This window comes from Oceanicaulis sp. UBA2681, assembly GCF_002354675.1.
In the GTDB taxonomy this organism is placed as follows: Bacteria; Pseudomonadota; Alphaproteobacteria; order Caulobacterales; family Maricaulaceae; genus Oceanicaulis; species Oceanicaulis alexandrii.
In genome coordinates this window covers 243,449-301,119 of the sequence record NZ_DEMB01000010.1, presented here as the reverse complement: position 1 = coordinate 301,119, position 57,671 = coordinate 243,449, and the positions used below count along the sequence as shown (strand labels likewise).

Here is a 57,671-nt window from a genome sequence, read left to right as displayed (position 1 = left end):
TCACGCGCGCTCTACTGGCAGGGCCGCGCCGCCGAGGCGTCCGGCGAACTGGAACTCGCCTCAGACCGCTTCACCGCGGCGGCCGGATACCCCACCGCCTATTATGGACAACTGGCGCTGCTGGCTTTGGGGCCGGACGCAGCCGAGCTTGATCTGCCGCCTGACCCCGATCCCAGCGAAGAGGCGCGCGCCGCCTTCAACGCTCGGCCTGAAATTCAGGCCCTGCGTTTGCTCGCGGAAGTGAATGCGGACTATCTGTTCCGGGTCTTCATGTATCATTTTGACGATGAGATGCAGACGCCTGAAGAACAGGCCATGATCACCGACATTGCCCTGGAATACTTCCAGATCCGTCAGGCGGTCCGCGCTGCAAAAGCCGGGCGCCTGCAGGGCATGATCCTGGCGGAACGCGCCTACCCGCTGATCGACCTGCCGGACGCTGCGCCCATGGCGCCTGAAGCGGCCCTGACCTATTCCGTCATTCGTCAGGAGACCGAGTTTGATCCCCAGGCCGTGTCCGGCGCCGGCGCGCGCGGTCTCATGCAGATGATGCCCGCCACCGCGCGCCAGACCGCGCGACAGCTGGATATGCCCTATAACTTCCAATGGCTGACTGATGACCCGGGGTACAACCTGACCCTGGGCATGGCCCACCTTCAGGAGGTGGTGACGGATTACGAAGGCTCTCTGGTGATGGCGCTCGCCGCCTATAACGCCGGCGGGCATCGGGTGCGGCGCTGGGTGAACAACTATGGCGATCCGCGCACCGATGACATCGACCCGATTGACTGGGTGGAATCCATCCCGTTCTCGGAAACGCGCAATTATGTGCAACGCATCATCGAGAACCTGCAGGTCTATCGCGCGCGTCTGAACAATGGCGAAGCGACGCCGCTCAACATCACCCAGGATCTGTCGGGGCAGTTCTCTCGCGACCTTCCAGCCCTGCCCGATGATTTCGTCGCCGCCCTGCGGGAAGCTCAGGCTCTTGAGAGAGCGCTAGAAGAGGAGGCGGTCGCCGCCCCGGACGCGCCGGTCCTGACTGATCCGGATGAGGACGCAGAAGGCGGCGCCGAAGGCCGTTAGAGCGCGCTGGACAGCGCTTGTTGCAAGACGGCGCTGTCCACATTCCCGCCCGTCAGCACGACGACTGTGGTTTTGCCCTTCGCGTCGATCTTGCCCGACAGAAGCGCCGCCAAAGCCGCCGCTCCTCCCGGCTCAAGCACGAGCTTGAGCGTTTCGAACCCAAAGCGAACCGCCTGCATCGCTTCCAGATCGCTCACGACCCCGACGCCTTTGAGGCGCGGCTGATTGATGGCGAATGTCAGATCCCCAGGCGTTTCCGTCAGTAACGCATCACAGAGCGACCCCGCCTTGCGGACATTGCCAACCTTGTGACCGCTCGCAAGCGACCGCGCGTGATCATCGAACTCTTCCGGCTCCGCGCCATAAACCGCGGTTTCAGGCGACAGCGCCTGCGCCGCCAGATTGATGCCGGCGATCAGGCCGCCGCCGCCCACGCAGCAGATCAGCTGATCCGCGTGAACGCCGTCAGTCTTGAGCGTTTCAAAGATTTCCAGTCCGCACGTGCCCTGCCCGGCGATGACGTCGGGATGGTCGTAAGATGGAATCAGGGCCGCGCCGCTGGCGTCACACAGCGCTTGTGCGATCTCTTCGCGGCTTTCAGTCGCCCGGTCATAGGCGCGGATCTCGGCGCCGCGCGCCAAAACCCCCGCCTTTTTCACGTCTGGCGCATCTTCAGGCATCACGATGATCGCCTTGATCCCCAGGATGCGCGCGGCTTCTGCGACGCCCTGGGCGTGATTGCCGGACGAAAACGCCACCACGCCCTTGCGCGCTTGCGATTCGCTCAGCTTGGACAATGCGTTATAGGCGCCGCGAAACTTGAAGGTGCCGGTCCGCTGCAAGCATTCCGCTTTTAAAAGAATTCTCCCGCCCACCCTGTCATCCAGCGCCGCATTGGTCAGCAAGGGCGTGCGGACCGCCTGATCTTTCAAGCGTGCGGCGGCTGCACGGACATCATCGAAGTCAGGAAGCGGAGACGTCATGGTTGCAAAGCCTTTCGAACTTTTGTGCGGCTGCAAGAAACTGGTGCGAAAGGGATTGCGTACTGCGCTTCCGGGCCTTTTGATAGGCGTAACAACAAAACGAACCAGCGCTCGGCTCTGCTGAGCGTCAGGTTACAGGGGAGGACTGAGCCTTGCTACGCGGTCAGATGATGAACCGTCCGCTCATGATTGCGGACATTTTACACCATGCAGCTCTCAATCATGGCCAGCGCGAAATCGTGTCGCGCCTGCCCGATACGGGCGAAATTCACCGCTATGGCTATGCCGATTGCTATAAGCGGACCCAACAGCTCGCCAATGTCCTGACAGGACCGCTGAAGGTAAAACCGGGCGACCGGATCACCACCATCGCCTGGAACACCCACCGGCATATGGAGCTCTATTACGCCGTGTCCGGCATTGGCGCAGTCGTACACACCGCCAATCCGCGTCTCAGCCCCGAACAGCTCGCCTGGATCATTGATCACGCCAAGGCCAAGCACGTCTTCTTTGACGTGACCTTCGCGCCGCTGGTCGATGCAGTGGCCAAGCATTGCAAGACGGTCAAGCGCTGGATCGCCATGACGAGCGAAGCGACCAAGCCGCAGACCAAGACCAAGGTCGAGATTTACGAGACCCTGCTTGCGAACGCGCATGATGAGTTTGATTTCCCCGAGTTCGATGAGAACGCCGCCGCAGGGCTGTGCTACACCTCCGGCACCACGGGCGATCCCAAGGGCGCGCTCTATTCGCACCGCTCAACGGTGCTTCACGCCATGGCCTGCTGCAGCGTGGACGCGATCGGGGTCGGCGCTGACGGCGTGGTGATGCCGGTGGTGCCCATGTTCCACGTCAACGCCTGGGGCGTGCCCTACGCCGCCGCCATGGCGGGCGCGAAACTGGTCATGCCCGGCGCGCAGCTTGACGGTGAGAGCCTGCAGGGCCTGATCGAGGGCGAAGAGGTCAACCAGGTTCTGGGCGTGCCCACGGTCTGGCTGGGCCTGCTTCAGTATCTGCGCGATAGCGGCAAGCGGATTGATTGCGTCCAGAAAGTGCTGATGGGCGGCTCGGCCATGCCCGAAGCGCTGATGCGCGCCTATCAGGACGAGTATGGCGTCGAGATGCAGCAAGGCTGGGGCATGACCGAGATGAGCCCGCTGGGCACGGTCGGCAAGCTTCTGCCCAAGCATGAATCTCTAACTGAGGACGAGAAGGTCGGCATCAAGCTCAAGCAGGGCCGTCTTCTGTTCGGCGTGGAAATGCGCACCGTGGATGATGACGGCAATATCCTGCCGCGAGACGGCCAGTCCGCAGGCCATATCCATGTGCGCGGCCCCTGGATCATCGACAGCTATTATCGCGGCGCAGGCCCGGACAGCTTCACCGATGACGGCTGGTTCAAGACCGGTGATGTGGGCCATATCGATCAGGATGGGTATATGACCATCACCGACCGCTCCAAGGACGTGATCAAGTCCGGCGGCGAATGGGTCAGCTCCATCGATCTGGAAAACGCCGCCATGGGCCATCCCGATGTGGCGATGGCCGCAGCCGTCGGCATGCCCCACCCCAAATGGCAGGAGCGCCCGCTGCTGATCGTACAGCCCAAACCCAACACCACGCCGACGCCGGATTCCATCCGTGAGTATCTGTCGACGCGGGTTCCGAAATGGTGGCTGCCGGATGGCATCGAGTTCATCGACGAAATGCCCCTTGGCGCCACGGGCAAGATCCTCAAGACCAAGCTGCGCGAGATGTTCAAGGACTACACCTTCCCTGAATAAGTCGCGTGCTGACACAGCTTGCTTCTCAAAACCCCGGCGCAGCGCGCCGGGGTTTTTTGTCGCCACCTTACGAGATCGTCACTTGCGGATTGTCGCCACCCTCCCCACATTTATCGACAAACAATAAGGAGGTTGGTCATGGACATTATGATTCTGCTGGCGGTGCTGCATTTCCTGCCCACGCTGATCGCGCTGGTGCGCGGTCACCACAATGGATTTGCGATATTCCTGACCAATCTGCTGTTGGGCTGGACCGTCATCGGCTGGCTGATCGCCCTGATCTGGTCGTGCACAGCGGTTGAGCGACGTATTCGAGCTTAGCCAAGGCTTTGTGAACCCTGCGTTTACCAATCACTGGCTACCCGTAGACCCCTATTCGTATGGGGAAACTTTATGCTCAGTTTTGGACGCAAGGCCGTGTCGAACGTCGCGGATCATCAAGTCATGGCATCACAAGACTACGCAGAAACGCAGTCTGTGTCCGCGAAGCTCGCTGAGGCTATCACCGCCATCAAGGTGGGGCGCGCTCCCGATCTGAGCGCCTTGCCTCACGAGGCGGCGGAGGCGCTGAACGACCTGCATCAGGAACTGAAACGCCGTAACGCCGCCGAGCTGGAGCGAACGGTGAACGCGTCCATGCAGGATTCCAACGCCATGGCGGCAGTCTCGCGCGCCACTGGCGAAGTCCGGAAAATGGATAAGCACGCCAGCGGCATGTCCAGTGCGGTGGAAGAACTGGACTTCTCCATTCATGAGATCAACAAGCTCGCCAGCCGCGGCGCAGACTCCCTGGGCGCGTGCGTTGAGCAGTCTCAATCCGGTCTTGAAGCGGTTCGGCTGACCCGCTCGGAAAGCGAACAGCTGGGCGGCGCGTTTGAAACGATTACCGGCCGGGTCACCGATCTGGAACAGGCGTCCCGCCAGATCGCCGAGATCGTGGACACGATCGCCGCCATCGCAGATCAGACCAACCTTTTGGCGCTGAACGCCACCATCGAAGCCGCTCGCGCCGGCGAAGCCGGCAAGGGCTTCGCCGTGGTGGCCGGCGAGGTCAAGGCGCTGTCGGGTCAGACCGCCAAGGCGACAGAAGACATTCGCCTGCGCATGGAGCATTTGCAGCGCCAAGTCACCGCCATCACCGAGGCCGTGTCACACTCTTCCAACTCCATTCACGCCGGTATTGACGCCGCCAACTCGTCCGAGCAAGCCGTCAACACGGTCACCGACAAGGTGCGTGAAAGCGCGCAGATCGTGTCCGACATCGCCCGCCTGATCGCAGAACAGTCCAAGGCGACCACCGATCTGTCGCAATCGGTCACCCAGATCGCAGACGGCGCAACAAAGGCGCGCGAGCGGGTCGAAAATGTGGTTGAGGCGAGCGCTGGCACCGAATCCACGATCGGCCAGACCCTCAGCGCGCTCAGCGACCGTCATATCGACAATTTCGTGCTGCATTGCGCCAAGTCAGACCATTTGCTGTGGAAGAAACGCCTCAACAGCATGCTGGTAGGCGCGACCAAGCTGTCTGAAAGCGAGCTGTCCGACCACCGGTCCTGCCGTCTGGGCAAATGGTATGAAAAGGCGCGCAGCCAGTATGGCTCCATCCCGGCCTTTATCGCGATTGAGCCCCCGCACGCGCGCGCCCACGAATGCGGCAAACGCGCGGCGCGTTTGTGCGCGCAAGGCGATTATGAGGGCGCTGAGCTGGCGGTCGAAGAGATGGACGCTGCATCAGATAATGTGCTGACTGCGATTGATCGCTTGATGGCGGATCTCAGCAAAGCCTAAGCGAGACAGCGCCAGCGATGCTGTTGCACCGCTGGCGCGTCTTTCAGGCCTTACCGAAAATCACTGATCTCAGAGAGCGCTTTCTTCTCGAGCGCGTGCAGCGGCACCTGGGCGCCCTCGGACGGATAGCCGCAGACGATCAGCATCATCGGTTTTTCCGTCGCCGGGCGGTCGCAGATCTCGGTCAGGAACCCCATGGGATTGGGCGTATGGGTCAGGGTGGCGAGGCCCGCCTGATGCAGGCTTGCGATCAGCAGCCCGCAGGCGATGCCGACGCTTTCAGAGACATAATAGTTCTTCCGGTCATCCCCCGGCTTCGGTCCGCCGCGACGCTGGGCGAAGACGGCGATGATCCACGGCGCGGTTTCCAGAAACGGCTTGCTGGCGTCAGTGCCGAGCGGCTCCAGAGCCTCAAGCCATTCCGCGCTGGCCTTGCCTTCATAAAAGGCGCGCTCTTCGGCTTCTGCGGCCTCTCTCAGCTGCGTCCGCAACTCCCCCTGCCCCAGAACCGTGAAATGCCAGGGCTGGTGATTGGCGCCATTGGGCGCAGTGCCGGCGGTCAGGATCGCCGTCTCGATGATCTCACGCGGAACGGCCCGGTCTGAGAAATCACGCACCGTGCGTCGCTGGCGCATGGTCTCGTAAAACGCCTCCGCCCGCGCGCGCATCTCGGTTTCGGGCAGTTCGGAAAATTCAAGAGGGGTCACAGGATGAGTGGTCATGGGCGCATTCTGTGACAGAACGCGCCCTGAGGCCATTCACGAAGTGACTACACCTGCGTCCAATCCAGGATCACCTTGCCCGCCTTGCCAGAGCGCATGGCGTCAAAGCCGGTCTGGAAGTCAGTCGCCGGCAGTCGGTGGGTGATGAGCTGGCTGACATCGAGGCCCGATTGCAGCATGGCCAGCATCTTGTGCCAGGTCTCAAACATTTCCCGGCCATAAATCCCCTTGAAGGTGATCGCCCGCATGATCAGGCTGCCCATGTCGAGATTGAACGGCTTGCCGGGCAGGCCCAGCATGGCGATCTTGCCGCCCATCACCATGTTCTCGACCATCTGGTTGAAGGCCGGCTCCGCGCCTGACATCTCAAGGCCCACATCAAAGCCTTCCGTCATCTTCAGACGCGCGCGCACATCGCGCAGATCGTCCTTGGTGGTGTTCACCGGCACGGCGGTCGGGCAGACTTTTTCGAGCAGCGCCAGGCGATCGGGATTGATGTCGGTCACCGCGATATGGCGCGCGCCGCAATGGCGCGCGACCGCAGCGGCCATGATGCCGATGGGTCCCGCGCCGGTGATCAGCACGTCTTCCCCCACCAGATCAAAGGCGGTGGCGGTGTGAACGGCGTTGCCCAGCGGATCGAGGAAGGCCGCCTGCTCCATGGAGACTTCATCGGGCAGCGGCACGGCGTTGAACGCGGGGATCACCAGATATTCGGCGAACGCGCCCGGCATGTTCACGCCCACGCCCTTGGTGTCGGGGTCCAGATGGAAGCGCCCGGCGCGCACGGCGCGGGATTTCTCGCCCACCACATGGCCTTCGCCGGACACCCGCATGCCCACTGACACCCGGTGCACGTCAGATCCGACCGCCTCGATCACGCCGCCGAATTCATGGCCGACCACCATGGGCACGGGCACGTTTTTTTGCGCCCAAGCGTCCCAGTTATAGATATGCACGTCAGTGCCGCAGATGGCGGTGTTATGCACGCGGATCAGGACGTCGTCCGGCCCGATCTCGGGCTTGTCGACATCTTGCAACCACAGGCCTTCTTCGGCTTTGGCTTTGACCAGGGCTTTCATACGGGGGCTCCCAATTGAGAGGTGGACGTCTCACCTCGCTTTGATCACGCCGCGCGATGAAAGAAAAGAGCGCCCCTCATAGCATACGCGACAGGTTCAACCTTCGTGACCATGGGAGACGGGCGGAATGATGCGCGCCAGCAAGCCGGATTTCGGGAAGGGCGCGGTGAGAACGCCGCGCACGGGCGTCCAGGCGACACCCAGAAGCACCACGATCCCGCCCAGCACCAGCAGGGTCGTCGCCACCACGCCCGCGCCGTCCAGGCCCAGCTGGTTCACGAGCACGCCAAGCGCGACGCCCGTCGTCAGCAGGCCTGATACGATCAAGGCGCGTCGGTTGATCAGAAGAGAGACCAGGGCGAACACCGCAATGACCAGCAAGGTGACGACAGCGGCGCGCATGGCGGCGGCGTCTTCTCCCCCTTCGGGAAAATAGATCATGCCGACAAAGCTATCCTGCGGGTCAATTCGCACGCCATTGATCGCCATCGTCAGGGCGGCGGAGAGGAGAACCGGCGCAGCGAAAAAGTGGAGCCAGAACCCTGTGCCCGACAGGCGTGTGGTTCGGGCGGGATCGCGCGCATCAAAGACGATTCCGGCCAGAAACAGCCCAAGCCCCATCAACAGGCTGGCGAGCGGGTTGAAGACCATGAAGCTGTAAGGGTCGATCACCAGCCAGATGCTCGCGGCCAGCGCCGCGATCGCCACGCCCAGAAGCCCGCCTGAGAACGGCAAGCGGAAGCTGGCGTAATACAGACCGACCGCCACCACGAAGAACGCCCCGATCATCACCGGCCAGCTGCGCAACGCCCAGCCGAGCTCGTTCAGCATCGCGCTGACAGTCTCTTCTTGAAAAACGCTCAGATGGTCAAAGGCGACCGCAGGATCAACCTCTGTCAGAAGCGGCAGAATGAAGGAGGTATAGAGCCAGACCAACAGACCCCCGAAGCAGAACACGAACACCGCGCATAACACGATCCCCGGCAGGATGCGGCGCTGCCGCCCCACCAGTAATGCCGACAATCCCCAGGCGATGAGAGCGATCAGCCCGAGAAGCCCAAGCGAGACGAGTTCGGACGCCATCCCGTCCCGATCCAGATCCAGGGAGTCGTGAAACTGGACCGCCCCCAGGATGAGACCGGTAAACAGGATCAACACGCCTATGGTGGTGAAGATGTCGTGGAAGTTGTTGAGGAAGGGCAGCATTTCATCGCCCGGGCGGGCGCTGCTGGCGGCGCTCTCATCAGCTCCGTTCGCTGCAGTGTGCGTTTCGGTCATGGCGTCCCCCTTGCCAGGATCATGGTATCAAGACAGACACTGGCACGGGTTCGCCTCAAAAGCATGTGAAACCCGGTTCACCCCGCAAAGCGTCCAGCGCACGAGTTTACTGGCGCGCTGCGCTCACTCCGATACCAGCCAAGCGGGATGCGGGCGCGGCACGAGCGGCGCCTAAGACGCTTTGGCGCCGCCTCGCCCCTCCCCGTTTAGCGCGCCTGCAAGCTGTCGCGTGAGATCACCTCGCCGCGCAGGACCACCGTCTCTATGTCTCGCCAGGCGGCGACGCTGTCAAAGGGGTCTGAGCCCAGCAGGACCAGATTGGCGACATAGCCCGGCGTGATCCGGCCATACTCCGCCTCGAGACCGAACTGAGCCGCGATCGTGAGCGTGCCTGAACGGAATATCTCCACCGCGCTCATCCCCGCTTCCGCCATCGCCTCCATCTCAAGCAGCGTGCACAGACCGGGCTGATTGATGGCGGTCGGACTGCCAGGACAGTCGCTCGCCAGCATCACGGGATGGCCCTCACCGTGCAGATAGGCGAGCGCGCGTTGGCCGCGCTGCACGCCGAAGCCGAAGATGTCGGCGATCTCGTCTCTGGGCATATCAGCGGGAAAATCAGACGCCAGCTCATCAGCGAACCAGTCCGCCCCACCCTCACGATAGAACGTCATCAGGGAGGCAGGCGTGACCGGCGCGAGATCGGGATTATCGAGCGTTCCGGGGCGCACATGATCCGCCAGCCCCGCCATCACGCGCAAGGTGGGCATATATCCGGTCTCACTCTCGATCACCCGATCCAGCGTCTCCACTACGGGCGGTTCGCCCTCGGGCCATTGCCAGTTCCAGAGACCGTGCGCCATGACGCCCACGCCGTGATCGAGCGCGATCTGATACATGTCGATGGCGTTGGCGTGGACCAGAACCGGGATGTTGCGCGCTTGGGCTTCGGCCTTGATCGCGTCCAGGGTTTCATCGCTCATCAGCGGCCAGTCACTGGCCGCGCCGAATCCGTCTTCCAGATAGATTTTCACACAGACCGCGCCGTCCGCCTGCATGCGCGCGATTACGGGCGCCGCCTCGTCCGGCGCAGTGATGTCATAGGGATAGGCGCTTTCAGGATGATCGCCGGAGCGCTGATTGACCGGATAGCCGTCATGCGGTCCGGGAACTTCGCCACAGCGCAGCAGATCAGGATGTTGGGGCTGATCGGTGAAACCCTCCCAGCCTGTCAGCGGGGCCGGATCGAGCACTTGCGTCACGCCGTGATAGAGCAGGCTGCGCGGCTGCTGCGTCATATAGGCCGCGACCAGATCAGGATGATCGGTTGCAGGGGGCATGCCTGCAGCGCCCATGCCCGGCACGAAGGAGACATGGTGATGGCTGTCGGTCAGACCGGGGGCGAGGAACCGGCCCTCCCCGTCCAGCACGGTGTCGCCTTCATGAACCTCTATGGGATTGGCGCTGACCTCGACGATCCGGCCGTCTGTGATGCGCACCCATCGCCCTTCAAGCGCTGCGTCCTGTTCCGGACTGGCGAGGGTGACGTTGCGTATGACGAGATCGTCCGTCGAGGCCGCCGCCAGAGCAGCCATTACGGTGAACGCGAGTGAGGTAAAAGACATGATGCAAACTCCCAGACTGTCGGGTCTTTACATCATGTCAAATCAACCTTGAACCCTGATCCATGTCAGGACTGGCTTAAATTTCGGTCAGACAACACCCAGCTCCTTGCCGACCTTGGTAAAGGCGGCGACGGCGCGATCGATCATCTCGGGCGTATGCGCAGCGCTCATCTGGGTGCGGATGCGGGCCTTGCCCTTGGGCACCACCGGATAGAAGAAGCCGATCACGTAAACGCCCTCCTCCATCAGCTTGTCAGCCATTTTCTGGCTCAGGGCGGCGTCGCCCAGCATCACCGGAATGATCGGGTGTTCACCCGGCAGCAGATCAAAGCCGGCGTCGGTCATGCCGGCGCGGAAGCGCTTGGCGTTGTCAAACAGCCGGGCGCGCAGATCATCGCCCTCGCGCACCATCTCCAGCGCTTTCAGGCTGGCGCCCGCGATGGCCGGGGCCAGCGAGTTGGAGAACAGATAGGGGCGCGAGCGCTGGCGCAGAATGTCGATCACGGGCTTTTTCGCCGCCGTGAAGCCGCCCATGGCGCCGCCGAGCGCCTTACCCAGCGTGCCGGTGATGATGTCGATCCGCCCCATGACGCCGCAATGCTCGTGGGTGCCGCGGCCCTTCGCGCCCATGAAGCCATGGGCGTGGCAATCATCGACCATGGTCAGGGCGTCATACTTGTCCGCCAGATCGCAAATGGACTTCAGATCCGCGATATAGCCGTCCATGGAGAACACGCCGTCCGTCACGATCAGAATCGTGCGCGCGCCATCCTTGCGGGCCTGTTTGAGCTGGGCTTCCAGGTCATTCATGTCCGAATTGGCGTAGCGATAGCGCTTGGCTTTGCACAGACGCACGCCGTCAATGATCGAGGCGTGGTTCAGCGCGTCGGAGATGATCGCGTCTTCCGGGCCCAGAAGCGGTTCGAACAGGCCGCCATTGGCGTCAAACGCCGCCGCGTAGAGAATGGCGTCTTCCTGACCGGTGAAGTCAGCGATGGCCGCTTCAAGCTCTTTGTGGACCTCCTGCGCGCCGCAGATGAAGCGCACCGACGCCACGCCATAGCCATAGCGATCCAGCGCAGTCTTGGCGGCGTCAATCAGCTCGGGCCGGTTGGCGAGGCCGAGATAGTTGTTGGCGCAGAAATTCAGCACATGGCGCTCGGTCCCATCAGTCCCGCGCACGTCGATCTCGGAATATTGCTGCGAGGTGATGGTGCGCTCGCGCTTGTACAGCCCGTCCGCATCGATCTCGGCGAGGGTTTCGGTCAGGCGGTCATAAAAGCTCTGGGACATGAGGGTGGACTCCCTGAAGGTCGGAAACGGATAGGTCTGACTTAGCTCAGTGTGAGCGTCTTGCCCGGCGCAATGTCAGCCAGGCTCTGTTTGACATGGATCAGGGCGGGCTTGCCCGCGTTCAAAGCCTGTTCCAGAGTGCCAGAGAAGTCTTCGGTCTTGTCGACGAAATAGCCCGCGCAGCCGCATGCTTTCGCCATCAGTTTGAAATCAGGATTAGAGAGATCGGTGCCGCTGACCCGGCCCGGATAGGCGCGCTCCTGGTGCATGCGAATTGTGCCATAAGCGCCATTGTCAAAGACACACACCACGATGTTCGCGCCATGCTGGACGGCCGTCGCCAGCTCGGGCGCCGCCATCATGAAATCACCATCCCCGCACACCGCGATCACCGGACGATCCGGGCAATGCAGCTTCGCGGCGATCGCAGCCGGCAGGCCATAGCCCATGGCGCCCGAAGTCGGCGCGAGCTGGCTGGGGCAGCACCGGTGCACCCAGTAGCGATGCAGCCAGGCCGCAAAATTGCCCGCGCCATTGGTCATGATCGCCTGACCGCCGAACCTCTCTGACGTTTCGCGCCAGATGATCGACGGGTTCACATCACCCGTCACCTCAACCGGTTCGATCCAGGCATCATAGGCGGCGCGGCATTGCTTGACCCAGTCCGCGCGAGAGGCCGCATTGTCTGACTTGGCCGCGGCGTTGATCGCACTCAGCGCAGGACCGGCCTGGGCGGTCACGGCCAGTTTCGGGCGATACACACGGCCCAGCTCTTCCCCGCCCGGATGAATGTGAACCAGACGATCCGCCACGCCTTCGGGAACGTCGAACAGATCATAGCTCTGCGTGGTCATCTCCCCCAGGCGCGGGCCGACTGCAACGATCAGGTCCGCCTCGCGCAAAGCCGTCACGACGGCCGGGCAAGCGCCAATGCCAGCCTCACCGCCATAATGGGAATGAGCATTGTCAAACAGGTGCTTGACACGGAAACTTGTCAGGATGGGGCAATTGGTGCGAACCGCGAAATCATGCAGCGCCTCACGGTCTTCATCGCGCCAGCCCGGCCCGCCCACCATCATCACTGGGCGCTCGGCCGCGTCGATCATCGCGGCGATTTCATGCGCTGTCTCGGCGGAGACTTCGCTGCGCGCCGGAACCAAAGCCGCAGCCTCGGGCGCGTCAGCGATCTCGGTCAGCATATCTTCAGGCAGACCGACAACCACGGGCCCCGGACGCCCGTTCATGGCGAGCGCAAAGGCGCGCATCATCATTTCAGGCACGCGCGCGGGATCACGGATCTCGAACGCCGCCTTGGCGAGCCCTGCAAAGGCCTGGGCATAATCGAGCTCCTGAAACGCCTCACGCCCTTCATCCTCGCGGCGGACCTGTCCGACCAGCAAGATCATCGGCGTTGAGTCCTGAAGCGCCGTGTGAACCCCGACAGCGGCCTGGGTGGCGCCGGGCCCCCGCGTCACGAAACAAATGCCCGGACGCCCGGTCAGCTTGCCATGGGCTTCAGCCATATTGGCGGCCCCGGCTTCGTGACGGCACTGGATAAAGGGAATATCCACTTCAACCAATGCATCAAGGGCCGCCAGATAACTCTCTCCAGGAACACCATAAATTCGCTCAACGCCATTGGCGGACAAAGCGGCGATAAGGTGCTGGGCGCCAGTGCGTGAAGGCATGATCGGGTTCTCCGCAAGAGTGGACCCGATCTGCTAACGCGCACCGGCGGCGCCTGGCAAGCGTCAGGCGGCGCGAACGCCAGAGAGAAAGCGCTCGATGGTCGCCTTCAAACCTTGCGACTCACTAGCGACAGCCACGCTCGCCTGATCAAGATCGCTGGCGCCCTTGTTCGCCTGATCCGCACGCTGCTGGGCCTGGCTCACTTCAGTGCGCACTTCGCCGGTGGCGGCGGCGGCGTTTTGCGCTGAACTTGAGATTTCAGCGGCAGCGGCCCGCTGCTCTTCCATGGCGGCGGAGATCGCGGTGGCGATTTCATAGGTCTCGCCAATGACGGTCGCAATCTTCTCAATGGCGCTCACTGACGCATCCGTCGCGGTCTGAATGCCTTTGATCTCCGAAGCGATGCTCTCGGTCGCATGGGCGGTCTGCTCGGCCAGCGCTTTCACTTCGCTGGCCACAACCGCAAACCCCTTGCCCGCCTCACCGGCGCGTGCGGCCTCGATGGTGGCGTTCAGCGCCAGAAGATTGGTCTGCTCGGTCACGCCGGCGATCAGCTGGACAATGCCGTCGATCTTCTGGGCGGCGTCCGCCAGTTTCTGTACGTCCTGACGTGTCGATTCCGCCTGCTCGACCGCGGATTTGGACACTTCAGACGAGCGCAAGGATTGCTGATTGATCTCGCTGATCGCGGCGGTCAGCTCTTCTGCGGCGGCGGCGACCACCTCGACGCTCTCCGCCGAAGTCTGGGCGGCCCCGTCCAGAGTGCGAGCGCCATCCGCGGTGGCGCCAGCGTTGGCCTTCATTCCCTGGGACGACGCACGGAGCTGCTCACCCGCGGCTTCAAACGCGGAGATGGCCTGTGACGCGCTTTGGTCAAACTCCGACACCAGCGCTTCGATCTGCTCGGCGCGCTTGAGTTGCGCCTCCTGAGCGGCATGCGCTTCCGCCTCCAGGCGTTCGCGCTCACGCGCGGAAACCTGAAGAACTTTCACAGACGCGGTCAATGTGGAGACTTCCCGGCCGTAGGGCTCAGGCAATTCCGCCGCCGTATCACCTTTGGCCAGACGCTCCACTGCTCCACTCAGGCGCGCGACAGGCCCCTGGATGGATCGGTTGAGCACGAATGCTCCTGCAAACAGGATGGCGATCACAACACCATTGCCAAGCGCCATCACTCTGATGATCGACCAGATGCTGGCCTGAACATCGTCATAATAAACGCCGGCGCCAGTGATCAGCCCCCAAGGCTCAAACAACATCACATAACTGCGTTTGGGCTCAGGAATGTCAGAGCCGGCGCGAGGCCAGCCGTAATCCACAAAACCCTGTCCTTCGGCGCGCGCCACCTGGGTCATCTCACGAAACAGGAACAGCCCGTTGGGGTCCTGCGTATTGTATACGGACTGCCCATTCAGCTGGGGGCGCACTGCGTGCATGATCATCTGGTGATCAAAATCAATGACGAAGAAATAATTGTCGCCTTCAAAGCGCATGTCGCTGAGCGCCCGCATCGCAGCAGCCTGAGCCGCTTCCTGCGTCATCTCGCCCGCTTCTACTCTGGCGTGATAAGAACTGATCGTGCTTGTGGCGATCTCGACGATCTCAGAGAGCCCCTGATCGACCTCCTGAAGCATAGCGCGCCGCACTTGAAATGCACTGACGACCGTCAGCAACACCAGCATTACGGCCAGCGCGCCACCTGCCAAATACAGTTTTTGACCTATTGATGCATTCTTGAACATGGAGGCCACCCTGAATTGGAGAACTCTCCATAGGTGCCCGTGAGTCTCTTAATGCATGGTTATGCGAAAATTCTTGTTGAAAACTGCTTAGAAAGACCACCCAGCACTGACGCTGATGGTCCGTCCCTCCCCGGGGAAATAGCGATAGCGCCCAAATGCAAAGTCAGCCCGTTCCGCGTAGCGTTCATCGAGAAGGTTCCGCACCGAAAGGCTGATCCGGATCTGGTCCTGAATGTCTTTGGAAAGACGCATGTGAAACAGATCATGGCCGTCATAAATGGCGGTGTTTCCTGCATCGGCGAAGTATTCGCCCACATGCGCCCATTCGGTTTCCACTTGAACCGTTTCCGCCGGACGCCAGAGCAGGCGAAGACTGGACAGCCATTCTGGCGCCGTGTCGATGCGCGCGCCCTTCTGGATGCGTTCAGAGCCCGCTCCGGCCCCGCCATTGAAATCATATTCATGAACGGCCCAGCTAACCGCGCCTGAGAGCATCAGCGTGTCAGTGATCGACCAGCCGCCTTCAAGCTCCACACCTTGATGGCGCGTCTTCGCGCCAGTGACCGTCAAGCCGTCGGCGTCGCGCAAGATCACATTGTCCTTGCGCATGACATAGCCGGTCAGCTCCAGCTGCGCCGCGCCCCCAAGATCAAGGCGCAGACCCGTTTCCGCGCTATCCAGCGTTTCAGGCTCGATCCCTTCAACGCTTTGCCCCGGTTGCAACCGATAAAGCTCGGCGGTCTGGGGGGCGCGCACCCCGCGTGCGACTCGACCGAACAGCGACAGGGAGTCCGTCACGTCCAAGACCCAACCTGCATGCGGCGCCAGCGTGTCAAAGCTGTCATCGCGATCGGGCAGCCGCAAATAGCGCCCGACCTGACCCTCAGGCGCCAGGTTTGAATACGTGTACCGGGTGTTCTCCCACCGCAATCCGGCGTCGAGCCTCAATCTGGACGTCAGCTGATGTTCGCCCATGGCGAAGCCGGCGACGGTACGCGATTGCACCGTGTAGTCATAATGAAGCCCCTGAACGAACGGCCCCACCGTCGGGCGGGTCTGGAACTCTCTGAGCGCGCCCTCGGTGAAGTCCGTATCCAGCCCCACCCGGATGACGCTGTCTTCCAGCGTCCAGACCAGTGCGGACTGAAAGCCCAGCGAGTCATGGCCGCTGGTCTCCAGCGCTTCCGAAGGCAGGAAATGCATGCGGAACTGCATGTCATTGCTGCGCGCGAACAGGGCCGCCTGGGCGCTGAGCGTCCCGGTGATCGGATGGTTCAGATGCAGCGCGGCGCGCAGGGCGTAGGCGTTGCGGAACGCTTCCGGGTCAGCGTTGCGACGAGACGCAGCTTCATCCTTGTAAGCCTCGAATCCGCCCACATAGGTCGCGGTTTCCTGCTCCAGATCGACGCCGGAGAGGCGCAAGGACCAATCAGTCTGCCCCATCTGCCCGTCCAGTCGGGCCTGAAGCACGCGCCGATCCAGCGACGCATCCTCGCGCCAGCCGTCTTCATGACGCAGGTTCACCCCCAGCCACCCTGTGCCAAACCTGGTCTCGCCCGCCAGATTCAACCGTGCCGCCGCCCGGCCATATGAGCCGGCTTCCAGCTGGACCGAGCGCTCCGCGTCCAGCGGATCAGGCGTGATGATGTTCACGAGGCCATGCAGGGCGTTCGAGCCATAAGCCGCAGAACCCGGCCCCCGCACCACCTCGATCCGGTCCGCAAGCCCGTCAGCGCCTTCAAACAGGCCGTTGATATTGGCGAAACCGGCGGCGCGCAGCGGCACGCCGTCTTCAAGGTACAGAAAGCTGCCTGCGCCCTGCCCGCCTGTGAACACCGGAGACCGGATCGCCGTCAGGTGCTCCGCGCCATTGCCGCGATTGATATTGACGCCGGGCAAACGATTGAGCGCCTCGCTGACATGATGCGCGCCCACCCGATCAAGAGCCTCAGCCTCCAGAATTGCGGTGGCCAGCGTGCTCTGACGGCGCAGGGTTTCCGCACGCGCCCCCGTCACCACAACAACGTCTCGCACAGCGGGCGCATCCTGTGCGGATGCAGCATGACCGCCGCCGCACAGGCTCAGAAACCCGGTGGCGGAGCTGAGCAAAACATGGCGGAACAAGCGAGACATCAGAGCATTTCCTCAGGCGTTATTTCGCGTTCAAGACGCATATCTATCGGGCGGGATTACAAACATAGAGCGGCGATGTCATCCAGACATGCTTGACCGGAGCGTCGGCCTGCTTACCGTTACAAATTAACAACAATTTGGGGAGCTGTTTTAATGCTGCGCGCGCTTGCACTGTCTCTGGCCCTGGCTTTGCCCACGGCGGGAGCCGCTTCGGCCTATGATCCGAAACCGATCGCTGATCTGCTGGACTTCGACGTTCGATACGACGCCGCCATTCCAACACCTGAGAGTGTGCTGGGCTATCAGTCCGGCGAGATCATTTTCACCCCGGAGATGCACGCCGCCTATATCCGCGCGATCGCCGACGCCTCTGACCGGGTCAGCGTCGAGACCATCGGGCACAGCCATTTCGGCCGTCCCATCCTGCGCGTGACCACCACATCTCCCGCCAACCAGGCCCGGCTTGAAGACATCCGCGCGACCCAGCTGCGTCTCGGCGACGAGGGCGTCGCCGCCCCGGCGGAACACCCGGTGATCGTGCAGCTCACTCATGGCGTTCATGGCTCTGAGTCCTCAGGCTACGATTCTGCGCCTTTGATCCTCTATCATCTGGCCGCCGCGCAAGGCGCCGAGATCGAGGCCCTGCTGAACGAAACCGTCGTCCAGCAAATCGTCATGATCAATCCAGACGGCGCGAACCGTTTCGCCCAGTGGACCAACATGCACCACGCCAATGCGGCTGTGGCCGATCCGCAAAGCCGGGAACATTTCTATGAATGGCCCTGGGGGCGCACCAACCATTACTGGTTCGACCTCAACCGCCAATGGCTGCCTGTCACCCAGCCTGAATCGCGCGCGCTGGTGAGCACCACCCAGGACTGGCGCCCCAATGTGGCGGCCGACCTGCACGAGATGGGGTCAAACTCCACCTTCTTCATTTCGCCAGGCCCCCGTGAGGGCTTTCACCCGCTGCTGAGCCCGGCAGGCTTTGATCTCAATCTGACGATGAACCAGTCGATCAACGCGCACTTTGACGAGGCCGGCGAGGTCTATGTCAGCGAAGAGGTCTTTGACGACTTCTATCTGGGATATGGTTCGAGCTATCCGGGCCTGATCGGCTCCATCCCCTATCTGTTTGAACAGAGCTCGGTGCGCGGCCTTATTCAGGAAACCGAATACGGCATCCAGCGCTATGACGACAAAATCGCCCAGCAAGCGCGCACGGCCGTCGCCCTGATCCAGTCCGCCTACGCCAACCGCGACGCCCTGCACGCGCACATGCGTGACTTCTTCAATGAAAGCCGCCAGATGGCGAATTCAGACCCGGTGCGCGGCTATGTGTTCGGCTCGGCTGATCGTGGACGTCTGGCCGATTTCCTGCAGATGCTGGAAACCCACCGTCTGGAGGTCTACGAGCTGGCGCAGCCCTTCACCCATCAGGGCCAGGATTTCGAGCCGGGCGAAGCCTTCCTCATTCCCCTGCGCCAACAGCAATACCGACTGGTGCGCGGCCTGTTTGAAACCCGCGTGATCGAGGACAAGGTCGAGTTCTATGACGTGTCGGGCTGGACCCAGCCGCTCGCCTATGACCTCGATTACGCCGAATTGCGCGGTGGCCAGTACCGCAGCCAGATCGTCGGCGAGCGCGTCACAGGCTTTGACATGGCCGAAGCCGCGCCGGACGTCAGCGCCATCGGCTATGTGATGGAGTGGGACAGCTATTACGCTCCCCGCGCGCTCTATCGTTTGTTGGACGCCGGCGTGCGAGCCCGCGTCATTCCCGATGAGATCAGCGTTCAGACGACCGCCGGTGAAACCGAACTGGACCGTGGCTCGCTTATGATCGAGCTGAGCCGTCAACCGGTCAGCGCCGAGGAGATCCACGCCCTGCTTGTGCGGGCTGCTGAAGAAGACGGCGTGAAGGTCCACGCCGTCACATCCAGCAGCACGTCGCGCGGGTCGGACCTGGGCGGTTTTCAACTGAGCAATGTGGAGCAGCCTGAAGTGCTCCTGGTCACGGGTCGCGGAATCAGCATGGGCGATGCGGGCGAGCTGTGGCATCTGCTCGATCATGACATGCACATGCCTGTCAGCATGATCGACCAGTCCGAACTCGGCGGCGCCGATCTCAGCCGCTACACCCATATCATCCTGCCCCATGGTCGTCTGAACCGGATGGGCGATGACATGCCGGAAACCCTGGGCGCCTGGGTCCGCGACGGCGGCACGCTGATCGCAACACGCGGCGCGGCCCGCTGGGTCATCGAGCAGGAGCTGACAAGCGCTGCGATCGCCGAGCTGGAAACGCCTGAAGCGGACGCCGCTCGGCCTGACAATTATGACGCCCTCGCAGTCTGGGATGCAGAGATCGAGATTTCGGGCGCGATTTTCCAAACCCGGATCGACACCACTCACCCGCTCGCCTTTGGGTATCGCGACGCCCAGCTGCCCAGCCATCGGATTGGCAGCATGGCGTTTGCGGGCGGCGACAACCCTCTCGCCCTGCCCGTGCGCTACGGCGCTGACGATCCGCTGCTGAGCGGCTACGCCTCAGAGGAAGTCCGCCGCGCCCTGTCGGGAACCGGCGCCGTCTTCGCCGAACGCCGCGGCTCGGGCTCGGTCATCCTCTTTGCGGATGATCCGTATTACCGCGCCTATTTCCGCGGACCGGCCAAGCTGATGATGAACGCGATCTTCTTCGGAAACGATTTCCGAAACCCCTCGCGCCGCACCAGCGACTAAGACATGAAAAGGCCCGGTCGAAAGACCGGGCCTTTTTTCACTCTACTGCTCACGACTACCCCTTTGCCGCGTGCCTTTGCGCCAGCAGCGCCGTGACATCCGCCAGCGACAGGCCGCGCGCTTTCAGCGTCACCATCAGGTGGAAGATCAAGTCGGCGGCTTCGCCCAGAAGCGCGTCGTCATCCTCGGCGGCGGCGGCGAGCGCAGTCTCAACCCCCTCCTCGCCCACTTTCTGCGCGCATTTCAAAACGCCCTTGGACAGGAGTTTGGCGGTATAGCTGTCTTCGGGGTCGTCCTCGGCGCGCGTGTCGATCACGTGCTGGAGCTGCCCCAGAAAGCCGATCTCCGGGCCCGGCGTCTCGCCAAAACAGCTATGGCTGCCGGTGTGACAGGTCGGACCGGCCGGGCGCGCGCGCACCAGAATGGCGTCTGAATCGCAATCGGTCGCCACCGAGACCAGTGACAAGGTGTTGCCCGAGCTTTCACCCTTGGTCCAGAGCCGCTCCTTGGAGCGCGACCAGAAAGTGACGAGGCCCCGGGTCTGGGTCTCGTCGAGCGCCTTGGCGTTCATATAGCCCAGCATCAGCACTTCGCCGGTGTCGGCGTGCTGCACGATGGCGGGAGCGAGCCCTCCGCCCTTTTTCCAGTCGATCTGAAACAGGCTCATACGCGCATCTCCACACCTTCGCTCGACAGCCAGGACTTGAGTTCCGGAATGGCGATGACGGCTTTATGAAAGACGCTCGCCGCCAGGGCGCCGTCAACATTCGCCTGCTGGAAGACGTCACGGAAATGCTCGCGTGCGCCCGCACCACCTGACGCGATCAGAGGGACCGGGCACACCTCACGCGCAGCGGCGAGCTGATCGATGTCATAGCCTTCGCGCACGCCGTCCTGATCCATGCAATTGAGCACGATCTCGCCTGCGCCGCGGTCTACGACTTCGCGGATCCAGTCCAGCGTCTTGCGGTGCTCGGTGGAGGTCTTGGACGGATCGCCAGTATTCTTGTGGCAGCGCCACTCGCCGTCGATCACCCTGCTGTCGATGCCGACCACCACGCATTGCGAACCGAACTCCGTCGCCAGCGCGTCAATCAGATCGGGGTTTTCCAGCGCCGGGGTGTTGATGGAGATCTTGTCCGCGCCGCCAAACAGACGCGCCCGCGCATGTTCAAGCGAGCGGATGCCGCCTGCGACACAGAACGGAATGTCGATCTGACGCGCCACGCGGCCCACCCATTCCGGCTCCACCGTGCGGCCCGACGGACTGGCGCTGATATCGTAGAAGACCAGCTCGTCAGCGCCTTCCTGGGCATAGCGACGCGCCAGCTCCTCGATCCCGCCCACATCTTCATGGTTCTGGAATTTCACGCCCTTCACCACGCGGCCATCGCGCACATCCAGGCAGGGAATAATACGTCGCGCTAGCATGCCAGCGCCTCCTCCAGCGTGAAGCGGCCCTCAAACAGGGCCCGCCCGATGATCACGCCAGACAGCTTGTTCGCCTTGAGCGCGCGGAGATCATCCAGCGACGAAACCCCGCCCGACGCCTGCCAGTTCATGTCAGGCCGGATCTGCGCCAGGTCTTCATAAAGCTCGAGATTGGGGCCTTCGAGCATGCCGTCGCGCGACACATCGGTCGCCAGAGCGTGGCTCAGCCCCGCCAGCCGGTATTCAGACAGAAGATCGGCAAGCGGCGTGACTGACTGCTCGGTCCAGCCCTTGAGGGTGGGATAGGCGACGCCGTTCTCTGCGATCTTCACGTCAAACGCCGCGGCGATCTGTTCGGCGCCGTATTCCGCAATCCAGCCGATCACGGTCTGCGGATCGCTGACGGCGAGACTGCCTATCACCGCGCGGCTGGCCCCGGCGTTGAGGATCGCGTCCACGTCTTCACGCGACCGCACGCCGCCGCCGGTCTGAACCTTTAGGCCCACATCCGCGATGGCGCGCACCAGATCCTGCTGACGCCGCGCGCCGTCACGCGCGCCGGACAGGTCCACCAGATGCAACCAGTCCGCGCCGGCGGATTTGAACTGCTCGGCGACGGCCACGGGGTTGTCGCCATACTCGGTCACAGCGTCGAAATCGCCCTTGGCCAGCCGCACCACGCGGCCGTCCAGAACATCGATGGCGGGATAAACGATCATGCCGCGCCCTTTATGAAATTGGTCAGGATTTGCGCGCCGGTTTTGGCCGAACGCTCGGGGTGGAACTGACAACCGGCCACATGGCCCTTGCGGGCGATGGCGGTGATCTCAGGCCCGTATTGGGTGGACGCGACCGTGTGCGCGCCGACAGGCGCGTAAAAGCCATGGACGAAATAGACGTGCGCGCCCTCATCGACGCCTGCGAGCAAAGGCTCGTCGGCGCTGTTTTGGCTCAAGGTGTTCCAGCCCATATGCGGCCACGGGCCCTCAGCGCCCGGATCCAGGCGCTCGATGCGCCCCGGGATCAGCCCCAACAGCTCGCACTCGCTTTCGACCGAATACTCAAACAAGAGCTGCATGCCCAAACACACCCCCAGCAGAGGCCTTTGATCGGTCTGCAGCGCTTTCGCCCAGCCGGTTTCGCGCAAGCGCTTCATGGCCGGTCCCGCCGCGCCCACGCCCGGCAGGATGATACGATCGCAATCCTGCGCTTCGTCCGGCGTTTCCGTCAGGCGATAGCGCGCATCCAGACGCTCCAGCGCATATCGAACCGAGGCGATATTGGCGGTCGAGGTGTCGATAATCGCCGTGGTCATCACAGAACACCCTTGGTGGATGGCAAAGCGTCGCCCTCAATCCGGGACGCCATACGCAAGGCGCGGCCAAAGGCCTTGAAACAGCTTTCAATCATGTGGTGGGCGTTTTCACCCTCCACTTTCACATGCAGCGCCGCTTTCAGGCTTTCCGCGATGGAGCGAAAGGCGTGCGAACACATTTCAACCGGGAAGTCGCCAACCCGTTCGCCGGGAATCTCGCCCTCAAACACCGCATAAGGCCGCCCGGAGAGGTCGATCCAGACGCCCGCGCGGGTTTCGTCCATCGGCACTTCAAACCCGAAGCGTCCGATCCCACGCTTGTCGCCGAGCGCCTCTCTCAGGCCCTCGCCGAGCGCCAGGCACACATCCTCGATGGTGTGGTGGGAATCCACATCCAGATCGCCTTCACACGACACGTCCAGCGCCAGGCCGCCATGGCGGGCCACTTGCTCAAGCATGTGATCGAAAAAGGCGAGACCGGTGTCGATGCGGGCGCCCTCCTGATCCAGATTCACGCTCAGCGTGATCGAGGTTTCCTTGGTGACGCGTCGAACCGTGGCTGTGCGACGCTGACTGCGCAGACCCAGAAAATCGCGCAATTCGCGCGCCGTCTGCGCGTCACGCACATGGCCCACCAGGCCTTCGCCATCTTCCGCCAGAACCAGACCCAGTCGGCTCAGGGTCTTGAGATTGGTGTGCTCATACACCAGCCCCCGCGCCGTGACCTGAGCCACTTCGCCCAGTTCTTCAGCCAAAGCCTGGCCGATATCGGTCAGAATGACGTCTCGTTCCTCGCGATCCTTGCGGGCGGCGAGACGGGCGCCAGGGCTAAGCTGGCGCATACCCTCTTCGAGCAGACAACACGGCACCGCATTGAGCTTGGTGCGCAACAGCGCCGCCTGCTCTTCATCCATGGCCGACAAGACCGTGACAGGCGTCTGCAGGCCGCCGATCCGGTACAAGGTCAGACCGGGCTGCGCCGGCTCATCCAGAGCGATCACCCCGTCCGCGCCAAAATCGTTGACGAGCGTCAGATCACTGCTCCAGACCGCCTGGCGCGCTTCATCCGTGCTGGAGGCCAGAGACAGGTTCGCGGCCGGGATTTCCAGAAGGCTCGCCAAGCGTTCAAGCAATTGAGCTTCACCCATGGCGCGCATGTCTTCAGGACGTTTGGAGAGATCAAATACGCCGCTCATGGCTTCGTCTTTCTATTTCGACGCAACGCCATGGCGAGGCGGTGCGCGTCCAGCCCTTCAAGCGCCGCCAGCCGTTCGACCACGGGCGCGATGGACTCAAGGCTCTCTTCACTCAGCTCCAGAAGCGTCGTCGTCTTCTGAAACATCTCAACCGTCACGCCGCCATAGGCGCGCGCTGCGCCGGCGGTCGGCAAGGCGTGGTTTGGCCCTGCGGCGTAATCACCCGCCGCCTCGGGCGTCCACGGCCCCAGAAAAATCGATCCGGCGTGACGTATACGATCCGAGAAGGCGCGTGGATCTCGGGTCTGAACGATCAGGTGTTCACTGGCGTAGGCGTTTGCCGCCTCAACCGCTTCGTCTTCTGACGCGACGATAACCGCGCGAGAATTGGCCAGCGCCGCCCGCGCCGTGTCCGCTCGCGGCAGCTGTTTGAGCAAGGCATCGATTTGCCCTTCCACCTGAACGGCGAACTCTTCAGAAAACGCGACCAGAACCACTTGCGCCATGCGGTCGTGCTCGGCCTGGCTGAGCAGGTCGATGGCCACAAGCTCGGGGTCGGCGGCGTCATCGGCCACCACCATGACTTCGCTCGGCCCCGCCGGCAAATCCGCCGCGGCCCCGTTCGGGCTTTGCGACAACAGCGCCTTTGCGGCGGCCACATAGGCATTGCCCGGACCGAAAATCTTGTCCGCTTTCGGCAGTCCGGCCACCCCGAGCCCAAGCGCCGCCACGCCGTGCGCGCCGCCAATGGCGTAGACTTCATCAACCCCAAGCAGCTTGGCCGCGGCCAGCACTGTCGGCTCGACGCCCTGCCCCTTGCGCGGCGGCGCGATGACCGCGATGCGCGGCACGCCTGCGAGTTGCGCAGGCACCGCCAGCATGATCAAGGTGGAGACCAAAGGCGCCGTGCCCGCCGGCACATATAGCCCCGCCACATCGATCGGCGTCGCCCGACGGCTGGCGAGCGCCCCGGGCCAGGTTTCAATCTGGTAGTCGCGATAGCCCTGCTCGGCGTGAAACGCGCGCACAGCCTCAGCCGCCGCCAGAATGGCGTCACGGTCTTCTGCCGCCAGCGCTTGCTCCGCCTCGGCCAGCTCGCTGTCAGGAACTCGGAACCCCGCTTCAGGCGCCCAATCGTCCAGCGAGAGGGCGTAGTCCCGCACTGCGGCTTCACCGCGTGCGCGCACAGCGTCCAGAATGTCCTGGGCCACAGCGACCGCGTCAGAGCCGAGCGAGGGCCGCTCGAACAGCCGCTGACGCGTCTGCGCGTCAGACGTTTTCCAATCGATCCGGGTCAGCATGTCAGGCCATCATCTTTTCAATCGGCATAACCAGGATGGAGCGAGCGCCCGCAGCCTTGAGCTGCTCGAGCGTGGACCAGAACACGGCCTCTGTGCAGACGGCATGAACCGCGACCACATCATCGCGTCCGACCACAGGCGCCACGGTTGGCGCATCGGTGCCCGGCAGGATGGCTCGAACCTCCTCCAGCCTGTCCTTGGGCGCATTCAGAAGGATGTACTTGGTCTGGCGAGACGCGATAACGCCCTTGAAACGTTCAATCAGGCGCTCGGCGGTCTCGGTGACGCCGTCCTTCTGCGCGCCCTTGCGGCGCACCAGAACCGCTTCGCTTTCCAGAACCGTCTCAAACGCGGCCAGGCCGTTGGCTTCAAGGGTGGCCCCCGTGGAGACCAGATCGCAGATCGCATCTGCGACGCCCATGCGCGGCGCGACTTCCACGCTGCCGCCCATTTCGACGATCTCCGCGTTGACGCCGCGTTCCCGAAGATAGGCCGCCGTCAAGGCCGGGTAACTGGTGGCGACCGTCTTGCCCTCAAGGTCGGCCGCCTTGGTGATCGCACCATCTTTGGGAGCCGCCAGCTTCAGCGTGCACCGGGCGAAACCCAGCTTCAGCGCGATCTCGAGATCCGCCATGCGGGCCGTCTTGTTCTGCGCTTCATACAGAACATTCTCGCCCACAATGCCGTAATCGCACGCGCCGGACGCGACAAAGCTGGGGATGTCGTCATCGCGGATGAGCATCAGGTCGATGGGCTGGTTTTCAGAGCGGCGCAGCAAATCGTCCCGGCCATAGGCCAGCTTCACGCCGGCGCGCTTGAGCAGGTCCAGCCCGCCCTCGGCCAAACGTCCCTTTTTCTGAACAGCCAGGGTCAAACGGTTCTCATTCATTGGCCTTGTTCCTTCAAACGGTCCAGCACGAGCCGGTATCCCTGATGATCTTCCTGACTGAGAAAGCGCGCCACGCGCGTGACCGTGGTGGTGCTGACGCCGGTATCCGCGCTGATTTCGCGGTAGGATTTCTTCCCCTCCGACAACAGACGCGCCACACGCCAGCGTTCCGCCAACGCCTGCATCTCGCCTGGCGTCGTCAGGTCGCGCAGAAACCGGCGCATTTCCTCGCCATCTCGCAAGGTCAAAAGCGCCTCGCATAAGGCGCTGACGTCCTCGGGGCCGCCAACGCGGGTTTCAGGCATGGGATCAGCCATCGCTCGCCTCCAACTCAGAAGGACGTTATAGCGTGTTAGCGTGATAAAACAATGGTGCGGATGCAGTGTCCGCTATTTGAAGAGAATACTCTGAAAATTCAAGCCTATGCGCTCCGCGCGCTGATAGAAAAATGCCGCCGCTTCCGGGCTTGGCGCCCGCTCTTCCAGGGTTTGACGGAACAAAGACAGCCAGATCGAGAAGTGGTCAGGTCGGATCTTGTCCAGATGCTTGTGGTGGGCCGGGATCGGCCGCCCGCCATATGTGCCCGCATTGAGCGCGATGGACGCCCAGAACTGCTTCATCGTCTTCAGGTGCCCTGTCCAGTCATCACCTATGGCGGCTTCAAACACTGGACCAAGATCCTCATCCGCCTGAACCCGCGCATAAAATGCGTCAACCAGGTCGGAAATGAACGCCTCGTCCACGCCCATGCTTTCGGCCTGGCGAGCAATGTCGGCCTGACGGGCGGAGGCGGTGCGAATGATGGGTTCGGTCATGGCGATCCTTCCGGAGCCTTTGTCCTGCATGCCTCCGCACGCTTAAACAAGCGCGCAAAGCGCGTCCAATCGTCCTGATGGCGCGGGAGCACACGTTTAATTCTTGAAATAAATAAGGATTGAAAAATCGCCCGTAAAAGTAGCGCCAAGTCCAATGGACGATCATCTGTAAATTCAAAATCTGTATTTAGGCCCGCACTTCAGGATTATTGATTTTTTAATTTCACAGCCTTTTCTGCGTATAAGCTTGACCAGCACGCACACATTCCTATGTATTATTAGCAATCCCTATTTCGATCATTTAGAGCCGCTGGCAGCGGCAGGAGGACATGTGGCTTTTTCCAAACCGAATGCACGTCAAAATCGAATCGATCTTACGCACCTGGGCGCGTCCGGTGACATCGCGGTCCTCGCGGTTGACGGATTTGACGCCGGTGATCTGACCGATATCGCCGGTTCGGCCGAGCGCGCTGGATACCGGACCGTTATGATCAGCCCCAAGAAAGGCTTGATCACAGGTCGCCCTGAAGGTGGCGACGAAATGAATTTCGTGGTCGACGCCCAGCCGGGTGAAAAGACCGCCAGCGCGTTCACTGGCCTTGTCATTCCGGCAGGCGCCGCCAGCGTTGAACGGCTGCGCAATGACCAGGATGCGCGCCTTCTGATCGCAGACTTCCTGCGCGCCGGCGCCCCGGTTTGCGCTCTTGGCGAAGCCGTGGCTTTGGTCGCGGACATCGCGGAGACCACCACTCCGGACTCGGACGCCGTTCTGGCGCTGAAAGGCGACCTGTTCGCTGCTGACGGTGAAGATGCACGATCGGACGCCCGCAGCCTGTTCATCAAGGCGATGTCGATGACAGCCGCCGCCGCCTGATCGTTCAGGCGCTACCCTGGATACGCAAACGCCCCGGCCGTCGGCCGGGGCGTTTTTCGTTTTAGGGCGTCCGGTGAAGCCTAAGCCTCTTCCCAATCCCGGACGATGGTGCGAGCCGCGATGAGGAACAGCCCGCCAGCCACGAGATACAGCGTCGCGCCGATCATGATCGAATAGCGCAAGGCTTCCTCGCCGAAGCTCGGGGTCAGCAGCGTGGACAACTCACCAAGCGCATACACGCCTACGCCAATTCCGAGCAGATTGTTGATGAGCAGGAAGATCGCTGAAGCCATCGACCGCATGTTGGGCGGGACCAGATGCTGGAAGGCCGAGAGCGTCGGGCCAAGCCAGGCCAGGCCCAGACCGGTCGGGATCATGAACAGCAACACAGCCAACAGCGCTGACGGGGCCAGCACTCCGGCGACATAGAAGGGATAGGTGACGAAGAACGCCACCGCCGGCACGATCGCGTACATGCGCTTGGAGCCCTTGCCCATCAGATCGCCCAGAACGCCGCCCAGGATGATCCCCAGACTGCCGCCGACGAACAGGATCGCGCCGAACAGCCAGCCTGTGGTGATGATGTCGAGCTGAAAACTGCGCGCGAAAAAGCTCGGGACCCAGAAGAAGACGCCATAGCCCATCATCGAGCTGCACGACGCGCCGAGGGTGAGGAACCAGAAACTGGGCTTTTTCGACAGAATGGCCAACACCTTGAAGATGCCGGGCTTCTCAGGCGCTTTGACAGGCTCGCCAGCAGCGGCGACGTTTTCAGCCAGCTCGGCCTCAACCGCTGGCCGTTGCGGCGCGTCCAGGCCGCCCCGCTTGGGCTCGCGCACGGTAAGTTTGAACAAAGGGGCGATCAGCAGACCCAGAATGCCCACGATAATGAAGGCCGCCCGCCAATCGAGATTATCGCCCATGGCGCCGCCGGCGATCTGCGCGCCCGCGATCACGCCGAAGGCGGAGCCGATGGGGATGCCCAGCGAATAGATGGCGAGCGCCCTAGCCCGGCTTTGCGGCGGGAAATAATCGGCGATCAGCGAATAGGACGGCGCCACGCCGCCCGCTTCGCCCACGCCAACCCCGACACGGGCCAGGAACAGCTGGGTAAAGTTTGTAGCGAGGCCGCACAACGCCGTGAATCCGGACCAGACGGACAGAGAAATCGTGATGATCCAGGTGCGCTTGGTGCGGTCAGCCAGCCAGGCGATCGGCACCCCTAGCGTGGAGTACAAGAGCGCAAAAGCTATGCCGCCCAGAAGACCGAGCTGGCGGTCCGACAAACCCAGCTCCTCCTGGATCGGAATGGCCAGAATGGAAATGATCTGACGGTCCAAGAAATTGAACGCGTAAACGATAAAGAGCATGGCCAGGACCCAGGCGCTATATTTCGCGCTGGGCGGGGTCTCTGGCAGGCCCGTCTCCGTCTCGGTCTGAGTGGTCATATCTCTCCCCTGGTCTTTTCTCAGTGTCTGCACGCCGGGTCGCACCCTTGCATACTGAAGGCGTAAACCATCACTTTGCAAAGAAAAAACGCCGCCAACCCGGAGAGGTTGACGGCGCTTTCTGATCAGACGCGATTAGTAGCGGTAGGTGACCGAGGCGGTCACTGTGCGCGGATCGCCGTAGAAGGCGGTCAGCGTGCCTTCTAGGCCCAGGGTCGGAACAAACGGGCCGCTATTGCTGGAATAGTCAACGAAGTCGTATCCGGCGACCTTGTAACGCTCGTCCGTCAGGTTGCGGCCGTACAGGCCCGCAGACCATGTGCCCTCATCTGACGTCCAGACGGCGCTGGCGTTCCACAATGTGTAGGCGTCCTGATCAATCAGCGGGCTCGCCAGCTCGAACTGCTGGGAGTCGCTGCGATAGGAGACCGTGCTCAGAAGGTTCAGCTCACCAGAGTAAACCGGCATGCTGTAGCCCAGCGACAGAGACGCGGTCGTGTCCGGCGTGTTCTGAATTGACGCCTGGTCAGAGATGTCCTGACCAAAGGCGTTGATGAACTGATCATACTCGCCGTCCAGCAGACCCACGGTCGCGTTCACGCTCATATAATCGCCGTCCACAAAGGCGTTGGTTTCCCAGCCGCCTGAGAGTTCGAACTCCACGCCGCGCAGGGTCGCTTCGCCGGCATTGGTGGTGACGCCGGTGAAGGTGTCGGCCACGCCGTCGCCATCGGTGTCCACACCGACCGAACCGGGGACTTGCACATCGGTGTAATCCATCTGGAACACGGCCAGGGAGTGACGCCAGCCATTGCCCCAATCCGCTTTCCAGCCCAGCTCGTAGCTATCCACTTCTTCAGGGTCGAACTGCATGAACTGGAAGACTTCGCCGCTGGAGACGGAACCGTCGCCGTCAAGATCCGGCGCAGCGCTGGTCTGACCGCGCGGGTCGAAGCCGCCGCCCTTGAAGCCCTGGGAATAGGTCGCATAGACGTTCTGGCCGTCTGCGAAGGACCAGGCCAGAGAGGCGCGCGGGGAGAAGTCGTCAAAATCCGCCGTGCCGTTGAAGTCAGACGTCACCGCAATCGGAATCGCGCTGCCGCCGAACAGGTCGGACGCGCCGCCTATGAAAGTGGTGCGGCGCACCACGGAAGAGCGCTGGTCTTCGGTGTAGCGGGCGCCCAGGGACAGCTCGAGCGTGTCAGTCAGGTCATAGGTGAAGTCTGCAAAGAACGACCAGGTTTCCGTCGACACATCACCAAACGTCTGAGCGTTCAGGCCCGGCAGGCCAATGATGGCGCCCGTGGTGGCCAGGATCACGTCAAAGCCCGTCGAAGCGTTCGCATCCAGATAATATGCGCCGATCACGCCGTTCACGCGCTCGCCGGAGAACAACATCTGCAATTCCTGGGAAAACTGGTCGTTCGCATAGATCGCCGGCACGTCCAGGTCTGCTTCAGGCAGCGAATCAAAATCGATCGGCGAGGTGCTTTCATCTTCCCGATACGCGGTGATCGATTTGAGCGTGATGGAGTCGTTGACCATCCATTCCGCCGTTACCGAGCCGCCATAGGCTTCAACAGACTGCTCGGGGAAGTCGAGACCGGCGCGCGTATCAAACTCGTCGTCCAGCACCGGATAGGTGAAGGCCGGGAATTGATCAGGGATCAGGCGGTGACCCTGACGCGCATTGGACGCGTCATCGGTGTAATCGGCCGCGACGCGGACCTGGAAGTTTTCGGTGAGATCAAACTCGGCCGACACACGGCCAGCCCAGACCGATTTATTGTAGTTATCGATGCCGTTGTAGAGATTGTCGCCATACCCTTCGCGCGACAGGCGCGCCACGGCGCCGCCGACGCGCACCGTGTCGGTGAGCGGGGTGGAGGCGGAAGCGATGACGTCGAGCTGGTTATAGCTGCCCACATTGACGCGCACGCTGGCGGTCGGTTCGTCGGACAGGCCGCGCGTGACGTATTTGACGGCGCCGCCAATGGTATTGCGGCCGTAAAGCGTGCCTTGCGGGCCACGCAGAACCTCGATGCGTTCCACGTCGTAGATGTCCAGAACCGACGCCTGAGGGCGGTTCAGATAGACGTCATCAAGATAGAGGCCGACGCCGGACTCAAACCCTGCCACAGGGTCTTGCTGACCCACGCCGCGGATGAAGGCGCTGAGGGTGGTGTTCGTGCCGCGCGACACTTCCAGGGTCACGTTGGGGGTGACTTGACCCACAGCGGTGATGTCCTGAGCGCCAAGCGCGTCCAGCTGTTCACCCGAGAAGGCGGTGACGGAGACCGGCACATCGGTCAGGGTTTCCTCGCGGCGCCGCGCCGTGACCGTAACCACGTCGCGGATCGGATTGTCAGAAGCGCCGGCTTCCTGGGCGATGGCCGTGGCGGCGAAAGGCAGGGCGGACGCAGAAGCGAGCAATGCGGCCGCACTCAATACGGTGCGTGTCATAGTCATGGGGTTATCCCTCCCTGTGAACAGAAGCCTCTATGAGCTTTTGCATGAGGTAAATTCAACGTTGAATGAAAAGTCAAGAAGGATTAGGACTTCGGTCATAACAAACAGGACGGCTGAGGCTTCCCAGACACAGGCCCGGAGACAGGCAAAGTCTGGTCAATCCTAGGCTCCGGGCTCTAAAAGAGCGCATGGGAGGATCATCATCATGACTGACGCCGGAGGAACGCGCCGGGGCGAGCGCACCCGCACCCGCCTGCTCGACGCTGCAGAAAGCCTGTTCGCTGAAAAGGGCTTTCATGGCGTCACAGTGCGCGCCATCGCTCGCCAGGCGGATAGCGACCCGGCGCTTGTGGCCTATTATTTCGGCGGCAAGCGTGAACTGTTTGACGCCGTCTTGCTGCGTCGCGCGGAAGAGCTCAATACGATTCGCCTGGCGGAGCTGGAAGCGTGCGAGGCCAATGCCGGGCCTGAAGGTCCGACTCTTGAAGCTATCATTCACGCCTTCACCCACCCGCTTCTGGATCGCAGCGCCAATGGGGGCCCAGGCTGGAAAAGTTATTTCGCGCTGGTGGGCCAGGTCACCAACTCGCCTGAATGGGGCGTGGCGATCATGTCCAAATACTTTGACCCGATCGTGCGCCATTTTCTGGACGCGGTCAGACGCGCCCTCCCCGATGCGCCGGAAGAAGAGCTGTTCTGGAGCTATCACTTTCTGTCAGGCGCGCTGGTTCTGACCTTCGCAGACACCGGACGCGTGGACGCCTTGTCCGGCGGCTTGTGCAAATCCAGTGATCTGGAAGCGGTGACCGAGCGCATGCCTGAATTTCTGGCGGCCGGCTTCCAGCGTCTGGCGCAGCGTCAATCGAATAAGAAGCAGGAGGCCGAGACGGTTTCATGACCCCGTTTTCAGAGCATTTTTTCACCGCTCCCGATGGCGTTCGCACCTATTACCGCCGCTATCCGGCGCAAGGCGAGAGCGGCAAGACCCCGGTCATTTGCCTGCATGGCCTGACGCGCAACAGCCGTGATTTCGAGGATTTGGCGCCGATCATCGCCGATATGGGCCGCACGGTCGTGGCGGTGGATGTGCGCGGCCGGGGCCGGTCTGACTATGACGCCCAGATCGAAAACTATAATCCGGCCAAATATGTCGAGGATGTTCAGGGCATTCTGGATGAGCTGGGCTGGGACAAGGTGGTCTCCGTCGGAACCTCCATGGGCGGTTTGATGACGATGATCCTGTCCACCGTTCGCCCCGGCCTTTTGACCGGCGCGGTGATCAACGATATCGGCCCGGAGCTGGACCCGGTCGGCCTGACCCGCATCCAGGGCTATGTGGGCGGGGCCGGACGCTTCGCCAATTGGGAGGAAGCCGGCGAGGCCTTGCGCGCCATCAACGGCGTCGCCTTCCCGAACGAGACAGGCGCGGACTTCTGGATCGCCTTCGCCAAACGCACCTGCCGGTCCATCGATACGGGCGAGATCGTGCTCGATTACGACGCCAACATCTCAAAACCAGTGAAGGATGGCGATGTGGCGCCGCCAGACCTTTGGCCGTTCTTTGAGGGTTTGAAGGGCACGCCGCTCTTGCTGGTGCGCGGCGCCATTTCCGACCTTCTGGCCATGGAGTGTGTCAATGAAATGTCACATCGCCATGGCGACATGGAGCTGGCTCAGGTCCCCGATGTCGGCCATGCTCCCCTCTTGACCGAACCGGCCGCGCTGGAGCCGATCAAGGCCTTCCTGAGCCGTCTGGACTGAGGCATCTGAGAGATGACTGACATGCTGCTGCGTATTCTGGGCGGGCTGATCCTGCTGGCTGTTCTGGTGATCGCCTTTTTCGCCTGGACCTTCCGTCCGCTGGATCTGGACGCCGTCAGCCAGCAATGGATGACGGAGCAGGACCGCTTCGTCACAGTGGATGGCGAAGACTGGCGCGTGCGCGAAAGCGGCCCTGAAGACGCGCCGACCCTGGTCCTGATCCACGGCTTCAGTCATTCCCTTGAAGCCTGGGACGCACTGGCGGCCGAGCTGGATACGACCTATCGCATCATCCGGTTCGACCTGCCCGGTCACGGATTAACCGGTCCACGCGCCGATAAGGCCTATTCGGTGACCGACACGGTCGCTCAGGTCAGCGCACTGCTTGACGAGATCGCCCCGGATCGGTTCGCCATTGGCGGCAACTCGCTGGGGGGATTGGTCGCCTGGCGCTATGCGGCGGAGCATGCAGATCGTGTGGATCATCTGGTTCTGATCGATCCGGGCGGCTATCCCAATCTCGGCGTGGCGGACGACCCCGCCCCGGTCCCCGATGCGGTGCGCGCGTATCTCTCTCTGGCGCCGGAAGCGGGCGTCGCCTACGCGACGTCTACCCTGTACGCCGATCCTTCACGCGTCTCGCCCGAACAGCTTGAACGCATCCGCGCCATGATGCGGGTCGAGGGCAATGGTCAGGCGCTGATCGAGCGGATCGAACAGTTCACCCTGCCTGATCCGAACCCCGACCTCGCCCGCATTGCTGCGCCGACCCTGATCGTATGGGGGAGCAATGATGCGATGATCCCGGCCACCCATGGTCCGCGCTTTGACGCCGCCATCCCCAATTCGCGGCTGGTGCTGATGCAGAACACCGGCCATGTGCCCATGGAGGAATGGCCCGTCGAGACCGCAGCGCTGGTGCGCGATTTCCTCAACGACTGATCTGGCGCTTCCTCCAAAAGAAAGGGCGCGCAATCTCTTGCGCGCCCTTTTTGTCTGGAGACTGAGTCCGTCAGCCTTTCAGAACCATCTGTCCGGTGGACGGCTCGATCTGGTAGTAGGCGAGCCCTGACGCTTTCCACGCGCCCATGCCGCCCGCCATGTGCGCCACGACATCAGATCCCGCCGCTGCACAGGCCTGAATCGCCTTGCCCGATCGACCGCCCGCCGCGCAATGGAGCACCACCTTGCGCCCCTGCCCGGTCGGCAGCGCCGCCGGATCAAACGTCGACAGCGGCAAGAGCAGAGCGCCCGGAATTCGCTCGTTTTCGTATTCACCGGGTTCGCGCACATCCACGAGGATGATTTCACCTGCTTTCAGGGCCTTATCGACCTGCTCCGGGGACCAGTTTTCCATTCTCAGCACTCCATAAAGCTCATGCGCGCTTTGCGCTCTGTCATTTATCAAGTTTGACAAGTTTGGAGACGCGGCTCAAGCGCGGCCCGCTGTCACATCTGGGTGAGACTAGTCTTCAAAGACGATTTCGGGCGCGGGCCGGTGCGCGCCTTCAAGCGCATGCAGCATGCCCGATGCAGCCCGGTGAAACGCCTTGGCCACCGGGCCGTCGCCAGACGCGACCAGCCGGCCTTCATCGCTGGCTTCACGCAATTCGGGGTGCAGCGGGATTTCGCCCAGGAACGGCACGCCCAGAAGTTCCGCTTCCGCTCGCGCGCCGCCACGGCCGAAAATCTCGGTTCCCTCGCCGCAGGACGGACACAGGAAAAAGCTCATATTCTCGACAATGCCGAGGATCGGGATCGCCGTGCGATCAAACAGCGCCACAGCCTTGCGCGCATCATCCAGCGCCAGGGTCTGCGGGGTGGAGACGATCACGACGCCTGAAATCGGCGCGCTCTGCGCGATGGCGAGCTGCGCATCGCCCGTGCCGGGCGGCATGTCGATGATCAGCACGTCCAGATCACCCCAGTTCACCTCGGTCAGGAACTGCCGGATCGCTCCGGTCACCATGGGGCCGCGCCAGACCACCGGATCGCGTTCGCCCACTAGGAACCCCATGGACACCAGCTTCACGCCATGCGCTTCCAGCGGCTCGATGCCGCCATCCGTCTTTTGCAGACCAGGCGCGCCGTTCAGGCCAAAAATGCGGGGGGCGCTCGGGCCATAGACGTCGGCGTCCATCAAGCCTACCGACAAGCCCATCTTCACGCAGGCCGCGGCCAGGTTGGCGGCCGTGGTGGATTTACCCACCCCGCCCTTGCCCGACGCCACAGCGATGACCGCCTTGGCCGGCGCTTTGGGAGGCGCCGCTTCAGCTTTCGCAGGTTTCGGCGCTTTGGCGCTCAACGACGCCTCTATGATGACCCGCGCCCGCTCGATCTCGGGATGGGCGGTCAGCGCGTCCTGGATGGCCTGCCGCAACGCGCCCGCATCCTCATCGGCCCCTCCGGGTTTGAGCACCAGCGTCGCCACGCCGTCGCGCAGATCTGCGCCGTCAATGCGGTCTGACCGGTTCAGAGGCGCCCCGGTGGCCGGATCGGCGACGGAGGCGAGAGCGTTGAGCACGATTTCGTTCATGCAGCTGAGATAGGCGAGCCGACGCCCGAACGCAAAGCCAAGCGCTCTTATAGACAGCCCATTGCAGCATAAACTGCAGCTGAGAGGCGCGAGCGACTTGATCGCGTGGTGCAAGCCCGGCTACACCGGTTAGTGGAGACGTGGCCGAGTGGTCGAAGGCGCTCCCCTGCTAAGGGAGTATACCTCAAAAGGGTATCGAGGGTTCGAATCCCTTCGTCTCCGCCAGACCTTCTGGCCTTCATTTCATGACATTGAAGGATCAGACGCCACCTTGATGGCGGGAGCTTTTGCGCGGTCACAGGGCTGAACCGCCACGGAGTTCGCCCCCTTTTCTGCTTTCCTTATCAATAATTCAGCGATAGCCATTAATCGGCGTCGGTGCAGCCCATATTCTGCTCCCAGGCCAGCCAGGCCTGATCGCCGTAGTTGGAATAGGCGGTCAAGCCACGCTCAGACAGACGATCATAAAGATCATCCTGGAACTCATCCCGCTTGTGGCAATGCAGGACATTCCCGCCGGCCGTGCTGTATTTGAGCCAGTGCGCGATCTGGCAGCCAGACTGGAACGCATTCTCGGCCGCTGCGAACTCATGGTTCGGGCTCTGCAAGCGAAGATTCTCCCCGGTCCGTTCACACGCCATCAAGGCGTTCTGCTGCCAGTCGAGCGCACTCACAGTGCTGTTTGGCGCATCATTGCTGGCCCATTGCTGGCGCACCAGTTCATCGTTTTGAGCCGCCAGCCGGGCGCGCTCGGACTCCACGCGTTGGCCGGCACGATAACTGCTTTCGAGGCGTTCCTCTCTTTCCCGCCGGATCGCCGCATTGCGTTCCTGCTGGAGCCGCTCGCGTTCGGCCAGGGCCTCATCATTGCGCCGGCGTTCTTCGGCCGCGTTGGCGATCCTTTGCCGTTCACGAGTCAGCTCGGCGATGCGGGCTTGTGAGGCCGCGTCCGTTCCAGAGGATGCCGAGGCTTCCCGGCTTTCGCGGGCCGCCTCGGTCCGTCGCTGGTGATACGCGGCGGTATTTTGCGCGCGATTGTTGATCTCACGCATTTCGCGACGGTTCGCCTCGTCACGCGCCCGGTTCTCGGCGGCAAGGCGCTCATTGGCGTCAGACAGCGCCTGGTTCATCCCCGTCAGGATCGCCTCTCGCATCTCCTGACGCTCGCGAGCCTCGGCCTGGCGCCGTCGGCGATCACGTTCCGCATCCTCGGCAGCACGCCGGCGGACATAGCCCGCGTCCTGCTCTGCGCTGGCATAGCCACGCGCAATGGAGTCAAACAGGCCATAAATCGACATGCCGGCAGCGGTGTCATAGATCGGGCTGAGCCCCATGTCCAAAAGGCGCTCGCGCATCTCTTCGGCGGCTTCCCACGTCATGAGATAGGTCGACCGCCTGCCGTCATAACCGAAACGACGCACATCCTGGATGGCCCCGTTACGATAGACTCTTTCTGACGGCAGGCTCGCCAGGATGAGCGGCCGATCACCGATCATCTCATAGGTGGTCAGATCGACGTACTCATTGATCAGCCGCAGGACGTCCATCTGCTCATCAATCACGGCTTGCGCAGCCAGATCATACCGGCCGACATCGGCATTATACCGAGCTGTTGGCTGTTCTCCTTGGATGGCGCCGCCGACCTCCAGCACCATGCGGATATGATCCAGGTCATTCCGGCGATAGGCGTCCATCAGCGAGACCCCGGACAGGGGATTCTCATCAGCGGTGGCACAGAAGGACGTCGGACCGCTCGCGTCACAACCCTGCTGGTGCAAGGGCAGGGCCTGCGCGAAATAGAACGGATCGTTCTGCGCTAAGCGAAGGGCGGCATCCCCGGCATATCGACAGGCTTGCACATGCGGGTCCTCTTCCCGCAGGCAATACGGTGAGAGCAAGACCACCAGTTCTTCCTCAGAGGCGTCGACCAGAAAGGCCCAGTCTTCTGACAACTCAACCAACCGACATGCGATCAGCACATCTTGTGCGCAATAGGCATCCATGAGGGCCCAGTCCGGCTCCGCGCTGCGAGCCTCTTCCGAGCCGGCCAGCAATGTCATCACCTCACCGAAACAGGCGGCGATATCCAAGCCGGCGCAATGAACGTCCGCCGCCCGTTCACGCTGGGTCGGCCAACTAGCGTACTCAGCGACTCGTGTATTCCCGGTGGTAAAGAGCAATGCCCGCCAAGGCCCCTGCCCAGTCCCTTGCGGCGACCAGAGCTGATTTTGTCCGTAGAGTTTCACCGTGGCCGTGAGAACGGGCGTCAGCCCGGTCTCTGAAACATCAGCCCCTGGCCAGTACGCCCATGGCGCCATCAGATTCTCTACAAAACGCGGGGCGTAATTGCGACGCGCCACGCGGCGCTGGAACTCGTCTTGGGTACCCATAAAGCCGTAAGACTCATTTCCTTCGCTATACTCGTCGACAGCCGCGATCGTCGCATCCAGACAGGCGCGATCATCACCCAGCTCGCAGCCCATGGCGAAATACCGGATCGCGCGATGCAGATCCTGCGAGCCGGTCTCTCCGCTATAGTAATAACTCCCTGCCCAGGTACAGCTTCTCGTGACGCCATTCTCGCAGGCGTCTCGGAACAGTCGCAGTGCGCGACGCTTGTCGACCTCGAGATATCGGCCCGAATTCAGCAGACGAGCCCGCAGAAAACACGCCGTATGGGCGTCATCGTCACAATAGTCCTCAAGGCGCTCGGCTGCGTCGGCAGCCGTGCCTGCGGGAAACATGTCAGGCTGAGTGATATGCAAGTGCGCGAGGCTTACACAGGCCGTCATCTGGCCAGCATTGCACGCCTGTGAAGCCCAGTACGCGCCCGTCTCCGCGTCGGCGTCCATACCGCCCAAGTCGTATGTATGCGCCGCGGCCAAGGCTAGCTGAGCCTCAACATCGCCGCTCTCGGCGGCTTGGACCAAGGCGTCCTGATCCATGCGCTCAAGATGGCCCTCAAGCAGACGGCGCAGCTCCGTGACATGTGTTTCGGGATCGGTGAGAGACACATAAGTCGGCCTCAGTTCAGACAGGAGCGGCGTCGCCTGCCTCACAGCGGAATCCTGTGCGTCAGCAACAGGCGCGCCGGACGCAAAAAGGCTCAGCGCGAACGCCGTACATGATGATCTGAATGCGCGCATATCGCCCCCCAAGGCGCCAGCCGATCCATAAAGGTTAATGCATTATATTCAAATTACAACGATCGGGAAATTAGGCTATCTCTCTGAGTTTTATCACCCTGAGAGCACTCCAAAGCATCATATAGGCTCGTCGCCTGCTCTGACGGCAGCGCGTCATCGCGCATCAGCTGATCGAGTTTGGCGGGGGCAATCATCAGGTACGTTAGGCGCCGCATCGAGGTTGAGTTTCACGTCTCTTTTGGAAAAGCCACGGATTGTGCGGTCGGCGCGGCTGTGGTTTTGCTCAGGTTCCAGCCACCCATCACGATCAGCCAAATGTTCACGCCCCACCAACTTGGGTCGAACTCCGCCGTGAGCAGCCAATATGAAATCGCCATAACCCCTGCACACATCATGAGGACCGCTGAAACGATCTCAAACTTCAGCGCAGTCAGTGCAGAGAGACTACCGAACACCGCGATCAGACCGAGAATGGCAAACGCCATGTCGATCGGGAAGAACGACCAGTTCCAGGCGACAACCCGCGGATTCTCGAAATCAGAATACATCAGGGCAGGATCGATTGCGACGAGATCGAGCGCCAACGCGCCTGCCAGGCACCAATAGAGGATCATCATCAGATTGGTGGCTGTGGTGAGAGCCCTTCGGAGGGTATCTACCTTGTGCATTTTCATCCTGCATGTTGGGGTTTGTGCGGTGAGGTCGGTCCGCATGAGCGGCAAATTGCGCCCCGGCACATACCCCAATATAACAGTCGTCACGACCGAAAGCCCGAGCGAACGATTGAAGCCTTCGGCCTGACGCGATCGCCGCGGCGGTTGTCAGCGAGGCGGGGGCCGACTGGGCAAACCGATATGGTGCGGACTTATCCTGCGGATGCTATCCATTCAGACCGAACATCGACACCCAATTGTCGACGGTCATTCCCTGTCGATAGTCCCGCTGCATCTGCGCATCCAAAAGCTCGGCCAAAAGCCGGTTCTCCAGCCAGACCTCGATACATTCGTACGGCCCTCGGTCGCAAATACGCGCTGTCCAGCCCTTGGCCGACGCGAGAGCGAGGACTTCGGCCCGCTCCAGTGTCGTGCCTAGCGCAGCGTGGACAAAGGTCGGTCCCCCCTGCCTGGTTTTAACTTCACACGATATCTGCGCGGCGCCGGCCTCAAGCACATGGGTTGTGGGATAGACTTCCACTGAGGTGCCGTCGTCTTCCGCGGCGAAGGCAATCCAGCAATCAGGAAAAGGCGGAAATGGCACGGCAGCGCCACCCATGACCTGCGCGAGAAACCCCGCCACGCCTTCTGGATCATCGGCGTTTATGGAGAGATGGAGAAGGCCCATAGCCAAAAGTTAACACAAAACTAGAAAGGCTAGAAGCGTTCGCGATGTGTGAATTTGACGAAGCTCGGAGTTCGCGCTTGCAGGCAATGTCGGCGCCGCGGGATGCGACGCCAGCCTGGGACCCCAGCCATCGGCGGGTGACAAGCCGGTTCGGCTGGCGCGCCTGATGCTGGCGGCCGCGGTATCCGACCCCGCCGTCACCTTACACAAAAAGAGCCGCGTCATCTCTGACGCAGCTCTTTCTTTTAAAGGCTCAAGATCAAGCCGGATGGACTTAGCGCAGGCTGCGCGCCACCCCGTCGATCACCTCGGCCAACGCCGTGATCCGGTGGGCGGCGACGCCGTCTTCAGATGCATCGGGCAAATCCCGGCCCAGATCGCGCAGCTCTCGCGCCAGTTGACGATCCCGTGCGTCCGCTTCGACAACCTGCGCCGCACGTCCCAGAGCATCATACAGGCTCGTCGCCTGCTCTGACGGCAGCGCGTCATCGCGCATCAGCTGGTCCAGATAGGCCAGGCCCACGACCGGATGGTCAGGCCAGCTGACCGGCAATTGCTGCTGCGGGTTGAAGGTGTCGCCCTGATCGGCCAGCGCCGCGGCGGCGATCTCGTTTTCGCTCAGTTGGTCACTGGGCAGCATCTCGAAGACATCCAGACCGCGCACGATCTCGGTGCCGTAGATGCGACCGTCATACCAATAGCTCGACCAGTATCCGCCCAGCACCATCACATCGGGATCGATCGGCCCGCGGTCAAAGAACGCGATCTCGTAGGCATTGGCGGGATCGGTGAAGTCGAGCACGGAAATCCCGCCCTGATACCAGGACTGCACGAAGATATCGCGGCCGGGAACCGGGACGATGGAGCCATTATGCGCGACGCAGTTCTCTTCTTCGGTCTGGGCGGAAGAGATCTTGTAATAGCCTTCAAACTCAAGCTGGCCGTCATTGATCGCGTAGATCGCATTCGCGCCCCAATCCATGGGGTCTTGCGCGCGGCAACGCGGCCGTCCGCCGCCGCCCCATTCATCGGTGAACAGGATCTTGTCGCCCGCATTGCTGAAGGTGGCCGAGTGCCAGTAGGCGAAGCCCTGGTCGACCACGGCGTCAATGCGCTGCGGCGCACGCGGATCGCTGATGTCTAGCAAGATGCCATTGCCCGAGCACGCCCCCGCGGCGAGGTTCAGCGACGGGAAGACCGTGATGTCATGGCACTGGTCCGTGCGGCGCGTGGACTGGGTGCCCTCGCCGTGATCACCGCCGGTCCAGAGCCCGGCGATCCGGCCCGTCTCGTCATCTGCGAACACGCGCGGGCTGTCCACAATGCGCGACGCCGCAGGATTGGCGACCGGGATTTCGATCACGTCGATGCTGAACAGCGCCGTTTCTTCGTCACCCGGAAAACCCGCGACGCAGCCCGCCATCTCCTCCTCATCACGGATCGAGCTGGTGCCGGAGTTGTAGACCACAATGGTGTTCTCATCGCTTGAGACCACCGAATGCGTGTGAGAGCCGCGGCAGGTCTGCACCTGGCCGACCTGACGCGGGGCGACCGGATTGCTGATGTCAAATATCCGCAAGCCCCGGAAACGCTCTTCGCTGACGTCTTCGCTCACGCCCTGACGACCGCAATCCACGCGCGCGCGGGTGTCCTGTACGGACACCAGAAGCAGATCGCCCACAATGGACACATCGCCCTGCCCGCCCGGACACACGACCGAGCTGATCAGAACGGGCGCGTCTTCGCCCAAGCGATACAGGTTGAAGCCGTGATAATTGCCGACCGCCATCAAATCGCCGGCGAAGGCCATATCCGTGTTCGAAAAGCTCAGAAACGGCGCGCGCTGACCAAAGCGGCGCTCAACCTCTTCATCCGTGTCCTCCGGGGTGATTTCCGGCGGCAGGCCGACCGGGTTCTCGGCGTCGAAAAAGCCGGTGGGCTTGGGCAGGCTGGCGATCAGTTCGAGATTGGAAATCGCCTCGCCCGCATCGCGGAAGCCCGCGGACAATCCATTGCGCGGATCTTCGGACAGGGCTGCGAGCACAGCGCTCATCCGGCGGATTTCAGAGTTCTGTTCGCTGCGGACATCATTGACGAAATCAAACAAGACCGGGTCATAGGCCGAGCCCCGCTCGTCCAGCAGTGCGTCCACCATCACGATTGCGCCGTCATGGTGAGCGATCATCAGCTCCAGGAACAGAGCGTCAAACTCTGTCCCGCTCGCCTGGGCCAATTCCTCCATCTGCTCTGGCGTCGCCATGCCCGCCATCATGGAGTGGCCGGCATGCCCGCCGCCATGATCCATGCCGTGATGCATCGCATGCGGATCATTGGCGGGATCGGGCGCGTCCTGGCCACGCTCTTCAAGCCAGCCTTGCATGAAGGCGATCTCGTCAGCCTGGCTGGCGTTGATGCGCCCGGCGACGGCGACAATGTCATCGGTGCTGGTGCGCTCTGCGACCAGGTCCGCCATCTGCACCGCCTGATAATGGTGCACGATCATGTCGCGCATGAACTGCACGTCCGCCTCGGAAAAGCGGTTCGCGGCGATCTGTACGGCTTCGTCGGCGTTGATCTGGCGCACGTCTTCGCCCGGCGCGCCCGGCTGGACGATGGGCGCGTCTTGCGCAAAGGCGCCTGTCTGCGAAGCCAGTCCCGCCGCTAGAGCGATCGTGGCTGACTGAAGTCGCAATCGTGTGTTGAAGGTCATGGCGTTTCTCCCCGGTTCTATCGTCGACAGAGTAAGTGTCCGGCCCGGTTCGGCAAGGGATTCCGGTATGTTCAGACCTATTGCCGGTTGCCTCTCAGCGGGTTCGCCTGCGCGCTTACGTGGAAAGGCGAGCAACTTGCAGCTTCAGTGCGATGCGCTAGCTTCATCCCGCACAACAGTGGGAGCGAGCCGATGCCAAAGTCTGACCCCGAGATCGCGCAAGGCGCGTTCAAGCTCTATGACGCATACGCCCATGGCGCGATGTCGCGACGAGATTTCCTGGACGGGCTCAAAGCCTACGCCATTGGCGGACTGACGGTCAGCGTGCTCGCTGCGGCCCTGATGCCAAACTACGCCACGGCGCAACAGACCGAAGCCGGCGATTCGCGACTGGTGGAAGACGACGTGCTTTACGCTTCGCCGGACGGAGCCGGCGAGATGAGCGGTTATCTCGTCCGTCCAGCCGGCGCCGAAACGCCGCGCGGCGGCGTTCTGGTCATTCATGAGAACCGCGGTCTGAACCCGCATATCCGGGATGTGGCGAGGCGCGCCGCGCTGGCGGGATATGTCGCCTTCGCTCCGGACGCCCTGCATCCGCTGGGCGGTTATCCGGGCACGGATGACGAAGGCCGCACCCTGCAGCGCCAGCGCGATGGACGCGAAATGCTGCAGGATTTCATCGCCGGCGCGCATTTCCTGCGTGATCATCCCGCCTGCTCGGGCCAGGTGGCGGCGGTCGGATTTTGCTATGGCGGCGCGGTCGCCAATCAGCTCGCCGTGCGTCTGGACTGGCTGGCGGGATCCGTGCCGTTTTATGGCGGCTGGCCCGACCCTGAAAACGCCGAAGCCGTGCGCGTTCCGCTACAGATCCATCTCGCCGCGCTCGATGACCGGGTCAACGCCGGCTGGCCGGTCTGGCGTGATGCGCTGGATGCAGCCGACGCGCCCTATCAGGTCTTCATGTATGAGGGCGCCCAGCACGGCTTTCACAATGACACCACGGCGCGGTTTGACCCAGAGCAGGCCGAGCTGGCCTGGTCGCGCACCCTGGACTTTTTCGACCGGGTGCTGACCGCTTAGCTTTTCCGGCTCACACCATCCGGGTGTTCGATCCTCGCGTCGCTGCAGTCGGCCTTTGGCCTTGCGACCCCTCGGGTTCGCAATGGAGGCGCCCGCCCCTCAAAGCGCCTGTTTCGCCGCGATGATGCGGTCGGCCAGCGCCTCAAGCGCCGCCGCATCCAGCTGCTCCGTCTCAAATGACAAGGCGCTCGGCGTCAGGCGTTTGCGTCGGGCGCGGTCATAGGCCGGATCGTAATGCGCAGTCATCAGTTCGGCCGCCAGCCGCTCAGGCTGGCCATGATGGGCCAGCTCGCGCCAGTGCGCGATCTGCTCCTTGGAGTGGAAGGGCGTGATGAGCTCCAGCGCCGCGCACGCCTGGCCGGGATCGTCGACGATATCAGCGTAGGCCGTGGCCAGAAACCGGGCGCGCTCGGCCAGCGGCGCTGTGATCTCGATCCGCGGCGCCTGCTTCATCCTCGTCCACATGGGTGACGGCAGGCGAACCGACCCGATCCGCGCGGATTCCGCCTCCAGAAAGACCGGGCGGCTGAGGTCGACGCTTTCCAGCGCGCGCCAAAGCGCGGTCTCAAACGCTTTCTGGCTGGGCTGGGGCGCGTTCGCGAAACCTCCGAAGGCGGAGCCGCGATGCCGGGCGAGCCCTTCCAGATCCACCCCCTGCTCGCCCTTGTCCTGCAACACCTGCAACAAGGCGGTTTTCGCGGTGCCGGTCTGCCCATCGATCAGGATCAAATCGAGTTCAGGAGAGGCCGCCTCGATCCCGGCCATCACGGCCCGCCGCCAGGTTTGATAGCCGCCCTCAAGCACCGCGACCGGCCAGCCGACCGCCGACAGGATCGTCGCCATGGAATTGGACCGCATGCCGCCGCGCCAGCAATAGACAAGCGGGCGAAAGCGTTTGGGCTTGTCGGCCAGCGCGGTCTCCAGATGCTTCGCCGCATTGCGCGCCACCAGCGCCGCACCCGCGCGCCGCGCCTCGAACGCAGACACCTGGACATAGGTCGTGCCGATCTCGGCGCGCTCGGCGTCATCGAGCACGGGCATGTTCACCGCGCCCGGCAAATGGTCCTCGGCGTATTCGCCGGGCGAACGCACGTCGATGATCAGGTCAAAGCGCTGCAATGCGCCGGCGCTGACATCCTTCAGGGTCTCGTATCGCAACATGCGCGCCTTATAGTTCCGTTCTGATCAAGAATCGAACACAGCCGGATGCGACCATGACCGAGACCTCCTCCGCCACAACGCCGTCCCTGACAAGCCTGGCTCGCGGGGGCGGCTGCGGCTGCAAGCTCGATCCCGCCTTTCTGGACCGCATCCTGGCGGACAGTCCGCCCTTGCCACTGAACCCGGCCCTGCTTCTGGACGCCGCCACGCGCGATGACGCCGCCGTCTACAAGCTCAATGATGAGACGGCGCTGGTCGCGACGACGGACTTTTTCGCGCCCGTCGTTGATGACCCGTATGATTTCGGACGCATCGCAGCCACCAACGCCCTGTCAGATGTCTACGCCATGGGCGCCAAGCCGATCTTCTGCCTGGCGGTGCTGGGCATGCCGATCAATACGCTGCCGCCTGAAACCATCCGGCAGATTCTCGATGGCGGCCGCTCGGTCGCTGAAAGCGTCGGCGCGCCTGTGGCGGGCGGTCATTCCATTGACGCCGCCGAACCGTTCTACGGGCTTGTCGCACTGGGTCTGGCGCATCCCGATCAGATCCTGACAAACGCCGGCGCCAAACCCGGCGACGTGCTGATCCTGGGCAAGCCGCTGGGCGTGGGCGTGTTCAGCGCGGCGCAGAAACGCGGGCTTCTGACGCCTGACGATTATGACGCTATGATCGCCACGACCACCCGGCTGAATACGCCCGGCGCCGATCTGGCGGGCATGACGGGCGTGCACGCAGTGACGGATGTGACCGGCTTTGGCCTGCTGGGCCATTTGTCGGAAATGTGCCGCGGCTCAAAACTCGCCGCCAGCATCGACCGCACCGCCCTGCCCGTCTTTGACGGCGCGCGACGACTGCTGGACCAGGGCGTTCGCACCGGCGCCTCGGGACGCAACTGGGCGGCGGTCGAGCCCTACGTCACCCAGACGCCCGACTGGTCAGACGCTGATCGCGACATGCTGTGCGATCCCCAGACCAGCGGCGGACTACTGGTCGCCTGCGCGCCGGACGCGGCGGCGGACGTGCTCGCGGTTTTCGAGCGCCATGGCCACAGCGCCGCCGTTCAGATCGGGCGCCTAGACGCCGGGGGTCCGATGATCGGATTTTCCGCCTGACCGGGATTTCATCGGGCTGCGACCTAGCTTCTCAGAACTGAGAGGATAATCGCATGACCGACAAAGCTGATGATCGCGGCTCCGCCGTCCCCAAAGGCCGTTTGAGCCGGCTGGGGCGCTTCGGACGTCTCGTCGCCGGCACGGCGGGGGAAGCGTTGGGCAACACGGTTCAGGCGCTGGCGAAAGGCGAGCGGCTGGACGCTTCGCGGCTGATCCTCACACCGTCAAACGCCAAACGCATGGCAGATGAGCTGGCGCACTTACGCGGCGCGGCGATGAAAATGGGCCAGATGCTGTCCATGGATTCCGGCGACCTGCTGCCGCCGGAGCTCACCGAGGTTCTGGCGCGGCTGCGCGAAAGCGCCCGTCCCATGCCGCCCCATCAGCTCAAGCGCGTGCTGACCCAGAACTGGGGACCAAACTGGTTCAGCCGGTTTAAGCGCTTCGAGCCGCGCCCCATGGCTGCCGCCTCCATCGGTCAGGTGCATCGCGCCCTCACCCAGGATGGCCGCGATCTGGCGATCAAGGTGCAGTATCCCGGCGTCCGAGGCAGCATAGACAGCGATGTGGACAACCTCGCCAGCCTCATCGCGCTGTCCGGGCTGGCGCCCAAGGGGCTCGACCTCAAGCCCATCCTTGAGGAAGTCAAACGCCAGCTCAGAGATGAGGCTGATTATGCGCGTGAGGGTAAAAAACTCTCCCAGTTTCGGGACTGGCTCTCAGGGTCCGACAGCTTTGCAACGCCAGAACTGGCGTCCGATCTGACCACCGCGAACGTGCTGGCGATGAGCTATCTGCCCGGCGATCCGATCGAAACGCTGGTCGACGCCCTGCCCAGCGAGCGCAACCGGGTGATGGCTGAACTGGCGAATTTGACCTTGCGCGAAGTGTTTGAATTCGGCGCCATTCAGAGCGATCCCAATTTCGCCAATTATCGCTATCAACCCGACACGGGTCGGGTGGGTTTGCTGGATTTCGGCGCCGTGCAGGACATTCCCGAAGCAGTCCAATGCGCCGGACGGCGTTTGTTGAAAGCGGGACTGTCTGGCGACCGGGGCGGCCGCGAACAGGCGCTGACGGAGCTGGGCTATCTGTCAGACGAGACGCCGCCCGATCAGCGCGCTCTGGTGCTGGAGCTGACCGAGTTGGCGCTGACGCCGCTCTTCAGCGCTGAGCCGTATGATTTTGACGCGTCTGCCCTGGTCGAACCTCTGAGAGAGGGCGGATTCAGACTGCGCGCAATGGGGTACGCCCAGACGCCGGCGCCCATGGCGGTCTTCATCCAGCGCAAGGTCGCAGGACTGTATTTGCTCGGCGCGAAGCTCGACGCTCGCCTGGATATCCGAAGCGTCCTTTCAGGTCACATCTAACAAAATTTTTAGTCGGGTTTGCGCCCGGATCAGACCTAGTCTGCTTCAAGATTCATTCGTTGAAGAGTTTAAGATGCGAGTTTTCCTGATCGCCGCGTCGGTGCTTGCGCTTGGCGCATCGGGCCTGTCCCCTCTTGCGCAGGCTCAGACGGCGCCCGACTTCACCCAAGCCTTTCGCGGCGCTATCGGCCAAATGCTCACCCATGACTATGAGCAGGCTCGCCTGCTTGCCGAGGAGGCTCAGGCTCTGGCGACCACTCCGTCCGAACGCTACCGCGCCCGCCATATCCTGACCGACATCAGCGCCCGTCTGGGCGATTGGCGGGCGACAGCGACCTATTCGGCCGAAGCCTACGCCATCATCATGGATGACCCCGCCTTGCAAGACGCGTTGATGCTCAACGCCGCCCACATGGCGGCTGAAGAAGCGCGCGCCGCTTACCAGCTCGATGACGCAGAACGTGTCGCGGACGCGAATGCCCGCATGGTCCGTCATCACCCCCAGGCCGGCGACGGATGGCGAGCCGTCGCGCCGATGGGCGCCGTCCATGTAGATGGCCTGTCATGTCCGTTGATGTCGCAAGGCTTTTTGCGCTTTGACCTTCTGGGCGCAGAGAACGCCCTGCCCGGCTGCGTGTACTGGAATCTGGACGATGTGGGCGTGCGCGTGCTGGACGGCGACGGCTTTGACGCCGAATTGTCCCGTCTGGAAGCGGCGAACGAGACAGTGTCAGAACTTGAGATGGCTCAGGCGCTGACACGTGTGGCGGACCGGGCGCGTTTACTTGATCTGGGGGCGCCGACGCCTGTCAGTGAGCCGCGACGCGCGCTGGTTCTCAGCGTCAATGACCAGTCGCGAACGCTGACTTTAGAATATCCCGCCTCAACGCCAGAGGGGGATCTGGAGCTCTTGACCGAACGGTTCGCGGCTCGCCCCTGAGCCCAAACAAACGGCGCCAGGCCAGAGCCTGACGCCGTTCCGGCCAGTGAGGGAACTGGCCGCCGGATCAATCAATCCTTGTCTAGTTCAGGCTGGTGCGCAGGCTGACGCCCCAGATGCGCGGTTCGTTGACGAAGCCGGTATTGTTGTTGAAGTCGATGCCGCCCGCGAGGTTCTCCTCATCGGTGATGTTGCGCACGAACAGCGCCGCTTCCCAATCCCGGCCGTCGGCGTTTCCGGCATAGCCCAGACGCAGGCCGCCCTCGAAATTGCCGTCTGAATAGAACTCTTCGGATTCGTAGAGGAACAGATTGGTGCGGCCTTGCCAGAACCAGTCGGTGTAGACGAACCATTCCCCGCCCCACTGAGAGGGAATGTCATACCGCGCGGTCAGGCTGAGAATGTAGTCCGGCGCCTGCGGGAACGGGTTGCCGTCCACTTCCACAAAGCCGTCGCCGTCGGCGTCCGGATCCGTGGGGGTGCACTGACCCGATCCGCAAGGCCCGACTTCAAGGCCGGCATCCTGAAGCTCGGTTTCGTTCCAGCTGAATCCGGCGGTGAGCAGAAGGTTCTCGCCCACCAGGAATTCTGAATCCACTTCAAAGCCATAGCCCACGCCCTGATCGGCGTTCACGAGCTGGACCAGATTGCCGGCGCCGCCCACGGCGGACAGCTGCAGGTCGGACACCTCGTAATAGAACGCGGTGGCGTTCACGCGCGCCCGGCCGTCGGCGAATTCGGATTTGAAACCCGCCTCGTAGGACGTCGAGGTTTCGCTCTCGGCTGTGGAGGGCGGCGAGAAAAAGGCGACGTCGCGCGCCTGGATGGTCGGGCCGCGGAAGCCGCGGGCCACGCGGCCAAACAGGGCGAAATCGTCATTGACGTCATAGAACGCCGACAGATCCCAGCTCACTTCCTCATCAGACACGCTGACCGGGTCAACCGGGAAGGCCGCCAGCGGGACGGTGAGGTCTTTCTCGTCGCTCGTATAGCGCAGCCCGGCCGACAGGCGCAGATCATCGGTCACCTGATGGCTGAGCTGACCGAACACCGCCCAAAGCTGGTTCTCGTGACGCACGGTGGTGGTCGGCGGAAAACCGGACGGCGAAGAGGTCGTCACTTCAAACTCGGAGTCAAAATAGTATGCGCCGACCTGCCAACTGGTGGCGTTGTCCGTGTCTGAGGCCAGACGGAATTCCTGGGTCACCTGCTTGAGATCATCCAGCGCGTCCTGGGTTTCAGACGGGAACGGAATAAAGCCCGGTCCGCTGAGATTGCCGCCGTCGATGTCGCCGAGGCTGAACCCGTCCGCATATTCATACCCGGTGATCGAGGTCAGGGTCAGGCCATCGAAATAGCCGTTCATCGTCAGGCTCGCGCCCAGGCCCTCATAGGCTTGGGGGTTGTTGGCCGGGGAATCGAAAAACACCGTATCGCGATCAAAATTCTCGTTCAGGTCGTTGGAGCCGGTGGTCAGGATATTGGCGCGGAAGACCGCGGACGTGCCTTCGAAATCTCGCGCATGCACGTTCAACAACGCGTCAAAGCGGTCGTTCGGCGTGAACAGGAGCTGCACCCGCGCCGCTTGCTCGTCAAAACCGCCAAGCGCATCACGCACGCCCAAGAACCCGTTGTCGATCCAGTCGTCACGATGCTGGCGCAGCACAGAGACACGCCCCGACAACACGCCGTCGATCAGCGCGCCGCCAACGGCGCCTTCCGCATTGGTCGTACCGAGCGAGCCGACGCTGACGCTGACATAACCGTCAAGTTCCTGGCTTGGACGCACAGAGTCAAAACGCACCAGTCCCGCCGTTGTGTTGCGGCCGAACAGCGTGCCCTGCGGACCACGCGCCACTTCAACCTGCGCGATGTCAAACAGCGGGAAGCTTTTCAGGATGACGTTTTCCTGAACCACGCCGTCCATCAGGATGGAGACGGGCTGGGACGCGGCGAGATCGAAGTCCGTATTGCCCAGGCCACGGATGTAGAACCGCGGCGCAACGCGTCCATTCGAGCTCTCGGCGTAAAGACTGGGCGCGCGCGCCGCGAGCTGAAGAATGTCCCCGCCGGCTTCAGTGATCGCATCCAGAGTCGGCTTGGGGGCCGTGGTCACGGACGCCGCCACGTCCTGCACGTTTTCTTCGCGCCGCGTCGCCGTGACGATGATGGTGTCAAGCCGGTCAGGCGCGGCTTCCGTATCATTGGCCAGAGCGGCGGGCTGAGCGCTGGCCATCAGGGCGAGCACGCTCACGGAACAGGCGGTAAGGCGGGACAGGCGGGTCTTGAACTGGGGCACGAGTTCGACTCCGGAAGAGCGCCGCATGCTGGCGACGCATAGGGTGGAGATCCATCGCCCTCTCAATTGATCTGAAGGGCGGGCTCGTTCCGAGCGTGATACGGAAATTCGTCAGTATGGAAAGAAAAATATGACGCCAGAAGACACCGGGAGGCCTGAAGTGTGCACTTGCAGCAACAGTATTCAGTTGATCTGTATACGGCGCTTCACGCTCAGCAGCGCCTCGCTGGGTCAGTCATCCAGATGCAAATCCAGCAACACGCGGTAGCGTCGGATATTGGCCACATAATGCACCGGCTCTCGCCCTCGGGCGTATCCGCGCGGCAAGGTCGTGTAGTATTCAGGGTCTGACAAGAGCGGCAGAACTTTCCGGATATCGCCCCAGCGATTTTTCTCCAGCGACTGGCGCTCGGCCAACCGGCGTGCGTCGTAAAGATGGCCCATGCCGACATTGTACGCAGACAGCGCCAGGAACAGCCGGTCGCGACCCTGCACCTCTTCAGGCAAGCGCTCCATCAGATTAGCGAGATAGCGCGCGCCGCCCGCGATCGACTGAGCAGGATCGGTGCGGTCCTCCACCCCCAGCTCGTTGGCGGTGGGCAGGGTCAGCATCATGATCCCCCTCACCCCTGTCGCGCTCACGGCGTCCGGATCCCAATGGGATTCCTGATAGGCCTGAGCAGCGAGCCAGCGCCAGTCAATGCCGCTCTCCTCGGCCGCCGCTTCGAAATGAGGGCGCAAGGCTGGCAAACGCTCGTCAATGCGTCGAATGAAGCGAGCCGTGTCCACATAATCAAACTGACGAGTCACGCCGAACCAGCGCTGATCCAGCCGCTCCAGAAAGCCGCCTTCGTGGCGCGCTTCGGACCAGCGGTTCAAGGGCTGCAACAACTCTGATCCCAGAGGTAGGACGAAAGCCAGAGAGCGTTCTTCGCTGAGCACAAGCGGGGTCAGCAACTCAGGAAACCGCAGCCGGGCATGAGCGACAATCGTGGAATCCGAAACGGTGCAATCCACCTGCTCAGCCTGCACCTGTTCCAACAAAGGCAAGGCGGAAGCGGCGTTCACCGTCCGCCATTCGATGCCGGGATGGTCCACTTTCAGCGCCTGCAGGGTCTCGATATAGCTTGAGCCCTCAAGCACCGCGATCTCGACCTCCGCCATATCCTCGATCGTGCGGACCCGGGGGCCGCCGCGGCGACAGACCAGCTGTTCGGTGACAGTTTTATAGGCGGGACCGAAGGTGTTGGCCTCCTGGCGCGCCTCGGTGATCGTCACGCCGCCAGCCGCCAGATGGCCCTGGCCGGCCTCGATATTGGCCATCAGCTGGCCCAGATCGCGCTGGGGTTCGAAGCGAACGCTGACGCCCAGATCCTGCGCGAAGTTCTGGACCAGAGCGACCTCATAGCCCTCAGGCTCGCCATCCTCGTCCAGATGATAGGTGGTCGGGCTTTCAAGCGTGAGAACGATCAGCTCTCCACGCTCGCGGATCTCGTCCAGCGTTTCCACACCAGGCGGATCAGCGCGCCCACAGGACACGGCGCCGGCGAGCGCCAGCGCTGCGACGCACGCATTGCGTACGGATATTGTCCACAACCCCATGGCGACAAAGATAGGCGCTCAAAGGCCGCATACCAAATCCGGCGACGCTTACGGGCTCACAACACGGTTGAGGGACCAGTCGTAGGTATATGAAATAATACGGGTATCGCCATCAATGCGCTGCGCCAGACCGGGCTCGGCATATCTCAACACGTGGGCGATCACGCCCGCATCAGCGCCGCCGAAATCCTCATTGAACCAGTCATAGATTCGCGAAACCACGAGCCCGTCTTCAGTGACCGTAACGCCGCGGGGATGATTGATGTAGGCGCGGGCGCCCGCTTCAAGGTCCGCATCCAAGGTATCGCTGCGCCAGGCGCGCGCCATCAGATTAGGACAACCGATAGAGGCGCAATTGACGGCGTAATGGACCAGAGGCGCGTCGAATTCGACGCGCATGATCCCATGCTCGATATCGTCCAGCGACAGCGCGCGGCCTTCCACCTCCACCCGGTTCACGCCCCAGGGACCGATAGACCAGGGGCGAGGCCGTATCTGACGAATGGAGTTTTCGGGCGCTTCATCCACGATCAGGCGCACCGTGACGGCGTTGTAGAGATTGGCCCAGAAGGCGAAGCGCGCATCATCGGTCAGAGCACTGACCTGCGTGGCCTCAAGGTCCTCGATATAGGCGGACAAGACTGCGCGATCGTCCGGGTTTGCGCGCAAACCGGCATAATCAAACCGGTTCACCCCGTCATCGCTTTCGACGACATAGGCGCCAAGCACCTGATCCCAAGGCGTGTGCAGATCGGTCTGGGCGTGTGAGAGGGACATGCCGGCCAGGCTGGCGAGACAGGCGATTGCGATGATGAATGGTTTCATTCCACCCTCCTTGCGGCTGATCAGTAGACTAGACCCGCCATGACCGAAAACCAGTCACGCCCCGGTGAGAATCGGGCAAGCTCAACCGCTTGTGACCGCCTGTGAATGAAAGCCCGCCATGATCGAGCCTGAACGCGCACACTATGAGTTTGAAGATGGGATGATGGCGGCCTGGCGCTGGCCCAATCCCGGCGCGCCGATTTTGGTGTTCGCTCACGCCAACGGGTTTAACGGCGGGGCCTATCGCCAGATGCTGGGGAAAGTGGTCGATCGGTTCGAGATCATCGCGCCCGATCTGCGCGGCCATGGCCGCACCACCCTGCCCGCCGACCCCGCCACCCATAAAAGCTGGGACGTTTACGCCAAGGATCTTCTGGCGCTTTATGACCGGCTGGACCGCCGCCCGGCTTTGCTGGCTGGGCATTCCATGGGCGGATCGAGCACGCTGCTCGCCGCGGCGCAAATGCGGGACGCGCCGCCGCTGGCGCTGGTCGAGCCTGTGGTGTTGCCGCCCGCACTCTATCTGATGGCGCGCTCGCCGCTCTGGCCCTTCATGAAGGGGGCTGCGATCAAGCCTGCCGCAACGGCGCGCAAACGCTCGAACGGCTGGCCGGATCGCGATGCGGTGATCAGCCGGTATCAATCGCGCCCCACCTTCGCCCGCTGGTCGGACGGCGTGCTGGAGGATTATCTCGAGGATGGCCTTCAGGACAGCGCACACGGCGTCAGACTGGCTTGCGACCCGAACTGGGAGGCCGCCAATTTCGAAGGCCAGGCCCATGACCTGCTCAAGGCGGCTCGCCGGCTGGGCGACACAGTACAAGTGCTCAAGGCCAGCAAGGGGTCCACCGTGATCAACGCCAGCGGCCTTGTCGCTCGCGGGGTGCGTCTGGAGTCTGTGGAGGGCGGCCATCTGATCCCGATGGAGGCTCCATCCATCGTTGCGAGCTGGCTCGGCAAGGCCGCAGAGAACGCCGGCCTCTGACACTCCACAACAAAAAGGCCGGGCGATGAGCCCGGCCTTTCATGCGTCTGGCGGATCGCCTAGCCCGCCTTGGCGCGGCTGGCTTTCTTGCGTTCGTGCTCGAGCAGGAAGCGCTTGCGGATGCGAATGCTTTCCGGCGTCACTTCCACCAGCTCATCGTCATTGATGAACTCGAGCGCGTATTCCAGCGTCACGCGGACCGGCGTGGTCAGGACCACCGCTTCATCGGTGCCCGAAGCGCGCATATTGGTCAGTTTCTTGCCCTTGAGCGGGTTCACGATCATGTCTTCGTCGCGGGCGTTCTGGCCAATGACCATGCCTTCATAGACTTCCACGCCATGACCGATGAACAGCTTGCCGCGCTCCTGGATGTTCCACAGGGCGAAGGCCAGCGCCTTGCCGGTCTCCATGGAGATGATCGCGCCCTTGGGACGCTGACCGACTTCGCCGGCCGAACGCGGGGCGTAGTGATCAAAGGTGTGGAACATCAGGCCCGAGCCCTGGGTCAGGGTCAGGAATTCCGAGCGGAAGCCGATCAGGCCGCGCGTCGGCGCGACATATTCCAGGCGCACCCGGCCATTGCCGTCCGGCTCCATATTCTTGAGGTCGGCCTTGCGCGACCCCAGGCGCTCCATGACGCCGCCCTGATGCTCTTCCTCGACATCGATGGTCAGCGCCTCATACGGCTCGCACATCTGACCGTCGATTTCGCGGTTGATCACCTGAGGACGGCCCACGGCCAGCTCGAAGCCTTCACGGCGCATGGTTTCGATCAGCACCGACAGGTGCAGTTCGCCCCGGCCGGACACGAGGAATTTATCCGCGTCATCCTGTTGCTCGACACGCAGCGCCACATTGTGGATCAGCTCACGGTCCAGACGTTCCTTGATCTGGCGCGAGGTGACGAACTTGCCTTCGCGGCCGGCGAACGGCGAATCGTTCACCTGGAAGATCATCGAGATCGTGGGCTCGTCCACCGTCAGCGGCGGCATCGCCTCCACATGCTCGGGATCACACAGCGTGTCGGAGATGTTGAGCGGGTCAATGCCGTTGAAGGTGATGATGTCGCCAGCGGCGGCCGTCTCACGCTCGACTTTCTCAAGACCGTGGAAGCCGAACACCTGCAGCACTTTCGCGCGGCGCTCCGTCCCGTCAGCACCGACCACGACGACCTGCTGGTTCTTGCTCAGCTTGCCGCGGCGAATGCGGCCCAGACCGATCACGCCGGTATAGCTTGAGTAATCCAGAGCCGAGACCTGCAGCTGAAGCGGGGCGTCCTGATCCACGTCCGGGTGCGCCACGCGATCCACAATGGCCTGGAACAGCGGGTTCAGATCACCGCCGCGCTGATCCACATCCAGACTCGCCCAGCCTTCCAGCGCCGAAGCGTAGACGACAGGGAAATCCATCTGCTCGTCGGTTGCGCCCAGACGGTCAAACAGGTCAAAGGTCTGGTCCACGACCCAGTCGGGACGCGCGCCGGGACGGTCGACCTTGTTGATCACCACGATGGGCTTCAGGCCCAGGGCCAGCGCCTTCTTGGTCACGAAGGTGGTTTGCGGCATGGGGCCATCCACCGCGTCGACCAGCAGCAGCACCGAATCCACCATGGAGAGCACGCGCTCGACTTCGCCGCCGAAATCGGCGTGGCCGGGCGTATCCACGATGTTGATGGCGTAGTCGTTCCAGGTCACCGCCGTGTTCTTGGCGAGAATGGTGATGCCGCGCTCTTTCTCCAGATCATTGGAGTCCATGACGCGTTCGACATTCGCGGCGCGTTCATCGAACGTCCCTGATTGCCGGAGCAGCTTGTCCACAAGCGTGGTTTTGCCATGGTCGACGTGCGCCACGATGGCGATATTGCGAATGCGCTCAACGGGAGCGGTCATAGATCAGTCCTTAATCTCGCAGATCTCGATGTGTTCGCAGGTGCAAAACCTGCGCTCTTTGCGGCTCTCATACAGGGCGAAATTGAATTCGGCTAGCACTGGTCGCCGCAAGTTTTGCGGCCTAGGTTGCTGAACACTTCACCATCGAGACAAAGACGGGCCGATAAACGGCTCATGGGGAGACATTATGAAGAGCCTTTTGCGTGCGGGATTACTCGCGCTTGGCGCCGCACTGACCAGCTCTGCGGCCGTCGCAGAACCCATTTCCTTCTTCATGCCCGAAGACGTCAGCTATGACGCCTCCATCACGGCGCCTGAAGACAGTTTCGGCTATGAAGTCGGCGCTCGCCCCGTGCGTCACGCCGACATGGTCGCCTATCTGCGCGAGATCGCGGGCCAGTCTGACCGCATCTCGGTCGAGACGATCGGCTACACCCACGAACACCGCCCGATCCTGTTCTTCACCGTCACCTCGTCTGAGAACCAGCAGCGGATCGACTCGATTCGTGACGCGCATCTGGCGCGACTGCGCGGCGAAGCGGCGCCGGCGGATACGCCGCTGGTCCTGTGGATCAATTTCGGCGTTCACGGCGCGGAATCCTCGGGCATGGACGCGGCCATTCCGGTTCTTTACCACTTCGCGGCCGCCAGCGAAGCCGATATCGGCGACACGCTCGACGATACGGTTTTGTTGTTCACCGCCGTGTTCAATCCCGACGGCCATTCGCGCCGGGTGAACCATGTGGAGACCTTCTTCTCCCAGGCGCAGAACACCGATCCCGCCGACATCATCCATAATCTGTGGGTGGAAGCGCGGACCAATCACTACTGGTTCGACCTGAACCGGCAATGGCTCTTGCTGACCCAGCCTGAAGCCCAGGCCTGGATCGGCAAATGGCATGAATGGAAGCCGATGGTCTCGGCGGACTATCACGAAATGGGCTCATCCAGCCCGTTCTACTTCCACCCCGGTGAAGCGCTGCGTCGCAATCCGCTGATCCCCGAGCGGGCGCGCGATCTGACCTACCGGATCGCTCAGCAGCACACCACCGACTTCCTGGATCCCGAAGCGCGGCTCTACACCACCCAGGAAGGCTTTGATAATTTCTATATCGGCAAGGGCTCGACCTATCCCCAGATCAATGGATCCCTGGGCATTCTGTTCGAGATCGGCGCCGCGCGCGGCGGTGAAATCGAGACCGATCGCGGTCTTGTCACCCATGCCG

Annotated in this window: 46 protein-coding genes and 1 tRNA gene (1 of these 47 cut by a window edge); 16 read left to right on the top strand and 31 right to left on the bottom strand. The window is 62.5% G+C overall.

The features are described 5' to 3' along the window. On the top strand, positions 1 to 1,086 hold the end of the coding sequence (locus B3M53_RS08140; RefSeq protein WP_286800052.1) for a lytic transglycosylase domain-containing protein. It extends 1,092 nt beyond the left edge of the window; only the last 1,086 of its 2,178 coding nucleotides appear in the window; its start codon lies off the left edge, out of view; its stop codon occupies positions 1,084 to 1,086. On the opposite strand, the gene B3M53_RS08135 is transcribed toward B3M53_RS08140, so the two are convergent. Then, complete coding sequence (locus B3M53_RS08135; protein ID WP_286800051.1) at positions 1,083 to 2,069, bottom strand: threonine ammonia-lyase; 987 nt, start codon at positions 2,067 to 2,069, stop codon at positions 1,083 to 1,085. The two genes, B3M53_RS08140 and B3M53_RS08135, sit on opposite strands and share 4 nt — an antisense overlap. A 167-nt stretch (positions 2,070 to 2,236) precedes the next feature. Between B3M53_RS08135 and B3M53_RS08130 the strand changes: the two genes are divergently transcribed. The 3 genes from B3M53_RS08130 (at position 2,237) to B3M53_RS08120 (ending at position 5,641) form a co-directional block, all read left to right on the top strand. Then, the gene (locus B3M53_RS08130; protein ID WP_286800064.1) at positions 2,237 to 3,853 is read left to right on the top strand and encodes a long-chain-fatty-acid--CoA ligase; all 1,617 of its coding nucleotides are present in this window, start codon (positions 2,237 to 2,239) and stop codon (positions 3,851 to 3,853) included. A 138-nt stretch (positions 3,854 to 3,991) separates the two neighbouring features. Then, entirely contained in the window at positions 3,992 to 4,174 is a 183-nt protein-coding gene (locus tag B3M53_RS08125; RefSeq protein ID WP_022702161.1) for a superinfection immunity protein, read from the top strand. Between the two features lie 123 nt (positions 4,175 to 4,297). After that, the gene (locus tag B3M53_RS08120; RefSeq protein ID WP_286800049.1) at positions 4,298 to 5,641 is read left to right on the top strand and encodes a methyl-accepting chemotaxis protein; all 1,344 of its coding nucleotides are present in this window, start codon (positions 4,298 to 4,300) and stop codon (positions 5,639 to 5,641) included. A gap of 50 nt (positions 5,642 to 5,691) precedes the next feature. Here the strand turns inward: B3M53_RS08120 and B3M53_RS08115 are convergent, their stop codons facing one another. The 8 genes from B3M53_RS08115 to B3M53_RS08080 form a co-directional block, all read right to left on the bottom strand. Beyond that, complete coding sequence (locus B3M53_RS08115) at positions 5,692 to 6,363, bottom strand: nitroreductase family protein (RefSeq protein ID WP_273020632.1); 672 nt, start codon at positions 6,361 to 6,363, stop codon at positions 5,692 to 5,694. 47 nt (positions 6,364 to 6,410) lie between these two features. Then, positions 6,411 to 7,445 carry an L-threonine 3-dehydrogenase gene (gene tdh, locus B3M53_RS08110; RefSeq protein WP_273020630.1) on the bottom strand — a complete coding sequence of 345 codons (1,035 nt, stop codon included), beginning with the start codon at positions 7,443 to 7,445 and terminating at the stop codon, positions 6,411 to 6,413. 96 nt (positions 7,446 to 7,541) lie between these two features. After that, positions 7,542 to 8,723 carry a hypothetical protein gene (locus tag B3M53_RS08105; protein ID WP_273020628.1) on the bottom strand — a complete coding sequence of 394 codons (1,182 nt, stop codon included), beginning with the start codon at positions 8,721 to 8,723 and terminating at the stop codon, positions 7,542 to 7,544. Between the two features lie 206 nt (positions 8,724 to 8,929). Further along, positions 8,930 to 10,348, bottom strand: a complete 1,419-nt coding sequence (locus B3M53_RS08100) for an amidohydrolase family protein (RefSeq protein WP_273020626.1) — start codon at positions 10,346 to 10,348, stop codon at positions 8,930 to 8,932. 87 nt (positions 10,349 to 10,435) lie between these two features. After that, complete coding sequence (locus B3M53_RS08095) at positions 10,436 to 11,641, bottom strand: glycine C-acetyltransferase (RefSeq protein ID WP_022702153.1); 1,206 nt, start codon at positions 11,639 to 11,641, stop codon at positions 10,436 to 10,438. Between the two features lie 41 nt (positions 11,642 to 11,682). Then, positions 11,683 to 13,329, bottom strand: a complete 1,647-nt coding sequence (locus B3M53_RS08090) for a thiamine pyrophosphate-dependent enzyme (protein ID WP_273020624.1) — start codon at positions 13,327 to 13,329, stop codon at positions 11,683 to 11,685. A gap of 63 nt (positions 13,330 to 13,392) precedes the next feature. Further along, positions 13,393 to 14,964 carry a methyl-accepting chemotaxis protein gene (locus B3M53_RS08085; RefSeq protein WP_286800048.1) on the bottom strand — a complete coding sequence of 524 codons (1,572 nt, stop codon included), beginning with the start codon at positions 14,962 to 14,964 and terminating at the stop codon, positions 13,393 to 13,395. Positions 14,965 to 15,159: 195 nt separating this feature from the next. Then, positions 15,160 to 17,205, bottom strand: coding sequence for a TonB-dependent receptor (locus tag B3M53_RS08080; RefSeq protein ID WP_273020620.1), 2,046 nt, complete (start codon positions 17,203 to 17,205; stop codon positions 15,160 to 15,162). A gap of 153 nt (positions 17,206 to 17,358) precedes the next feature. Here B3M53_RS08080 and B3M53_RS08075 point away from each other — a divergent pair, with 153 nt between their 5' ends. Next, positions 17,359 to 19,947: a M14 family zinc carboxypeptidase gene (locus B3M53_RS08075; protein WP_273020618.1), complete on the top strand. Its 2,589-nt coding sequence runs from the start codon at positions 17,359 to 17,361 to the stop codon at positions 19,945 to 19,947. A gap of 55 nt (positions 19,948 to 20,002) precedes the next feature. Here the strand turns inward: B3M53_RS08075 and hisIE are convergent, their stop codons facing one another. The 9 genes from hisIE to B3M53_RS08030 all read right to left on the bottom strand — a co-directional run bounded on the left by hisIE (position 20,003) and on the right by B3M53_RS08030 (position 26,894). Next, the gene (gene hisIE / locus B3M53_RS08070) at positions 20,003 to 20,614 is read right to left on the bottom strand and encodes a bifunctional phosphoribosyl-AMP cyclohydrolase/phosphoribosyl-ATP diphosphatase HisIE (protein WP_273020616.1); all 612 of its coding nucleotides are present in this window, start codon (positions 20,612 to 20,614) and stop codon (positions 20,003 to 20,005) included. Continuing rightward, on the bottom strand, positions 20,611 to 21,378 hold the full coding sequence (gene hisF, locus B3M53_RS08065) for an imidazole glycerol phosphate synthase subunit HisF (RefSeq protein ID WP_022702147.1): 768 nt from the start codon (positions 21,376 to 21,378) through the stop codon (positions 20,611 to 20,613). Before hisF ends, hisIE begins: the two co-directional genes overlap by 4 nt. Then, a complete protein-coding gene (gene hisA, locus B3M53_RS08060) occupies positions 21,372 to 22,097 on the bottom strand; it encodes a 1-(5-phosphoribosyl)-5-[(5-phosphoribosylamino)methylideneamino]imidazole-4-carboxamide isomerase (RefSeq protein ID WP_273020613.1) in 726 nt (241 codons plus the stop codon). The genes hisF and hisA overlap by 7 nt, the downstream gene beginning before the upstream one ends. Further along, on the bottom strand, positions 22,094 to 22,696 hold the full coding sequence (gene hisH / locus B3M53_RS08055) for an imidazole glycerol phosphate synthase subunit HisH (RefSeq protein WP_414690714.1): 603 nt from the start codon (positions 22,694 to 22,696) through the stop codon (positions 22,094 to 22,096). The genes hisA and hisH overlap by 4 nt, the downstream gene beginning before the upstream one ends. Next, positions 22,693 to 23,889 carry an imidazoleglycerol-phosphate dehydratase HisB gene (gene hisB / locus B3M53_RS08050; protein WP_273020609.1) on the bottom strand — a complete coding sequence of 399 codons (1,197 nt, stop codon included), beginning with the start codon at positions 23,887 to 23,889 and terminating at the stop codon, positions 22,693 to 22,695. The genes hisH and hisB overlap by 4 nt, the downstream gene beginning before the upstream one ends. Beyond that, positions 23,886 to 25,190: a histidinol dehydrogenase gene (gene hisD, locus B3M53_RS08045; protein ID WP_273020607.1), complete on the bottom strand. Its 1,305-nt coding sequence runs from the start codon at positions 25,188 to 25,190 to the stop codon at positions 23,886 to 23,888. The genes hisB and hisD overlap by 4 nt, the downstream gene beginning before the upstream one ends. A 1-nt stretch (position 25,191) precedes the next feature. Continuing rightward, positions 25,192 to 26,079, bottom strand: a complete 888-nt coding sequence (gene hisG / locus B3M53_RS08040; RefSeq protein WP_273020606.1) for an ATP phosphoribosyltransferase — start codon at positions 26,077 to 26,079, stop codon at positions 25,192 to 25,194. Then, on the bottom strand, positions 26,076 to 26,396 hold the full coding sequence (locus B3M53_RS08035; RefSeq protein WP_273020604.1) for a YerC/YecD family TrpR-related protein: 321 nt from the start codon (positions 26,394 to 26,396) through the stop codon (positions 26,076 to 26,078). Before B3M53_RS08035 ends, hisG begins: the two co-directional genes overlap by 4 nt. Before the next feature lie 72 nt (positions 26,397 to 26,468). Next, a complete protein-coding gene (locus B3M53_RS08030) occupies positions 26,469 to 26,894 on the bottom strand; it encodes a group III truncated hemoglobin (protein WP_022702140.1) in 426 nt (141 codons plus the stop codon). 331 nt (positions 26,895 to 27,225) lie between these two features. Between B3M53_RS08030 and B3M53_RS08025 the strand changes: the two genes are divergently transcribed. Then, positions 27,226 to 27,768, top strand: a complete 543-nt coding sequence (locus tag B3M53_RS08025) for a DJ-1/PfpI family protein (RefSeq protein WP_022702139.1) — start codon at positions 27,226 to 27,228, stop codon at positions 27,766 to 27,768. A gap of 80 nt (positions 27,769 to 27,848) precedes the next feature. On the opposite strand, the gene B3M53_RS08020 is transcribed toward B3M53_RS08025, so the two are convergent. Both B3M53_RS08020 and B3M53_RS08015 read right to left on the bottom strand, forming a co-directional pair. Continuing rightward, positions 27,849 to 29,216 carry a spinster family MFS transporter gene (locus B3M53_RS08020; RefSeq protein WP_022702138.1) on the bottom strand — a complete coding sequence of 456 codons (1,368 nt, stop codon included), beginning with the start codon at positions 29,214 to 29,216 and terminating at the stop codon, positions 27,849 to 27,851. A gap of 135 nt (positions 29,217 to 29,351) precedes the next feature. Further along, positions 29,352 to 31,685, bottom strand: coding sequence for a TonB-dependent receptor (locus B3M53_RS08015; RefSeq protein ID WP_286800045.1), 2,334 nt, complete (start codon positions 31,683 to 31,685; stop codon positions 29,352 to 29,354). A gap of 205 nt (positions 31,686 to 31,890) precedes the next feature. Between B3M53_RS08015 and B3M53_RS08010 the strand changes: the two genes are divergently transcribed. From B3M53_RS08010 to B3M53_RS08000, 3 genes are read left to right on the top strand one after another with little or no spacing between them, the layout of a single operon-like run. Beyond that, entirely contained in the window at positions 31,891 to 32,583 is a 693-nt protein-coding gene (locus B3M53_RS08010; protein WP_022702136.1) for a TetR/AcrR family transcriptional regulator, read from the top strand. Then, a complete protein-coding gene (locus B3M53_RS08005; RefSeq protein WP_022702135.1) occupies positions 32,580 to 33,446 on the top strand; it encodes an alpha/beta fold hydrolase in 867 nt (288 codons plus the stop codon). The genes B3M53_RS08010 and B3M53_RS08005 overlap by 4 nt, the downstream gene beginning before the upstream one ends. Before the next feature lie 12 nt (positions 33,447 to 33,458). After that, positions 33,459 to 34,388 (top strand): alpha/beta fold hydrolase, encoded by a 930-nt coding sequence (locus B3M53_RS08000; protein ID WP_273020599.1) that lies wholly within the window; start codon positions 33,459 to 33,461, stop codon positions 34,386 to 34,388. A gap of 70 nt (positions 34,389 to 34,458) precedes the next feature. Here B3M53_RS08000 and B3M53_RS07995 read toward each other — a convergent pair whose 3' ends face one another. Then, positions 34,459 to 34,803 carry a rhodanese-like domain-containing protein gene (locus B3M53_RS07995; RefSeq protein WP_160091790.1) on the bottom strand — a complete coding sequence of 115 codons (345 nt, stop codon included), beginning with the start codon at positions 34,801 to 34,803 and terminating at the stop codon, positions 34,459 to 34,461. A gap of 108 nt (positions 34,804 to 34,911) precedes the next feature. Further along, positions 34,912 to 35,970, bottom strand: coding sequence for an Mrp/NBP35 family ATP-binding protein (locus B3M53_RS07990; RefSeq protein ID WP_273020596.1), 1,059 nt, complete (start codon positions 35,968 to 35,970; stop codon positions 34,912 to 34,914). Between the two features lie 146 nt (positions 35,971 to 36,116). Here B3M53_RS07990 and B3M53_RS07985 point away from each other — a divergent pair. Next, positions 36,117 to 36,207 (top strand) — tRNA-Ser (locus B3M53_RS07985). A 140-nt stretch (positions 36,208 to 36,347) separates the two neighbouring features. Here B3M53_RS07985 and B3M53_RS07980 read toward each other — a convergent pair. From B3M53_RS07980 to B3M53_RS07965, 4 genes are all read right to left on the bottom strand, one after another. Beyond that, on the bottom strand, positions 36,348 to 39,128 hold the full coding sequence (locus tag B3M53_RS07980) for a tetratricopeptide repeat protein (RefSeq protein ID WP_273020594.1): 2,781 nt from the start codon (positions 39,126 to 39,128) through the stop codon (positions 36,348 to 36,350). Positions 39,129 to 39,355: 227 nt separating this feature from the next. Further along, positions 39,356 to 39,796: a DUF5360 family protein gene (locus tag B3M53_RS07975; RefSeq protein WP_273020592.1), complete on the bottom strand. Its 441-nt coding sequence runs from the start codon at positions 39,794 to 39,796 to the stop codon at positions 39,356 to 39,358. 211 nt (positions 39,797 to 40,007) lie between these two features. After that, positions 40,008 to 40,469 carry a hypothetical protein gene (locus B3M53_RS07970; RefSeq protein WP_273020591.1) on the bottom strand — a complete coding sequence of 154 codons (462 nt, stop codon included), beginning with the start codon at positions 40,467 to 40,469 and terminating at the stop codon, positions 40,008 to 40,010. Between the two features lie 274 nt (positions 40,470 to 40,743). Next, the gene (locus B3M53_RS07965) at positions 40,744 to 43,179 is read right to left on the bottom strand and encodes a DUF305 domain-containing protein (RefSeq protein ID WP_273020589.1); all 2,436 of its coding nucleotides are present in this window, start codon (positions 43,177 to 43,179) and stop codon (positions 40,744 to 40,746) included. A 192-nt stretch (positions 43,180 to 43,371) separates the two neighbouring features. On the opposite strand from B3M53_RS07965, the gene B3M53_RS07960 reads away from it, so the two are divergent. Further along, complete coding sequence (locus B3M53_RS07960) at positions 43,372 to 44,259, top strand: dienelactone hydrolase family protein (RefSeq protein WP_273020587.1); 888 nt, start codon at positions 43,372 to 43,374, stop codon at positions 44,257 to 44,259. Between the two features lie 99 nt (positions 44,260 to 44,358). Here B3M53_RS07960 and mnmH read toward each other — a convergent pair whose 3' ends face one another. Next, the gene (gene mnmH, locus B3M53_RS07955; protein ID WP_273020585.1) at positions 44,359 to 45,420 is read right to left on the bottom strand and encodes a tRNA 2-selenouridine(34) synthase MnmH; all 1,062 of its coding nucleotides are present in this window, start codon (positions 45,418 to 45,420) and stop codon (positions 44,359 to 44,361) included. 53 nt (positions 45,421 to 45,473) lie between these two features. Between mnmH and selD the strand changes: the two genes are divergently transcribed. From selD to B3M53_RS07940, 3 genes are all read left to right on the top strand, one after another. After that, positions 45,474 to 46,535, top strand: a complete 1,062-nt coding sequence (gene selD, locus B3M53_RS07950) for a selenide, water dikinase SelD (protein ID WP_273020583.1) — start codon at positions 45,474 to 45,476, stop codon at positions 46,533 to 46,535. 53 nt (positions 46,536 to 46,588) lie between these two features. Next, entirely contained in the window at positions 46,589 to 47,905 is a 1,317-nt protein-coding gene (locus tag B3M53_RS07945) for an ABC1 kinase family protein (RefSeq protein WP_273020581.1), read from the top strand. 73 nt (positions 47,906 to 47,978) lie between these two features. Beyond that, positions 47,979 to 48,845, top strand: coding sequence for a hypothetical protein (locus tag B3M53_RS07940; protein ID WP_273020580.1), 867 nt, complete (start codon positions 47,979 to 47,981; stop codon positions 48,843 to 48,845). 82 nt (positions 48,846 to 48,927) lie between these two features. Here B3M53_RS07940 and B3M53_RS07935 read toward each other — a convergent pair whose 3' ends face one another. From B3M53_RS07935 to B3M53_RS07925, 3 genes are all read right to left on the bottom strand, one after another. Then, a complete protein-coding gene (locus B3M53_RS07935) occupies positions 48,928 to 51,171 on the bottom strand; it encodes a TonB-dependent receptor (protein ID WP_273020579.1) in 2,244 nt (747 codons plus the stop codon). Positions 51,172 to 51,375: 204 nt separating this feature from the next. Further along, positions 51,376 to 52,746: a membrane-bound lytic murein transglycosylase MltF gene (gene mltF / locus B3M53_RS07930; RefSeq protein ID WP_273020578.1), complete on the bottom strand. Its 1,371-nt coding sequence runs from the start codon at positions 52,744 to 52,746 to the stop codon at positions 51,376 to 51,378. A gap of 48 nt (positions 52,747 to 52,794) precedes the next feature. Continuing rightward, positions 52,795 to 53,571 (bottom strand): DUF547 domain-containing protein, encoded by a 777-nt coding sequence (locus B3M53_RS07925; protein ID WP_273020576.1) that lies wholly within the window; start codon positions 53,569 to 53,571, stop codon positions 52,795 to 52,797. 118 nt (positions 53,572 to 53,689) lie between these two features. On the opposite strand from B3M53_RS07925, the gene B3M53_RS07920 reads away from it, so the two are divergent. Beyond that, positions 53,690 to 54,556: an alpha/beta hydrolase gene (locus B3M53_RS07920; RefSeq protein WP_273020574.1), complete on the top strand. Its 867-nt coding sequence runs from the start codon at positions 53,690 to 53,692 to the stop codon at positions 54,554 to 54,556. Positions 54,557 to 54,615: 59 nt separating this feature from the next. On the opposite strand, the gene typA is transcribed toward B3M53_RS07920, so the two are convergent. Beyond that, positions 54,616 to 56,445: a translational GTPase TypA gene (typA, locus tag B3M53_RS07915; RefSeq protein WP_022702120.1), complete on the bottom strand. Its 1,830-nt coding sequence runs from the start codon at positions 56,443 to 56,445 to the stop codon at positions 54,616 to 54,618. 187 nt (positions 56,446 to 56,632) lie between these two features. On the opposite strand from typA, the gene B3M53_RS07910 reads away from it, so the two are divergent. Continuing rightward, on the top strand, positions 56,633 to 57,671 hold a 1,039-nt coding region (locus B3M53_RS07910), incomplete at its 3' end, for a M14 family zinc carboxypeptidase (RefSeq protein WP_286800041.1).

Bases quoted from the DNA above. Each gene is read 5' to 3' on its own strand.
- B3M53_RS08135 (WP_286800051.1), bottom strand. From the start codon at position 2,069: ATGACGTCTCCGCTTCCTGACTTCGATGATGTCCGTGCAGCCGCCGCA.
- B3M53_RS08130 (WP_286800064.1), top strand. From the start codon at position 2,237: ATGATGAACCGTCCGCTCATGATTGCGGACATTTTACACCATGCAGCT.
- B3M53_RS08125 (WP_022702161.1), top strand. From the start codon at position 3,992: ATGGACATTATGATTCTGCTGGCGGTGCTGCATTTCCTGCCCACGCTG.
- B3M53_RS08120 (WP_286800049.1), top strand. From the start codon at position 4,298: ATGGCATCACAAGACTACGCAGAAACGCAGTCTGTGTCCGCGAAGCTC.
- B3M53_RS08115 (WP_273020632.1), bottom strand. From the start codon at position 6,363: ATGACCACTCATCCTGTGACCCCTCTTGAATTTTCCGAACTGCCCGAA.
- tdh (WP_273020630.1), bottom strand. From the start codon at position 7,445: ATGAAAGCCCTGGTCAAAGCCAAAGCCGAAGAAGGCCTGTGGTTGCAA.
- B3M53_RS08105 (WP_273020628.1), bottom strand. From the start codon at position 8,723: ATGACCGAAACGCACACTGCAGCGAACGGAGCTGATGAGAGCGCCGCC.
- B3M53_RS08100 (WP_273020626.1), bottom strand. From the start codon at position 10,348: ATGTCTTTTACCTCACTCGCGTTCACCGTAATGGCTGCTCTGGCGGCG.
- B3M53_RS08095 (WP_022702153.1), bottom strand. From the start codon at position 11,641: ATGTCCCAGAGCTTTTATGACCGCCTGACCGAAACCCTCGCCGAGATC.
- B3M53_RS08090 (WP_273020624.1), bottom strand. From the start codon at position 13,329: ATGCCTTCACGCACTGGCGCCCAGCACCTTATCGCCGCTTTGTCCGCC.
- B3M53_RS08085 (WP_286800048.1), bottom strand. From the start codon at position 14,964: ATGCTTCAGGAGGTCGATCAGGGGCTCTCTGAGATCGTCGAGATCGCC.
- B3M53_RS08080 (WP_273020620.1), bottom strand. From the start codon at position 17,205: ATGTCTCGCTTGTTCCGCCATGTTTTGCTCAGCTCCGCCACCGGGTTT.
- B3M53_RS08075 (WP_273020618.1), top strand. From the start codon at position 17,359: ATGCTGCGCGCGCTTGCACTGTCTCTGGCCCTGGCTTTGCCCACGGCG.
- hisIE (WP_273020616.1), bottom strand. From the start codon at position 20,614: ATGAGCCTGTTTCAGATCGACTGGAAAAAGGGCGGAGGGCTCGCTCCC.
- hisF (WP_022702147.1), bottom strand. From the start codon at position 21,378: ATGCTAGCGCGACGTATTATTCCCTGCCTGGATGTGCGCGATGGCCGC.
- hisA (WP_273020613.1), bottom strand. From the start codon at position 22,097: ATGATCGTTTATCCCGCCATCGATGTTCTGGACGGCCGCGTGGTGCGG.
- hisB (WP_273020609.1), bottom strand. From the start codon at position 23,889: ATGAGCGGCGTATTTGATCTCTCCAAACGTCCTGAAGACATGCGCGCC.
- hisD (WP_273020607.1), bottom strand. From the start codon at position 25,190: ATGCTGACCCGGATCGATTGGAAAACGTCTGACGCGCAGACGCGTCAG.
- hisG (WP_273020606.1), bottom strand. From the start codon at position 26,079: ATGAATGAGAACCGTTTGACCCTGGCTGTTCAGAAAAAGGGACGTTTG.
- B3M53_RS08035 (WP_273020604.1), bottom strand. From the start codon at position 26,396: ATGGCTGATCCCATGCCTGAAACCCGCGTTGGCGGCCCCGAGGACGTC.
- B3M53_RS08030 (WP_022702140.1), bottom strand. From the start codon at position 26,894: ATGACCGAACCCATCATTCGCACCGCCTCCGCCCGTCAGGCCGACATT.
- B3M53_RS08020 (WP_022702138.1), bottom strand. From the start codon at position 29,216: ATGACCACTCAGACCGAGACGGAGACGGGCCTGCCAGAGACCCCGCCC.
- B3M53_RS08015 (WP_286800045.1), bottom strand. From the start codon at position 31,685: ATGACTATGACACGCACCGTATTGAGTGCGGCCGCATTGCTCGCTTCT.
- B3M53_RS08010 (WP_022702136.1), top strand. From the start codon at position 31,891: ATGACTGACGCCGGAGGAACGCGCCGGGGCGAGCGCACCCGCACCCGC.
- B3M53_RS08005 (WP_022702135.1), top strand. From the start codon at position 32,580: ATGACCCCGTTTTCAGAGCATTTTTTCACCGCTCCCGATGGCGTTCGC.
- B3M53_RS08000 (WP_273020599.1), top strand. From the start codon at position 33,459: ATGACTGACATGCTGCTGCGTATTCTGGGCGGGCTGATCCTGCTGGCT.
- B3M53_RS07995 (WP_160091790.1), bottom strand. From the start codon at position 34,803: ATGGAAAACTGGTCCCCGGAGCAGGTCGATAAGGCCCTGAAAGCAGGT.
- B3M53_RS07980 (WP_273020594.1), bottom strand. From the start codon at position 39,128: ATGCGCGCATTCAGATCATCATGTACGGCGTTCGCGCTGAGCCTTTTT.
- B3M53_RS07975 (WP_273020592.1), bottom strand. From the start codon at position 39,796: ATGCACAAGGTAGATACCCTCCGAAGGGCTCTCACCACAGCCACCAAT.
- B3M53_RS07970 (WP_273020591.1), bottom strand. From the start codon at position 40,469: ATGGGCCTTCTCCATCTCTCCATAAACGCCGATGATCCAGAAGGCGTG.
- B3M53_RS07965 (WP_273020589.1), bottom strand. From the start codon at position 43,179: ATGACCTTCAACACACGATTGCGACTTCAGTCAGCCACGATCGCTCTA.
- B3M53_RS07960 (WP_273020587.1), top strand. From the start codon at position 43,372: ATGCCAAAGTCTGACCCCGAGATCGCGCAAGGCGCGTTCAAGCTCTAT.
- mnmH (WP_273020585.1), bottom strand. From the start codon at position 45,420: ATGTTGCGATACGAGACCCTGAAGGATGTCAGCGCCGGCGCATTGCAG.
- selD (WP_273020583.1), top strand. From the start codon at position 45,474: ATGACCGAGACCTCCTCCGCCACAACGCCGTCCCTGACAAGCCTGGCT.
- B3M53_RS07945 (WP_273020581.1), top strand. From the start codon at position 46,589: ATGACCGACAAAGCTGATGATCGCGGCTCCGCCGTCCCCAAAGGCCGT.
- B3M53_RS07940 (WP_273020580.1), top strand. From the start codon at position 47,979: ATGCGAGTTTTCCTGATCGCCGCGTCGGTGCTTGCGCTTGGCGCATCG.
- B3M53_RS07935 (WP_273020579.1), bottom strand. From the start codon at position 51,171: ATGCGGCGCTCTTCCGGAGTCGAACTCGTGCCCCAGTTCAAGACCCGC.
- mltF (WP_273020578.1), bottom strand. From the start codon at position 52,746: ATGGGGTTGTGGACAATATCCGTACGCAATGCGTGCGTCGCAGCGCTG.
- B3M53_RS07925 (WP_273020576.1), bottom strand. From the start codon at position 53,571: ATGAAACCATTCATCATCGCAATCGCCTGTCTCGCCAGCCTGGCCGGC.
- B3M53_RS07920 (WP_273020574.1), top strand. From the start codon at position 53,690: ATGATCGAGCCTGAACGCGCACACTATGAGTTTGAAGATGGGATGATG.
- typA (WP_022702120.1), bottom strand. From the start codon at position 56,445: ATGACCGCTCCCGTTGAGCGCATTCGCAATATCGCCATCGTGGCGCAC.